Consider the following 53,500-nt stretch of genomic DNA (forward strand, 5'->3'; position numbering starts at 1 on the left):
ATTTCCACGACACCCGAATCCTGCCTGCTGGCGGTGTCCGACGATGGCCCCGGGCTCGATGAAGCGGTCGTCGATCGCCTGTTCCATCCTTTCACCACGACCAAGACGGCCGGATTGGGGCTCGGGCTCGTGATCTCGCGGGACATCATGGAGGATCTCGGAGGCGACCTGCTGTACGAACCGAGCAAGGCCGGGACGCGGTTCGTGATCGAAGTGCCGCGCGCATGACGATGCTCGATTCAATCCCCGTCTACCTGGTCGAGGACGAGGCGGAACTCGCCCGGGCGACGCAACAAGCGCTCGAACTGGAAGGCGCGACAGTCAGGCGTTTCGCCCGCGCCGACCAGGCGATCGACGCGATCGATGGCGAATTCGGCGGGGTCGTCGTGAGCGACATCCGATTGCCCGGCATGGACGGTCTCGCCTTCTTCGCCCACCTGCGCGAAATCGACGACGCGATCCCGGTGATCCTCGTTACCGGGCATGGCGATGTCGACATGGCGGTCGACGCCCTGCGCAAGGGTGCGTTCGATTTCCTCGCCAAACCGTTCTCGTCCGAACGTCTCGTCGCGTCGATCGCGCACGCCGCCGCGCATCGCAGGCTGGTACTCGAGAACCGAGCCCTGCGCGCCCGTTACGACAGATCGGAGGCGATCCCGGGCGTTTCGCCCGCGAGCGAGCGCCTCCGGAGCCTGGTGGCGGCGGTGGCGAAGACCGATGTCGACGTCGTGATCAGGGGCCCGGCGGGCTCGGGCAAGAGCTTCATCGCAGGCGTGCTGCACGAGCTCGGACCCCGGCGAGCGCGCCCACTAGTGACGATCGATGCGGGCACCACGCTCCATCCAGACGCCGAATTGCTGCTGTTCGGGCGCGATCCCGCCGCAGGGCTGTCGCATACCGGACTGATCGAGCGGGCGCGCGGCGGAACCCTCGTGCTCGACGAGATCGATGTCGCCGACGATTCGTTGCGCGCGCGCCTCGCCAGCTTCATCGAAGGGCGGACGATCCAGCCTCTCGGGGCTGACCGCAGGCGCCGGGTCGACCTCCGCATCGTCGAAATCGCCGCCGCCGGCAGCGACGGGGCCGATCCCCCGTGGCTGCACCGCAGCGGGCCGGTCGAGATGCAGGTTCCCTCGCTCGGAGAGAGGCGCGAAGACATCGCCGAATTCCTTAGCCTGTTCCTGGCCCGCCACGAACGGGCCTTCGAGACCGAGAGCGGTCCGATCGGCACCAATGTGCTCGATTTCATCCACGCGCACGAATGGGCCGGCAATCTGCGCGAGCTCGATGCCTTTGCGAAACGGATCGTAATGGGGCTCGGCTTCGAAGCCGGGGCGGACGTGCCCGAGCCGGCTTCGAAGGGCCTGCGCGAGAGGGTCGCCGCGTTCGAGAGGCGACTGATCGAAGACGCGTTGCGCGAGACCGATGGCAGCGTGGCCGACACCGAGGCCCTCCTCAAGGTGCCGACCAAGACGCTGTACGACAAGCTCGCCCGGCACGGCATCAAGCCCAAGCAATTCCGGGCGCGCCGTCACGGGCCGGGCGGCCGGCCAGGGCGAGGCTAGCGAAAGCGAGTAGGCGGGCGTTTCACACTTATTAACCCTGAATTCCTATCACCGCCCCCAACTCGAACACACCACCATTGCACGGAAATCCAATGTCGCAGAGGAGCTCGGGAGCGGACCTGCGGGGCGTGAGACGGTTTTTCCGTCCCCGGACCGTGCGCGACATCGCCTTGCTGGCCGTGCTCTACTTCGTCGCCGGCCTGATCGGGAAATCGCTCGCGGTTCCGCCGGGCTATGCGACCATCATCTGGCCCGCCTCGGGCATCGCGCTGTGTGCCTTGCTGGCCCGGGGCAACAGCCTCTGGCCGGGAATCTGGCTGGGATCCTTCGCGTTCAACTTCATGACCGGGCTCGAAAGCTCGGTCAATTTCGAGAACGTCGGGCCCGTCGTCGCGATCGCCGCATCGCTCGGTGTCGGGGCCACGCTCCAGGCGATCGCCGGCCTCCAGATGGCGCGGCGGTTCGCCGACGGATTCGAGCTTTCGAGCCTGCGCCGGCTGGCCGGGTCGACGCTGCTGGTGGTTATCCTCCCCTGCATCATCGCACCGACCATCGGAGTCACGACCCTGCTCGCCGCCGGAGCGATCGATGGCAGAATGGCCCTCGACAACTGGGTAACCTGGTATTTCGGCGACCTGCTCGGGGTCATCCTGATCATGCCGATCCTGCTCCTGTCCGTACGATCGCCGGTCGATGTGCGCTGGCGCGGGCGCTCGCTACAGGGGGCCAGTTCGCTGATCGCCATCAGCCTCGTCGCGGTGCTGCTGCTCACCTTCTATGTCTGGCGCTTCATCTCGGTGAACGAATACGACGAGGCGCGCAGCAATTTCGCGGCGATGGCTGCCGATACGGAAGAGGCGCTCGGCCACCGACTCCAGATATACCAGCGCGCGCTCGAAGGCGCCGCCGCCCTGGCCACGGTCGATAACGACATCACGCCGTCAGAATGGCGGACCTACATCGACAGGCTCGAGATATCGCGCGCCTATCCGGGCATGCGCGGCTTCGGCATGTTCGAAGCCGTGGCCGCCGAGGACCTGCCCGCCTACCGCGCCGAGTTCGCACGCGAGTTCGGTAACCGCTTCGAAGTCCATCCGCGGGTCGAGCGCGACCAGCATTTCGTCATCAACCGGATCGAACCGCTCGAAAGCAATCTCGCCGCGTTGGGGCTCGACCTCGCCTTCGAGGAAGGGCGGCGCGAAGCGATTGCCTTGTCGACATCCAGCCGGAATCCGGTCCTCACCCGACCGATCGTGCTGGTGCAGGACGAGAAACAGGGCGCCGGCTTCCTGCTGATCCTGCCGGTCTACGATGCCGAAGGAGAGCCCACCGGGCGGTGGGTCTATGCCGCGCTCGTCGCCGAGGAACTGCTCGCCTCGCTGACCCCGAGGCAGGGCGAGCAGTTCGCGCTCGAAGTCTATCACGGCGATTGGCCGGACACCGACAAGCTTCTTTTCGCCACCGGTGCAGCCGGCGCCAGCCCGCGGTTCGAGCTACGTCGTTCGATGCGGTTGGCAGGCCAGCCGGTCACGCTGCGCTGGACCAGCCTCGCTCCGTTCGAACAGCGCTACGCATCGAGCGCGCCGCTGCTCGCGCTGGCGAGCGGGTTGCTGATCACGGTGCTGCTGGGGATCCTGCTGACAATCTTCCTGCGCCGCGAAAGTCATGTCGTGCGCAAGGTCAACGAGGCGACGGCGGAACTGGCCGAACGCAATCGCATGCTCGAAATGGCCGAGGCCACCGCCCATATCGGCCATTGGCAGATCTACCTTGAAGGCGAAGAGATCGAATGGTCCGACGAGGTCTTCCGCCTCCATGGTCTCGAGCCGGGGAGCGCACCCACTCTCGCAGAAGCCTTCGCATTCTATCACCCCGATGATCGTCAGATGGCCGAAGAGGCAATCGATCATGCGTTCGCGACAGGACAGTCGTGCAATTTCGAGGCCCGCCTCGTGACGGCTGACGGGAGGACCCTGCATGTCGAGGTGATCGGGCGAGTCGGCTTCGACCGAAGCGGGAATGCGAAGACCGTCTTCGGGGTCATGATGGACCGGACCGACGAAACCGTGATGCGCGAGCGCCTAACCGAGACGCTCGTCGAGGCACGCGCTGCGGACAAGGCCAAATCGAGCTTCCTCGCCAATATGAGCCACGAGATCCGAACGCCGATGAACGGCGTGATCGGGTTTACCGAACTGGCGCTGAGCGAGGAGAAGGACCCGGCCCAGAAACGCCGCCTGCAGATGATCGCGGATTCGGGCAATGCCATGCTCCGCCTGCTCAACGACCTGCTCGATTTTGCCAAGATCGAGGCCAAGCAGATGGCGGTCGTCAGCGAGCCGACCGATCTCAGGCACACCTTGCTCGGCTGCCAGCGCCTGATGGAACCGGTGGCCCGTGCGCAGGGCCTGCCGCTCAAGCTCGAGATCGATCCGTCGCTGCCCAACATGGTGCTGGTCGACAAGATGCGCTTTCGCCAGATCGTGCTGAACCTCGTCGGCAATGCACTCAAATTCACCGAAGAAGGCGAGGTGAAGATCTCGGCGACGGTCAGTCAGCGGCAATCGGACGATGCCTCCCGCATCTTCGTCACCGTGCGCGACACCGGCATCGGAATTCCGGCCGACCGGCTCGACAGCATCTTCGAGAAGTTCACCCAGGCCGACGACACCACCGCGCGGCGCTATGGCGGCACCGGGCTGGGGCTGCCGATCAGCGCCGAGCTCGCCGAGTTGATGGGCGGCGAATTGCGCGCTGAGAGCGAGCCGGGCAGCGGTTCGGCCTTTACCCTGTCGCTGCCGCTCGAGGAAAGCACCGAAGCGATACCAACGCGGTCGACCCCGGAGCCCGACGGCCATTGCGGCCATGGCATCGCGCTGCGCATCCTCGTCGCCGAGGACAACCCGGTGAACCAAGAACTGACCATGGCGATGGTCTCGAGAGCCGGTCACGATTGCGAACTCGTACGCAACGGCCGCGAAGCCGTGGAAGCGGTCACGCGCGCCAACAACGAGGGCCGGCCCTACGACCTGGTCCTGATGGACATGCAGATGCCGGAAATGGACGGGCTGCAGGCGACGCGCGCGATCCGCGAGGCGGGGTTCGAAGCGTCCAGGCTGCCGATCCTTGCGGTCACCGCCAATGCCTATGCCGACGACATGCAGCGCTGCGAGGCGGCGGGCATGCAAGCGCATCTCGCCAAGCCGCTGCGGCTCAAGGACCTGTGCACGGCGATCGCGCGCTGGTCGGCGCGGGTCGAACCGCCCGTATCGGGCGCGGACGACAGCATCGAGGAGGAAACCGATCCGCGGCTGCGCAGCATGTTCGAGGATCGCAAGGCCGCGACCATCGAAGCGATCGACGACATTCTCGACAAGGATCGCCCGAGCGACGCCGAGAAGAAAAAGATCGCCGGCCTGTTGCACCAAATCGCCGGGGTCGCCGCCTATTTCGGCCAGGCCCGGCTCGGCGAAAGCTGCCGCGAGCACGAGCGATTGCTGCTGGATACCCGGGACGATAGCGAGGGCCGCGCATTGCTCGAGACGATGCGCGAAAAACTCGCGGGCATTCCCGAACAATCCGCCTCCGAATGAGCGGTTCGCACGTAGTCCCCGTGCAAGGTCCGGCCAGGAGCCCCGTTAAATGGGTATTTACCACCAATTCCTATCAAGGGCCCAAGTCTGGAGCGAAACATGGCCAATATCCTGATTGCCGACGATGACCCCATCCTCGTCGAAATCCTCAAGTTTCGCCTCGAAGGGGCCGGCCATTCGGTGACCGTGGCAAGCGATGGCGAGCAGGCGCTCGAAGCCGCCCGCGCCAATCTGCCTGCTTTGGTGGTCCTCGATTCGATGATGCCGATCATTTCCGGGCCCGACGTGCTGGCCGAACTCAAGGCCGATCCGGCGCTGCGCGACATTCCGGTGGTGATGCTGACCGCGCGCGACAGCGAGGCCGATATCGTTGCCGGACTCAAGGGCGGCGCGGCCGAATACCTCACCAAGCCCTTTATCCCGCAGGAATTGCTGGTCCGCATTTCGGGACTGCTCGGGCGTTCGTGAGGCAACTCGCGCGATCCTTGCCCGCGCTGCTGGTTGCCGCGGTGCCGCTGCCGATCGCCGCGCAGGACGCAGCGGCGACGCGTACGGCGCAGCTCGATGCAGCAGGAGAGGCGCGGGAGGCCGGCGATTTCGCCACGGCCCGACGCATCCTGCTCGCGCTGCTCGCCGCCACGCCGGACGATCCGGATCTGTTGCGCCGGCTCGCGATGATCGAAGCCGGAGCCGGCAATCTTGCTCAGGCCCAAGCGCGGATCGACCGCGCTGCGGCACTCGCGCCGGGCGATCTCGATGTCGCGCTCGCGCGGGCCTACATCCTCTACTGGCGGGGGGAATTCGCCGCCGCGCAGGACGCCGTCGACACAATCGGCGTGCGCGATCCCGACTATCCCGAGCTTGCGGCCCTGCGCGACAACCTCGCCCGCCATGCCCGGGCGGATGGCGTCCGCCTCCGGTCGCTGGCGGTTTCCGGCAGCGTTTCCGACATCGCCTTCGCCAATCGCGCCGGCCAGACCTGGACCGGACAAAGCGTCGCGATCGCGGTCGACGCGGGCCGCGCCAACACGCTGACCTTCGGCCTCGAACGCGAGGATCGCGGACCGGTCGACACCCAGCTTTCGGGCCGCTTCGACCATCGGATCGGCAACGGCTTGCTCTATGTTGCGGCGACCGCGGTCCCTTCGGCCGATTTCCGGGAGGAATGGAGCCTCGCGGCAGGTGGCGAGATCGCCGCGACCGATCGCGTCGCAGCCTCGATCGACCTGCGCTACGCCGAATACGTGACCGGTTCGATCGTGGCGCTCCAGCCCGGCCTGCGATTCGATCTCTGGCGGGGCCTTGCGGTGACCGGGCGCGCGATCAACCTCTTCGGCGGCGGCGAGGGCTATCGCCTCGGCGGATACTTACGCCTCGATTACCACCCCTCCAACGGCCCTTCGGCCTTTGCCATCGGCGCGAGCTATCCCGACGTCGAGGCCGACGGGGTGCGCCAGCTCCGAAGTGCGGCGGTCGGGCTCACCCTCCCGCTCGCAGACCGCGTCGCGCTCACCGCCGCGACCAGCTACGACGATCGCGAGAACAGCTATCGCCGATTGTCGGGCACGATCGCCCTCACCTACCGCTTCGGAGGTGCGCGATGAACGGCTTCAATTCCGTCATTATCGGCACCGCGATCCTCGCCGCGGGAATCTTCGTGCTGTTCACGATCCTCGTGCTGCGCCGGTTCCTGTCCGAACGGAACAAGGCCAAGCGCGACCGGCGCGCCACCGCGATCACCCGCAGCTACCTCCAGCGGGTCAGCGGGCAGCGGGTCGAGGACCAGACCGACTGGTCGCGCCGCATCCGGCTGGACGCGATCCGTCGCATCCTGCCGCTGCTGCGCGGCGGCGAACGCAAGCGCCTGCTCCAGATCGCCGAGCTCGACGGGGTGCTCGCGCAGACCATCCGCAATTCGCACAGTCTCTACGGTGCGGAGCGGATCAATGCGATCCACCTGCTCCAGCGCTTCGGGAGCGAGGTCTGCATCGCGCGTCTGCGCCAGCTGATGGCGCACGACAAGAGCCTGCGCGTCCGGCTCGAGGCGGCCTTTGCGCTCGGCGCCAACGGCGCGCTTCCGCCGCCGCGCGAGACGCTGCGCATCCTCCACGCGCTCGATCGCGCGCCCACCAGGCTCGACGTCGCGCTCCTGCGGGCGACCGCGCCGCTCTATCCCGAGCAGATGGTCCTCCTGCTCGAGGACGACCTGCCGGGCGACTGGCGCGCCAGGATCATCGACGCGCTCGGCTGGTCGGGTGACATGAGCATGATCGAACTGCTCGCCGGGTTTGCCGTCAATCCCGAATCCGAAATACGCTGTGCGGCGCTGCGCGCTGCCGGAAAGCTCGGCCATCCCGCCGCGGCCAAGTGGATCGTCCGGTCATTTGCCGACCCGGTCGCCGCGGTGCGGCTCCAGGCGATCGCGGCCGCGGTCGAACTCGGCCTGCGCGAGGCCCTGCCCGAATTGCAGCGGCTGCGCGGCGACGGGGAGCTGTGGGTTCGCCTGCGTGCCGAGCAGGCGCTCGACCGGCTCGATTCGGACGACGCGGCGGGCTCGGCGATTACCGACTCTCCGTCGCAGCAGGGGGTGATCGGATGAACTGGTTGGAACTACAGACAGCGGCGGCCGATGCGATCGTGTGGATCGCCTATGCCTGTTTCATCATCGTCGCGCTGCGCAATGTGATCAGCCTCGCGCAATTGCTCGTCGCGGCGTGGGTGTTCGCAACCCGGGTCAAGCCCGGCGAGGGCGCGCGCGACCTGTGGAACCGCTACGCCGACCTCGCCATGCCGATCACCGTGATCGCGCCCGCCTACAACGAGGAATTGTCGATCGTGCAGAGCGTCAAGGCGCTGCTCGCGCTCGAATATCCCGAGCACGAGGTGATCGTGGTCAATGACGGGTCGAAGGACGATACGCTGGGCCAGCTGGTGCGATCGTTCGGGATGGAGGAAACCAGCCGCACCCAGATCGCCGAACTCCAGCAGACCCGCATTCGCGCCACCTACAGGTCGCGCCGCTATCCCAACCTGCTCGTCGTCGACAAGGAGAACGGACGCAAGGCCGACGCCGCCAATGCCGGGATCGGATTCGCGCGGACCCCGCTGGTCTGCGTGATCGACGCCGATTCGATCATCGAACCCGACGGTCTTCTGCGCGCGGCCGAACCGTTCATGTATGACGACGGGAGGCTGATCGCCGTAGGCGGCGCGATCCGCATCGCCAACGGCTGCACCATCAAGGGCGGCTCGCTGCAGAAGATCGGCATCTCCAAGAGCCTCGTGCCGCGTTTCCAGACGGTCGAATATCTCCGGGCCTTCCTGATGAACCGGGTTGCCAATGCCCACACCAACACGCTGATGCTGATCTCCGGCGCATTCGGCCTGTTCCGCCGCTCGACCCTCGTCGAGATGGGCGGGTACCGCCACGATACCGTCGGCGAGGACCTCGAACTGGTGGTGCGCATGCACCGCCATATGCGCGATCGCGAGCGCGAATACCGGATGGCCTTCGTTCCCGACATCGTCTGCTGGACCGAGGCGCCGGCCGCGCTCGACGGACTCGATAACCAGCGAAAGCGCTGGCAGCAGGGTGCTCTTGAAACGCTTCAGTGCCATCGCGGCATGATCTTCAACCCGCGCTACGGTCGGATCGGGATGCTCGCCATGCCGCAGATCGTGCTCGAGGATATCATCGGCCCGCCGGCTGAACTGCTCGGCTACCTGGTGCTGCCCGCGGCGGCCTTGCTCGGCCTGCTCGACCCGATGATGGCGCTCGCCTTCTTCTTCGTTTCGGTGGTTTTCGGCTGCGTGCTCAGCCTCGGCACCTTGGCGCTCGAGGAACAGCAATTGCGCCGCACCCCCACCGCCACCGATCTCGTCCGCATCGGCATCGCCGCGGTGATCGAGAACTTCGGCTATCGCCAGATAAACCTCTGGTATCGCCTTCAGGGCATCCGACGTTTCATGAAGAAGGACTCCACCTGGGCCGCGGTCCCCCGCGTAGGATTCGGCAAGGGCTAACACCCAGCCCGGAGCAAAATGAAACCGTGATTCGCCCAAGGCCGCCGCCGGCCATGTCCGCGCGCGCGCATGCGATCCGGCGAGACCGGCTCGCGAGGTTGTTCTGGCGAGGAATTGGATGCCCCGTGAGGATTCGAACCTCAATTGACGGAGTCAGAGTCCGCAGTCTTACCATTAGACGACGGGGCAATCGGAGGCGCGCATCTAGGTCGGTGCCGGGGATTCGTCAAGCATAGCGATCGCAAGCCTTCGCACCCCCCGATCGGTCCCGAATCCGAACCGAACTTGCCGATTCGAATCGCTTGCCCTAGGTTCGGTGACAGGTTCCCGCGGGCCCCTGCTCGCGGGCGAAAGAACAAGAGACACGCGTATCATGGCGGAAGACGATCCGTCGGCAGTGCGCGGGGCACATAATCGGGACCGGGAGCACAGGTCCGGCGGGAACGGCAGGTCGCAGGGCCACTCGCATAACGGAAAGGCTTCCCCACACGCCTCGCGCCCGCCCGGCCAGCACCGGGACAACGGCAAACCGGCCTCGTCGGTTTCCGGCAGCGGCAGCAAGAACGGCCGGGCCACGCCCGCCCGCAACCCTTTCATTCGCACCCCACACCACCGGCAGGCCTATGCCGCGCTCGATCTCGGTACCAATAATTGCCGCCTGTTGATCGCGCGGCCCGAGGGCGAAAACTTCACCGTGATCGACGCCTTCAGCCGGGTCGTGCGGCTGGGCGAAGGATTGGCGCTCAATGGAAGGCTGTCCGACGAGGCGATGGAACGCACGCTCGCCGCGCTGCATGTCTGCGCGGGCAAGCTGCGCCGCCGCCGAGTGCACCTCGCGCGTTCGGTCGCGACCGAGGCCTGCCGCCGCGCGGCCAATGGCGCCGAATTCATCGAGCGGGTGCGCAAGGAAACAGGGATCGTGCTCGACATCATCTCCGCGCGCGAGGAGGCTCGGCTCGCGGTGCTCGGTTGCCACGTCCTGCTCGAACACGGCGAAGGTCCGGCGATGATCTTCGATATCGGCGGCGGTTCGACCGAGCTGGTGCTGGTCGAGACCGGGGGCACCATTCCCACCATCATCGACTGGCAGAGCGTGCCGTGGGGAGTGGTTTCGCTGACCGAGGAGATCGGGCCCGAGCCCGAGGGACCCGAGACCGAAGGCAGCCGGGCGGCGCGGCTGGCGCGCTATGCCAGGATGCGCGAGACGGTGGCCGATTCCTTTGCCGAATTCGCCGAGCGGATCGCACCGTCGCGGCGCGAGAGCCGCTTCGGCGAAGGCGGGCTCCGGCTGCTCGGCACCAGCGGCACGGTGACCACGCTCGCCAGCCTGCACCTCGAACTGCCGCAATATGATCGCGGCGCGGTCGATGGTCTGATCATGCCGAGCCAAGGCATGCGCGACATCGCCGAGCGGCTGTCCTCGCTCTCGCCCGAGGAACGCGGCGAGGTGCCGTGCATCGGCCATGACCGCGCCGAGCTGGTGGTAGCAGGCTGCGCGATCCTAGAGACGATCCTCGACCTGTGGCCGGCCGAGCGGCTCGGCGTGGCCGATCGCGGCATCCGCGAGGGAATCCTGCGCTCGATGATGGCATCGGGGCTGCAGGGCGAGCAGGCGCGCCGCGAAATCGTCGCCGGTCGGGGAGATACAGCATGAGCCGTTCGGGAAAGGACCCGGTCCGGCGGGTGAAGAAAGCCCGCGGACGCAGCGAAAGCTCGCGCCGCTGGCTCGAACGCCAGCTCAACGATCCGTGGGTCAAGCAGGCCAAGCAGGATGGCTATCGCAGCCGTGCCGCCTACAAGCTGAAGCAGATCGACGAGAAGTTCGACCTGCTGCGCGGAGCGCGACGCGTGGTCGACCTCGGCGTCGCGCCGGGCAGCTGGGCGCAACTGGTACGCGAGGTCGCGCCGAAGGCCGAGCTGGTCGGGATCGACCTGCTCGAGACCGAGCCGATCGAGGGCGTGACGCTGCTGCAGATGGATTTCATGGACGATGCGGCGCCCGATGCGCTGAGCGACGCGCTGGGCGGGCCGCCCGACCTCGTCTTGTCGGACATGGCCGCCAATACCACCGGCCACAAGACGACCGACCAGTTGCGCACGGCGGGACTGGTCGAGACCGCCGCGCATTTCGCGATCGAGACGCTCGTGCCGGGCGGCAATTTCGTCGCCAAGGTGTTCGCCGGCGGCACCGACGCGGAACTGCTCTCGGTGCTCAAGCAGCACTTCAAAAGCGTCAAGCACGCCAAGCCCGAGGCGAGCCGCAAGGGCTCGCCCGAATGGTACGTGGTGGCGAAAGGCTTCAAGGGGCGCGACTAGACGCCCCCGGAAACCGACTTATTCGGGATCGACGTCGGTCGCCTTGGGATCGCCCTTCAGCTCGGGGTCGGGCTGCGCGACCGCGGTGGCATCGTCGAAGTCGGTGCCGACCTGTTCGCCCATCTCGCCATTGTCCTGGGCCGGGGCGTCACCTTCCTCGGGCTCTTCGACCGGGGGCGGCGGCAGCGCGATGTTCGAACCCTGCGTGTTGAGCCATGCCATCAGGTTGGCGCGGTCTTCGGGCTTGCCGAGACCGGCGAAGCTCATCTTGGTCCCCGCGGCGAACTTGCGCGGGCTGGCGAGCCAGGCGTCCATCTGTTCCCAGGTCCAGGTGCCGCCGACGCCCTTGAGGTCGGCCGAATAGGCAAACGAACCCGAGGCGATCGGCGCACCCATGATGGCATGGATGTTGGGGCCGATGCCGTCGGCGCCGCCCGGGGTGACCGTGTGGCAGGCGGAGCACTTTGCAAAGACCTGCTCGCCCGCGGCGAGATCGGCATTGGCGAGCAGCGTCGCCAGCGCGGGACCATCGTCCTCGCCACCTTCTTCCGCCGCACCTTCGATGAAGTAGCCACCTTCTTCGGGCGCGTGCGGCTTGTCAGCCTGGAAATAATGCGAGGAGAGGCTCGCGCCGCCGAGCAGCACGATCCCGGAAAAGAGGATCCAGCCGAAGGTTGTGTTGGTCCGATCGTCCATGGCGTTTTCGCGTCTTTGCTAGTGATGGAAGTTTGCGCGCCGCCTTAGGAGCGGGAGCCGATCAAGGCAAGGGTGCGAAGGCGCAGGATCAGTCGTCCTCACCGCCATCTTCGCCGGCGAAGATCGCCACTTCGTTCAATCCCTCGGAATCGGCGCGCCCGCGATACATGCCGGTGGTGTCGAAGGCGAAGGCGAGATCGCCGTTCGCGCCCGCGACGATCACACCGCCATTACCGCCGAGCGCGCCCATTTCGGCGATCACCGCTTCGCCCGCGACCTTCGCGCTCTCGCCCTTCATCCGCATCCGCGCGCAGATCTCGGCGGCAACGTTGGTGCGGATGAAATATTCGCCCCAGCCGGTCGCGGAGACGGCGCAGGCGCGATTGTCGGCATAGGTGCCCGATCCGATGATCGGCGAATCGCCGATCCGTCCCCAGCGCTTGCCGGTCATCCCGCCGGTCGAGGTGCCGGCGGCCAGGTTGCCGTTGCTGTCGCGCGCGACCGCGCCGACCGTGCCGAACTTGGTATCGATTGCGAGCTGGCTCATGCCTTGCTCTTCCATCTGCGCCGCCTTGTAGCGATCGAGAGCCTCGCGGCGACCGTCGGTGCCGAACCACGCCGGGTCGACCAGCTCGAGCCCCTGTTCCGCCGCGAACTGCTCCGCCCCCTCGCGGCTCAAGAATACGTGGGGACTGTCCTCCATCACCGCACGCGCGAGCAGGATCGGGTGGCGGACGTTGCGCGTGCCGGTGCTGGCGCCCGCATCGCGGGTGCGGCCGTCCATGATCGAGGCGTCGTGTTCGTTGACCCCGTCCCAGGTGAAGACCGCGCCGCGCCCGGCGTTGAACTTGGGATCGTCCTCCATCAGCGTGATCGCGGCGACCACCGCGTCCATCGCGGTTCCGCCTTCTGCGAGCACTTTCGACCCGGCATCGAGCGCGGCCTGCAGGGCAGCCTCGTATTCGGCGCGGGTCTCCGCATCCATCCGCTCGGGCGACATCGTGCCCGCGCCGCCATGGATCGCGATCGACCATTCGGGATCGTGTGCGGACGCCGGGGCAGCGAGAAGAAGGAGAAGCCCGGCGAAAGCGAGAACGGGGGCGGCGAAGAACTGGCTGAGAATACGCATGCCGGCGGTTGTGTAACCGCGCCCGGCGATTGGCAAGAGGCCAGATTATGCACACGCCATTTGGTTAAAGCCCCGCAACCTGTTAATTTGGGCCTCATCATAAACACGGGGAAGGAAACGATATGCAACTAGGGAATTATCGTTGGGACCAGGATGTCGCGATGGAGGTTCTCGAGAAGATCGGGCTCGCCGTCGTCATCCTCCTGGCCACTTGGGTGGCTGCACGGGCGGCGAAATGGGCATTCGCCAAGCTTGTCGACAAGATTTCCTTCTTCCAGCGCGGGACCGGCAGCGGGCGATCGCTCGGTGAATCGCTGGGCGAGATCGTCAGCCTGCTGATCTGGCTGTTCGGGCTGCTCGTCCTGCTGACCGTGCTCGGCCTCGCTTCGGTGGCCGAGCCGATCAACGCGCTGCTCGCCAACGTGGTCGACTTCATCCCGAACCTGGTCGGTGCGGGGCTCATCTTCTTCATCGGCCTGATGGTCGCGAAGATCGTGCGCGACCTCGTCACGACGACGCTGCAGACGGTCGATTTCGACAAATGGGCCAATCGCGGCGGGGTAGACACCGTCACCGGCAACAGCACGATCAGCAAGACCATCGGCACCGTGATCTACGCGATCATCGTGGTGTTCGTCTCGATCCTCGCGCTCGATGCGCTCAACCTCGACAGCGTGATGGCTCCAGCGAGCAACATGCTTCAGCTGATCTTCGACGCGATCCCGCGGATCATCGGGGCGGCGATCCTGCTCGGCATCGGCTACGTCATCAGCCGCTTCGTGGTGGAATTCCTCAAGGAAATCCTCGCCGGGCTCGGCGTCGACCGTTCGCTGCAGGCCGCCGAGATCCTGCCCCACGACACGCGCGCATCGAGCGTGATCGCACGCGTCGTGCAGGTCGCGATCATCCTGTTCTTCGCCATCGCGGCGACCAGGCTGCTCGGCTTCCCGGAACTCACAGCGCTGCTCAACGAGGTCCTCGAACTGGGCGGCAAGGTCGTGTTCGGCGCGGTCGTGATCGGGGTGGGCTTCTTGCTCGCCAACATGCTCCAGCGGATCATCGACGGGGCGGAGAGCGGGTCGTCCGCGGGCTCGATCGTGAAGTGGGCGACCATCATCCTCTTCACCTTCATGGGCCTGAGCTTCACCGGCGTCGGCGACATCATCACCGAAACCGCATTCACCGCGATCGTGATCGGTGTCTCGGTGGCGGGTGCGCTGGCCTTCGGCCTCGGCGGCCGCGACTGGGCCGCGCGCAAGCTCGAACAGATGGACGACGCGGCGGGCGATGGCGTGCCACCGGCACCCAAGCCGCCGCGCCGGCGTTCGACCAAGGGCTCGGAAGATCCGCTGCCCCCCGGCGCGTGATCGACGGCGATGGCAATGCGGCGGGGCGCGGGATTTCGATCCCGCGCCCCGTCTGCTTCACCGGCACCGTGTTCCCCGCGAACACGATCGAGAAGGAACCCTTAACGGAGGCGGGCGCGGTGTGGCGCCCGAACAGATCATGACCCCGGAAGAACGCATCCACCGGCTCAACCATGCAAACAAGAACTGCCGCCAGATGCTGGGCGCGGTCGATCGCAAGCTCGCCGAGGCATTGCAATGCCTCGAAGATGGGCGTCACGAGGAATGCGAAGCCCTGCTCGGCCAGTTGAAGCAGGCGCTGCCAGAAGCGATCAAGGTAATCGAGCACGACGACTGAGCTGGCCCGGACCAGCGCCGTCCCGCGCGATCACAGCCAGCGCAGTTTCCGGAACAGGAAATAGAGCGCGAACATGATCGCGATGCACAGGCCGACGACCCACCAGAACGCTTCGGGATCTTCCAATCCGGGCATCCCGCCGACATTGATCCCGAACAGGCCGGTGAGAAATCCGAGCGGCAGGAAGATTCCCGCCACGATGGTGAGCATGTAGGTCGCGCGTTCGTTCGCCGCGAGCGCGCGGGCGCGCAGCTCGTCCTGCATCACCATCGCGCTTTCCTTCGAGATATCGATGTCGTCGAGGTAGCGGCGCAGCCGGTCGATCGTCTCGGCGATCTCGCGGCGGTCGTGATCCTCGAACCATGGCGGCGCCTCGCGGCTGATCGCCTCGAGCGCGACGTGCTGCGGACCCATGTGACGCTTGAGGGCAAGGCAGTTGCGCCGGATGCTTGTGATCCTGTCGAGCATGCTGTCGGTATCGCCCTCGAGATCGGCCTGTTCGAGCTCGTCGATATGGTCGTTCATGTCGACGATCGCAGCGTTCATCCTTGTGACGAGGTTTTCGGCCAGTTCGGTCACGATCGCCCCGCAATCGCGCGGGCCGATGCCGTCGTCGATCGCCTTCAGCACGCGGCGCGGGGACTGCATCGGGTGGCGCCGCAGCGTGACCAGCCGCGCCCCATCGCACCACAATTGCATCGAGATCATGTCCTCCGGCTGGGCCCCCGGGTTGAAGTTGATCCCGCGCAGCGTCGCGACCAGCGTACCGCCTTCGCGGAATGCGCGCGGTCGGGTGCGGTCGGAGACCAGCAGTTCCCAGGTCGGTTCGGGCAGGCGGAGACCGTCGCGCAACCACTCGGTCACGCCCGCGCGATTGCGACACAGGTGGACCCACATGATCTCGCCCGGGGCGGCGGGCTTCCAGTCCCGCGCTTCGTCCCAGCCGATCACTCGCGCCCCGCCCTCGCCGTCGAGGACGCGTCCGAACAGCAGCGGGCCATCGGCATCGTCTTCGCGGGCGGCTTCGTTGTCGGTCACCGACCCCGTCTCGCCCAAAGCTGCGGCGTTGGCAACGCGGTGCGGCCTAAGCGCCACGAAAATTCAACCGTTAAGTGAAACGCAAAGGAACGGCTTGCCGCCACGGCTGGCCTGTAGGAAGATATCCAGATGCAGAACAAGCCTTTCATCGCTGCGCTCGGCCTATCGAGCGCGCTCGTTGCCACACCTGCCGTTGCAGGTGGATTCTACGTCCAGGAGCAGTCCGGAATCGAGGCCGGTCGCGCCTATTCCGGCGAAGCTGCCGCCGCCGATAGCGGCGCGACGATCTTCTTCAACCCGGCGGGGATGACCGAACTCGAAGGCATCAATATCGAGGGCGGCGGGCAATTGCTGTTCGTCACCGCGCAGCAGGACAACGCCGGATCGACGCGCACCGTGCCGGGCCTGGCGGGGACCGTTCCCGTTACCGGCAGCGACGGCGGCAATCCGTTCGCCCAGCCGATCCCGATCCCGAGCTTCTATGCCAGTGCACAGGTCAGCGACCGCGTGTGGGTCGGTGTCGGCGTCAACAGCCCGTTCGGCGTCGCATCGGGCTACGAGGACGATTTCTTCGGCCGCTTCGATGCGGTGCAGGCCGACCTGCTGACCTTCAACGTCCAGCCGAGCGTCGCGGTCAAGCTGACCGAGAACCTCTCGCTCGGCGGCGGGATCGACATCCAGTATATCGACACCACGCTGGTCAACGCGCTGCCCAACCTCTCGCCGACCGCGCCCGACGGGCGCTTCGCGATCGAAGGCGACGATATCTCGTTCGGCTTCAATGTCGGCGCGCTGTTCAAGGCCGGCCCGCTGCGCTTCGGTGCACATTACCGTTCGCAGGTCGACCACACGCTCGAAGGGCCGCTCGAGATCTCGGGCCTCGCCGGACCGCTCGCGCCGCAGAACGGCACGTTCGACGCGACCACGCCGATCACCATGCCCGATATCGCCACGCTCTCGGTCGCGATCGACCCCGGCGGCAAGTGGCGCGGCTATGCTACCGCGCGCCATTACGACTGGAGCGATTTCGACCGGATCGACTTCATCGCCCCCGGATTCCCACCGACCAGCAGCCCGCAGAACTACGAGGACACGATGTCGATCGCGGCGGGCGGCGAATATGACTTCTCCGACAAGCTCACGCTGCGCGCGGGCACGATGTGGGACGAAAGCCCGGTCGGCGACACTTTCCGCTCGACCCGCGTGCCCGATGGCGACCGGCTGTGGGCCAGCGCCGGTGCGACCTATCGCCTGACCGATCACATGGCGGTGAACCTCGCCTACAGCCACGTCTTCGTCTCGAGCGAGCCGATCGCGCGTCAGACTGTGTTCTATCCCGGTACGCCGGCGCAGACGAGCGTGGTCACCCGCTCGAACAGCACCGGCGATGCAGACGTGCTCGCCTTCTCGCTATCGACGCGCTTCTAAGGCGTTTTCCTAAGCGCGCCGGGCCTGTTATGCAGGGCCCATGTTCCCGCGTATCGCAATCGTGCAACATAGCGCCCATATGGGCGGCGCACAGCGCTGCGCGCGGTCGTCTTTTCTTTCCCCTGGACAGTGTAACACCCGGTCCATGCCCGTTAGGATTTGAGCCTTGAGCCTAGATTCCATCCGTCCCTGGCGCACGATCGAGCGCCGTCAATCCCGCCAGATCATGGTCGGCAGCGTGCCGGTCGGCGGCGATGCACCGATCACCGTGCAGACCATGACCAACACGCCGACCGAGGACGTCGCGGCGACGATCGACCAGATCCGCCGCTGCGAGGAGGCGGGCGCGGACATCATCCGCGTGTCGTGCCCCACCGCCGAGGCGACCGAGCGCTTCGACGAGATCACCAGGGCCGCAGCGATCCCGATCGTTGCCGACATCCATTTCCATTACAAGCGCGCGCTCGAGGCCGCCGACAAGGGCGCGGCCTGCCTGCGCATCAACCCGGGCAATATCGGCAGCAGCGAACGCGTCGCCGAAGTCGTTCGCGCGGCCAAGGCGAACGGTTGCGCGATCCGCATCGGCGTGAACGCGGGCAGCCTCGAAAAAGACCTGCTCGAGAAATACGGCGAGCCCTGCCCCGAGGCGCTGATCGAAAGCGCGCTCGACCACATCAAGCTGCTGCAGGACCACGATTTCCACGACTACAAGGTGGCGGTGAAGGCCAGCGACGTGTTCCTCGCGGTGGCCGCCTACCACGGCCTCGCCGAAGCGGTCGACTGCCCCTTGCATCTCGGCATCACCGAGGCGGGCGGGCTGATCGGCGGGACGGTCAAGAGCTCGATCGGGATCGGCTCGCTGCTGTGGGCCGGGATCGGCGACACGATCCGCGTCTCGCTCTCCGCCGAACCCGAGGAAGAGGTCCGGGTCGGCTTCGAGATCCTCAAGGCACTTGGCCTGCGCACCCGCGGCGTGCGCGTCATTTCCTGCCCCTCCTGCGCACGGCAGGGCTTCGACGTGATCCGCACCGTGCAGGCGCTCGAGGAGCGGCTCCAGCACATCAAGACCCCGATGAGCCTCTCGGTGCTCGGCTGCGTCGTCAACGGCCCGGGCGAAGCGCGCGAAACCGATATCGGCATCACCGGCGGCGGCAACGGCAAGCACATGGTCTACCTCTCGGGCGTGACCGACCACCACGTGAAATCGGGCGACATGCTCGATCACATCGTCGACCTCGTCGAACAGCGCGCGGCGATGATCGAGGACCAGATGAGCGATGCCGGCAATGCCGACGCGGTGGCGGCGGAGTGACCGAGCCCCGGCTCGCTTGACAGAAAGCGTCTGTGTCGAATGTTTACCCGGTCCGCCATGCTCGCGGCGGTAAACAGGAGGACCCAGATGAAGAAATCCATGATTGCGCTGGTCGTGTTCGGCGCCACGCTCGCCGGTTGCGGCTCGGGTATCGGGCAAGCGAAACAGGAAATGGCCGAAAGCTGTTTTTCTAGCGGCAACGGTCGACTGACCGAAAGCGAATGCGCCTGCATGGCCGACAAGGCGTTCGAAACGCTCAACAGCGAGGAACGCGCTTTCATCGACAAGCTCTACTCGCTCGAGCGCGGCGTGCCCGACGCCGAGGCCGCCGAGCGACTCGGGATGGAACGCAGCGAGTTCAACCGCCTGTCGCGCGCCTATATGGGCAAGGTCCGCGACGGGGCGATCGGCGCCGCCCGCCAATGCGTCGGCGCCTGAAGTCGCATCGGATGGCCGTGTTCGCGCCCGGCCTCCTTCGCCACGATCCATCGCAGCCGCGGATAATCGCATCGCATTCAGGCTTTGCTAAACCGCAAATGTGCTATGAAGGGGTTATGGATCGACGCACACTGATCAAGTCAGGGCTCGCCTTCGGTGCCGTTGCGGCGCTTCCCGCGCGCCTTTCCGCCCAGGTTGCGACCCATTCGCCGCGCGATCGGCGCCTGTTCGAGATCGCCCGCCGGGGCATCGAGGAACACGGCGCACTGCTGTGGCACAAGGATGTCGTCGGGATCGCCGATTTCGGCCTGCATTCGGCCAATGAACGGCTGCATTTCGTCGATCTCGCGAACGAGCGCGTGCATTCCTACCTGTGCTCGCACGGCACGGGGTCGGACCCGCAGCACGATGGCTGGCTCAAAAACTTTTCGAATGTCGAGGGCTCGAATGCGACGAGCCGCGGGGCCTATTTCACCCGTGGCTGGTACACCGGGCGCTACGGCGTCTCGATCCGGCTAGACGGGCTCGATGCGACCAATTCCAACGCGCTCGACCGAGCGATCGTGATGCACCAGGCCACCTATGCCCGCGCCGAACATGTCGAGCGGTGGGGTCGGCTCGGCCGTTCGAACGGCTGTTTCGCAATGGACCCGAAGGATTTCGACGAGGCCAAGCTGCATCTCGCCGGCGGCAAGCTGCTGCTGGCCGACAGCTATGGCATCGCGCCCGACGGCGGCGAGATCATTCCGCCCTTCCAGCAGGCCGAAATCCTCCAGCCCGATCCCCCGCGCGACGAACAGCGCACCAATCCGGGGATCTACTAGGCTCCGGGAGCTTCGATCGCGACCGCCTTCTCGCTGGTGACGCGCGCACGGTTGCCGACGCGCTCGGCGTCGAAGCTCGCGAGCACCGGCGCGTCGCGGTCGTAGATGTCGCCGAAGGTCTTCATCTTGCCGTCGACGTCGGTCCCCATCGTGAAATAGGTGATGTAGACCGGCCATTTCCGCTCCAGCGGGACCTTGGTGTACTTGCCCGACGCGGCGATCTCGACCGCCTCGTCGCGCGTCGCGCCCTTGCCGACGATCGCCATCGTGATCGCGAGTTCGTCGGCATGTTCGGTGCGGATGCAACCATGGCTGAGTGCGCGGTAATCTTGGGCAAACAGCGATTTCGCCGGCGTATCGTGGATGAAGATTGCGTGCGGGTTGGGCATGTCGAGCTTCATCCGGCCGAGCGAATTGCCCGGACCGGGCTGCTGCACGACAGTCACCCAGCCATTCTCCCCTCTGGTCGCGACATAGCCGTTGGCACGTGCCCAGGCAGGATTGTTCAGCACCTTCGCGCCAAGCCCTTCGCCTTTCACGATCGATTGCGGCACCGTCCAGGTCGGGTTGAAGACCACGCCCTCGACCGTTTCGGCGAGCTGCGGGGTCGCGGTGCGGCCCGGCTTGCCCACGATGGTGCGGTAATTGAACAGTACCTTGTCGCCCACGGTCACGCGCAGCTTGTATTCGGGGACATTGGTGAGGAGGTAGAATCGGCCCAGCTCTCGCGGGAGCCAACGCCAGCGATCCATGTTCGCCATGATCAGCTTACGCTTCTTCGTCTCGGTGGTCTTCGCCAGTTCGGCCTTGAGCGCAGCGTAGTCGCGATGCTCGGGCGCCAGCCCCACCAGCGCCCCGGCAATATCGCCGCTTGCAAGCGCCTGCTCCATCACGGTGAAGGTCGGCAGGCGATCGGCGTCGGGATCGACCACGAACCACTGGCGGCGCGCGTCCATCGGGGTGCGCCCGTCGCGCAGATCCTCGACCAGGTAGACGAAGATCCGGCTGGCGAGCGTATCGAGCGCTTCGCCTTCGCCCGCGTCGATCGCGGCACGCAGCGCTTCGGGCTCGTAGTCGGCGGGTATCAGGCCCTCGGTCCCGATGTTCTCGACCGCGGCGAGGAGCGCCTCGGCGTGCTTGACCGACCATTCACCGACCGGGTCGGGATCGGCCTCGGGCGGGATGTCCTGGACCACCGCCTGCGAGACTTCCTGTTCGACCGTCACCCGGTCGACCGCCATCGAATCGGTCGAAATCTCGGTTTCCGCGTCGGCTTCCTGCGCGCCTGCGGCCAGCGGGGTCACCAACAGCGTCGCAGCGCCGAGCGAAAGAATGGTCCTGGTATTCATCTTGATCCCTGTCTTCGGCGGAATCTCCCGCCAACGTCGTGCGCTTATAGCATGTGGGTAGCTGTCGCGTAACTGAATCGCGGCGCTTGTCGCGCAGTCATTCGCCGCGCATGAGGCACGCCATGCCGGACCGTCACCTTCACCTCATGCCCGTTCTTGCCGCGCTCGCCGGGGTCGCGTGCCTGTCGTTGATGGACGCCTTCATGAAGGGCGCGGCGCTGGCGATCGGGGCCTATAGCGCGGCGGTGCTGCGTTACGGGATCGGCTTTGCCATCGCCGCGCCTGTGTGGCTTGCCGCAGGTGGGCGCTGGCCCGCGCGCAAGCCGCTGCGCTTCCACCTGATCCGCGGCGTGATCTCCGCCTTCATGGCGCTGACCTTCTTCTACGCGCTGACCAAGCTACCGATCGCCGAGACGATCGCGATCAGCTTTTTCGCGCCGATCCTCTCGCTCTATCTCGCCGCGCTGCTGCTCAAGGAGCAAATCCGGCGGGAGGCGATCTGGGCGGCATTGCTCGGCCTCGCCGGCACGCTGGTGATCGTGGGCGGGCGGATCGGCCGCGAGCGAATGACCGAGGATGCCGCGCTGGGCCTCGCCGCGATCACTTTCTCCGCCCTGCTCTACGCCTACAACCTCGTGCTCGGGCGGCAGCAGGCGCTGGTCGCCAAGCCGCTCGAAATTGCCACCTTCCATAGCGGGATCGGGGGGCTGGTGCTCGCCTTCGGTGCGCCGTGGTTTCTCATCCTGCCGGACGCGGCGGTAACCGGCGATCTCGCCGCTGCCGCGCTGCTGACCGTGGTCGGCGCCGCGGCGCTCGCATGGGGATATGCCCGCGAAGAGGCGCAAGTGCTGGTGCCGATGGAATATTCGGGTTTCCTGTGGGCGAGCCTGTTCGGATGGCTGTTCTTTCGCGAGGCCGTCCCGCTGACGACGATATCCGGCGTGCTGCTGATCGTGGCGGGCTGCTGGATCGCCACCCGGCGCAAGCGGCCCGAGATAGGCGCGATCTAGGCGGAACTCGAACGGGCTGCGGTCGGTTGATGGGGCAAAGGAGATATCCATGACCGACGGACCGAAGAGCCAGGAACAGCGCCAGGCCGGCCTAGCCCCCGAAACGCATAATGACGAGCAGGACGATCATCGCAGTCAGGCGCAGGAAGTGACCGAACAGGCCGAGACGTTAACCGAGGAAACGCGCTCGCCGACCGAAAGCGAGAAGGGGCCGAACAAATCGGGCCTCATGGGCGATTCGACCCAGGATACGATCGACCACATGCGCGACATGGAAAGTTCGGGTCGGGTCGACATGGACGCCTATCGGGGCGAACCGAACCACGACGACAATGTCGACAAGTTCGGCACGGACAAGAAGCCCGACGGGCTGCGCGGTGACGGGACCTGATCCGCGTCACGTCCTTTCCGGGGCTTCAGCCTACCACCACAAACCGACCGTGAGCACCGCGGCGCCGAACGCCACTCCGTAGGCCATGCCGCGAAAGTTGGGCGTCGAGATCGGCTCGAATTGGTGCGTGTCGAGCCGCGCGAGCGTATGGCAGGCGCGGCGCTGGGCGCTGATCGCCAGCCAGGCCCCGCCGAGGATGAAGGCGCTGGCGATCAGCTTGGGGACCCAGCTCGGATCCCACGCGCCGAATAGCGCGCGAAAGCCGAGCCCGATCCCGATCGCGGCGAAAGCGGTGCGCATCCACCCGGCGAAGGTTCGCTCCATCGCCATGATGTTGCGGTCTTCGGCAAGGTCGGTGCGCACCTCCGCCCAATGCGTGTTCTTGTCCTCGTCTGCGGGCGGATCGTCCTGTGCCATCGGCAAACTCTAGCTCGCCCTTGGCGAAAGGCAAATCTCAGCGCTCGCCCGCCTCGCGCTTCAGCTCGTAGAGTTTTTCGAGTGCGTCGCGGGGGCTGAGCGCATCGATATCAAGCGCCCGGAGTTCGTCGCGCAGCGTATCGCACTGCTCTTCCTCGGCCTCGACCGCCGCCGCGAATAGCGGCAGGTCGCCCAGTCCCGCCGCGATTCCGCCGGTTTCGGCACGTCCCCTTTCGAGCTTGTCGAGCACCGATCGCGCGCGCTTCACCACCGCTGCGGGAACGCCCGCAAGCTTGGCTACGGCGAGGCCGTATGAGCGGTCGGCCGAGCCTTCGGCCACCTCGTGGAGCAGCACGAGATCCCCCTTCCACTCGCGCGCACGCACGTGATGCAGCGAGAGCGCTTCACAGCGATCGGCCAGCAGCGCGAGCTCATGATAATGCGTCGCGAACAGGCAGCGACATGCGATCGTGTCGTGCACCGCCTCGACCACCGCCCAGGCCAGCGCGAGCCCGTCATAGGTGGAGGTCCCGCGTCCGACCTCGTCGAGGATCACGAAACTGCGCTCGGTCGCCTGACTCAGGATCGCCGCGGTCTCGACCATCTCGACCATGAAGGTCGAACGTCCGCGCGCGAGGTTGTCCGAAGCGCCGACGCGGCTGAACAAGCGGTCGACCAGACCGATCCTGGCCGCGCTTGCAGGCACGAAGCAGCCAGCCTGCGCGAGCAGGACGATCAGCGCATTCTGGCGCAGGAAGGTCGACTTGCCGCCCATATTGGGGCCGCCGACGAGCCATAGCCGGTCGGTCTCGCTCAGCGTGCAGTCATTGGCGACGAAGCGTTCGCCCGAGCCCGCGAGCGCGGCTTCGACCACCGGGTGGCGACCGCCCTCGATCTCGAGACACGGCGCGTCGACCACCTCCGGCATCGTCCAGCCGTCCTCTGCAGCGCGCTCTGCATTGCCGGCGGCGACGTCGATCCTTGCCAGTGCGGCGGCGGTACGGGCGATCGCTTCGCGCGCGGCGACCGCTTCCTCGACCAGTTCCTCGAAATGCGCCTCTTCGGCCGCCAGCGCATGCACACCCGCCTCGGCAATCCGGCTCGCTTCCTCGTGCAGGTGCAGCGAATTGAACCGCACCGCATTGGCGAGCGTCTGGCGGTGGGTGAAGCCACTGTCGGCCGCCATCAGAGCATCGCCGTGCCTGGCGGGCACCTCGATGAAGTAGCCGAGCACGCCATTGTGCTTGATCTTGAGCGATCCCACGCCGGTCTCGTCGCGGTATTTCGCCTCGAGCGCGGCGATCGCGCGCCGGGCATTGCCCGAAGTCTGGCGCAAGTCGTCGAGCGCGTGGTCGTAGCCTTCAGCGATGAAGCCGCCCTTGGCGCGCTCGGTCGGCGGGGTCGTCACCAGCGCACGGCCGTAGTGATCGGCCAGTGCACCATGGCCGGCCAAATCGGGCAGCAAGGCATCGAGCAATGGCGGCCGGTCCTCGGCCTGCCTCAGCCGGTCGCGCAATTGGCGCGCCATGCCCAGACCGTCGCGCAGCTGCCCGAGATCGCGCGGAGAACCCCGTCCGGCCACCACGCGTCCCAGCGCGCGACCGATGTCGGGCAGCGACTTGAGCGCGGTCCGCACCTCGTCGCGAAGCAATTGGTCTTCGTGGAGCCAGCCGACCAGCGCGAGCCGCTCGCCGATCGCTGCGCGGTCGGTCAGCGGGGCCGACAGGTCCTCGGCCAGCTGCCGCGCCCCGGCGCCGGTCACGCAGCGGTCCACCGCTGCGACCAGGCTTCCCCTGCGTCCGCCGCCCTGCGCCTCGAGGATTTCGAGGCTGGAACGCGTCGCCGCATCCATTGCCAGCGTGCCCTCACCGTCGCGCGCCACCGGCGGCAGCAACAGCGGCATCGTCCCTCGCCCGACATGGTCGAGATAGGCGAGCAACCCGCCCGCCGCCGCCAGCATGGGGCGCGAGAAGGTGCCGAATGCATCGAGTGTCGCGACCTCATGGATCGCCCGGAGGCGCTTGTCGCCGCTCTCGCTGGAGAATTCGCGCGCATCGCGCTCGATCGCGCCGTCGGGGGTATCGACGCGGCCCTCGGGCGCGATCACCTCGCTCGCGCCGAGCCGGGCGAGTAGCGCGCCGAGCGCACCCTCGCCGCATTCCTCCAGTTCCATCCGCCCGGTCGAGATATCGACCGAGGCGACGCCCACGCTCCCGCGCACCGGCGCGATTGCCGCCAGCACATTGGCGCGGCGCGGTTCGAGCAGTGCTTCCTCGGTCAACGTCCCGGCGGTGACGAAGCGCACGATGTCGCGCGCCACGAGCGCCTTCGACACCGGAGTGCCCTCGCGCTTGGCGCGCGCCTTGGCCTCCTCGGGCGTCTCGACCTGTTCGGCGATCGCGACCCGGCAGCCGCCCTTGATCAAGCGCGCGAGATAGCCCTCCGCCGAATGCACCGGCACGCCGCACATCGGCACCGGTTCGCCGCCATGCTCGCCGCGCGTGGTCAGCGCGATGTCGAGCACCCCGGCGGCCACTTTCGCATCGTCGAAGAACAATTCGAAGAAATCGCCCATGCGATAGAACAGCAGGCAATCGCCCGCCTGCTCCTTGAGCGCGAGATACTGCGCCATCATGGGTGTAACTTGTCCGGCCATCAGGCGCGCGACGCTAGCGATGACGGGAGCGATTCGCCAAACGCCAGTCTGCACTATCCCCTGTCGCGGCGTGCACCGCAGCAGGCCATCATGATGGGTGAGTGGTGCCTTGAGGAAAACCGAACTGGGTCCAGTCCGCCGGGCAGGATTTTACCACCACTTGCGTCGTAGCTGCCGAGTCTTCGATCCAGCAATCGTCGAACACCGAGCAATAGCACATCCGGACCCGGATCGAGAGCCGTGCATCCTCGAACCGCTCGTAAACCCGAGGACTCGTCTGATCCCGCGTGACCTGCACAAATGACAGTTCTTCGCCAGACTTGAGGACCTCTCCATTGATGGCAGACATGACAACCGCGATGGTTTCGCCAGGCTCGGCACAGCAATCGCGCAGCAACATCCTTATGTCGCGATAGGTACGGCCCTCATAACTCACTTCCATTCCGCGAATGCGAGCGGGGCCGACGCCATTATTGCTGGCATTCAGCGTCAGAACCGGATCGCCTTCCGCCGACAGATTGCCCGTGTCGTAAGCAACTATTGGCCAGACTGCCGCGATCTGCATCTTTTCCGTCGCCTCGGCTTGCTGGAAGGCGAAATAGGCGACCGCGAGCGAAATCAGCACCGCCGGAAAGGCCAGGGCTACGTTGCCAAGAGCCACGAAGGGCAGATATTTGAGCAGGCGATTGAACCTTGCCGAACGTGGGCCAGACGCTTCCATTCGGGCCATACGGGCTTCCAGCGCAGCCAATCGCGCCTTTTCCGCCTCGCGTGAACCCGCGTTCGATTCGTTCATGCGGGAGGAATAGGATGGAAGGGGAAATTGGCAAGACGGGTTAGAGACCACCCGCCGCCGAGCTATCCCCTATCGCTGAGCGTAGGCATCGTTTAGGGGCGGTGGCAACCAGTGGAGAGACCCGACTTGTCCGAGAACGAAGCCGACGATTTCACCCGCCGCGAGGCGCTGTTCTACCATTCGACCGGGCGTCCCGGTAAGATCGAGGTCGTCGCGACCAAGCCGATGACGACCCAGCGCGATCTCGCGCTGGCCTACTCCCCCGGCGTCGCCGCCCCGGTCGAGGCGATCGCCAAGGATCCCGGCTGCGCCAGCGACTTCACCGCGCGCGCCAATCTCGTCGCCGTCATCTCCAACGGCACTGCGATCCTCGGCCTCGGAAATCTCGGCGCCCTCGCCTCCAAACCCGTGATGGAAGGCAAGGCGGTGCTGTTCAAGCGCTTCGCCGATGTCGACGCGATCGATCTCGAGCTCGACACCGAGGATCCCGACAAGTTCATCGAGGCGGTCGCCCTGCTCGAGCCGAGCTTCGGCGGGATCAACCTCGAGGACATCGCCGCACCCGAATGCTTCATCATCGAGCAGGCCCTGCGCGAGAGGATGAACATCCCGATCATGCATGACGACCAGCACGGCACCGCGATCATCGCCGCTGCCGGTCTGATCAATGCCTGCCACCTGACCGGGCGCGATCTCAAGGACGTCAAGATGGTGGTCAACGGCGCCGGTGCCTCGGCGATCGCCTGCACCGCACTGATCAAGGCGATGGGCGTCCCGCACGAAAACGTCACCATGTGCGACCGTTCGGGACCGATCTATCCGGGTCGCAGCGACGTCGACCAGTGGAAGAGCGCGCATGCGGTCGAGACCGATGCCCGTTCGCTCGAGGAGGCGCTGCAGGGCGCGGATATCTTCCTCGGCCTGTCGGCAGCCGGCGCGCTCAAACCCGAATGGGTCAAGGACATGGCCGACCAGCCGATCATCTTCGCGATGGCGAACCCGGTGCCCGAAATCATGCCCGATCTGGCCAAGGAGGTGCGTCCCGACGCGATTATCGCCACCGGCCGGTCGGACTTCCCCAACCAGGTCAACAACGTGCTCGGCTTCCCCTTCATCTTCCGCGGTGCGCTCGACGTGCGGGCGACCGCGATCAACGAAGAGATGAAGATCGCCGCCGCGCACGCGATCGCCGAGCTGGCGCGCGAGCGCGTTCCCGAGGAAGTCGCCGCGGCGTATGGCAAGCACCAGCAGTTCGGGCCCGAATACATCATTCCCGCTCCGTTCGATCCGCGGCTGATGGAAGTAGTCTCCGCCGCGGTCGCCAAGGCCGCGATGGACAGCGGCGTCGCGACCAGGCCGATCGAGGATTTCGACGAATACCGCCTCAGCCTCAGGAGCCGACTCAACCCCACCACCGCGGTCCTCACCCGGACCTACGAGGACGCCAAGAAAAACCCGCAACGGGTGGTCTTTGCCGAAGCCGAGGAAGAGGTCATCCTGCGCGCCGCGATCCAGCTGCGCGATTTCGGCTACGGCAAGCCGATCCTCGTCGGGCGCACAGAGAAGGTCCGCGCCGCGCTCGGGAATCTCGGGGTCGACGATGTCGACAGCTTCCAGATCGAGAATTCGGCCGACAGCCCCCACATCCCGGCGATGGTCGATTTCCTCTACACGCGCCTCCAGCGGCGCGGCTACACCGAGCGCGACGTCCGCCGGATGGTGAACCAGGAACGCAACGTGTTCGCCGCGCTGCTCGTCGCGCTGGGCGAAGGGGATGCGATGATCTCGGGCATCACGCGGACGTTCTCGCAGACCGCGCGGGAAATCAATCGCGTGCTCGATCCGAAGCCCGGCGAAATCCCGTTCGGCATCCACATGATGATCGGCAAGAACCACACGACTTTCCTCGCCGACACCACGATCAACGAGCGACCCTCGTCGAAGGATCTCGCGCATATCGCCAAGGAAACCGCGCGCGTCGCGCGCCGCCTCGGCCACGAGCCACGGGTCGCATTCCTGTCCTATTCGACCTTTGGCAATCCCGAGGGCAAGTGGCTCGAAAACATCCGCGACGCGGTGCACATCCTCGACGACGAGGGCGTGGACTTCGAATACGAAGGCGAAATGGCGCCCGACGCCGCACTCAACGAGACGGTCATGGCGCTCTATCCGTTCAGCCGCCTGTCTGGTCCCGCCAACGTGCTGATCATGCCGGGGCTGCAATCGGCCAACCTGTCGGCCAAGATGCTGCGCGAACTGGCGGGCAATGCCACGATCGGGCCGATGCTGGTCGGCATGGAAAAGCCTGTGCAGATCGCCCCGATGACCGCGAGCGCACCCGACGTGTTGACGCTGGCGGTGCTCGCGAGCGCAGGCGTGGTGAGCTAGCGACCGGCCTATGGAGGAAGCTCCGATCGCTCCGCAGCGCTCCCGCTTCGCGATTCCGGACGACGTCCACTATTTCAATTGCGCCTACATGTCACCGCTGAGCCACGCGGTGGTCGAGGCGATGGACGCGGGGACAAGGCGCAAGGCGTCTCCTTGGGAGTTCCAGCCGCCCCATTTCTTCGCGCTGGCGGAGCGATTTCGCGAACGCACCGGGATGCTGGCGGGGGTCGATCCCTCGACCATCGCGATCGTGCCCGCCGCGAGCTACGGCCTCGCCGTGGCAGCGCGCAATGTGTCGCTGGCCGAAGGGCAGGAAATCGTCACGCTTGCCGACCAGTTTCCCTCGAACATCTATGTCTGGCGCGAGCGCGCCCGCGATAGCGGCGCGCGGATCGTCGTGGCGCGGCGCGATGCGGACAGCGACTGGACCGAAGCGGTGCTCGACGCGATCGGCCCCGACACCGGGCTCGCCGCCTTGCCACATTGCCATTGGGCAGACGGGCGAATACTCGACCTCGAGCGGATTGCGGACAAGTGCCGCGAAACCGGCGCCGCGCTGGTGCTCGACCTCACGCAGTCGCTCGGCGCGATGCCGATCGACCTCACTCGCGTCCGGCCCGATTTCGCGGTGGCGGCGAGCTACAAATGGCTGATGGGCCCCTATGGCGTGGGATTGCTCTATTGCGACCCGCGGCATCATGACGGTGCCCCGATCGAGCACAATTGGATCAACCGCGCCGGGTCGGAGGATTTCTCCGGCCTCGTCGATTATCGCGACGACTACCAACCGGGCGCGCGCCGGTTCGATATGGGCGAGAAGTCCAACCCGCCATTGCTCGAAGGGGCAGTGGCAGCGATGGACTTCCTGCTCGAATTCGGGATCGAAGCGGTCGCCGCGACGCTAGGACGAAAAACCGCCGCGCTCGCCAAAGAGGCAGAACGGCTTGGATTCGCCTCGGCCCCGGCGGGCGTCGGGGCGCCGCACTATCTTTCGCTCGGTTTCCCCGACGGCGTGCCACCTGACCTGCTCGGCGACCTTGCCCGGCGAAAGGTGTTCGTCTCGGCGCGTGGCAAATCGGTGCGGATCACGCCGCATCTCTACAATGACGAGGCCGATGCCGAAGCGCTGATCGCGGCGCTCGCTGCGCTATGAACCGGGCGCGGTCTAGAACGGCAGCTCCTTGCCGCTGTAGTCGACAAAGCGGTATCCGCCATGGCCGGCGGCTTCGACCACGTCGGCCATGCCCGTAACGCTCTCCTCGACCGTCAGCTTTGCATTCGGGCCGCCCATATCGGTCTGCACCCAGCCGGGATGGAGCGAGAGCACCTCGATGTCGCGCGGACCCGCATCCTGCTCTGCGACGCCCTTGGCGAGCATGTTCTGCGCCGCCTTGCTCGTGCGATAGAGTTCGTAGCCTCCCGAGCTATCGGCGATCGAACCCATCAGCGAGGACATGAAGGCGATCGTGCCACCGTCCCTCACCTTGGGCAGCAGCTTCTTGCCGAGATGGATCGGCCCGTAGGCGTTGGTCATCATCACGTGCGCGACCTCGTCGGGCGTCGCCTCGACGCTCGACTGGTGCTTCGCGCCGGTGATCCCGGCATTGACGATCACCGCCTCGAGGCTGCCGTCGGCCAGCTGACCACAGACATTGCCGAAGGTCGAAGGATCGGTGACGTCGACGGTCGCGACCTCGATCGCGTCGTGCTCATCCGCGAGCTTGTGCAGGTCCTCTCCTGCGCTGCGTTCGGTCGCGAGAACCTTCCAGCCGCGCGAAGCGAATTCTTTGGCGAGACCGAGGCCCAGTCCGCGCGAGGCGCCGATGATGGCGATTTTCCTGTCCGACATGCTTATCCTTCCGGGTAGACGATGGTCTTCAGATTCATGAATTCGTGGAGGCCGTAGCGCGACAATTCGCGGCCATGGCCCGAGCGCTTGATCCCGCCGAACGGCGCCTCGATCTTCGATCCGTTGACCGCGTTAAAGGTGGTCATCCCCGCCTCGATCTCGTTGGCGAAGCGTTCGCGCTCATCTGCGTCATTGGTCCAGGCGGCCGAGCCGAGACCATAGGGTATAGCATTGGCGATGCGGATCGCGTGGTCGACATCGTCGGCGCGGTAGAGCTGGCCGACGGGTCCGAAGATCTCGTCGGTGCCGGTTTCGCTGCCGATTTCGACATCGGTCAGCAGCCCCGCGCTCATCCACGCGCCCGGGCGATCGATCTTCTTTCCCCCGAACAGCAGCGTCGCGCCTTCTTCCTGCGCCTTCGCGACTTGGTCGAGCACGGTGTCGCGCTGGCCTTCGCTCGAAAGCGGGCCGAGCCGGGTATCCTCGCTCATCGGATCGCCGGGCTCGATGTCCTTAAGCGCGGCGATGAAGCGTTCGGAAAAATCGTCGTAGATATCGGCATGGACGATGGTGCGCTTGCCGCAGATGCAGGACTGGCCGTTGTTCTGAATCCGCGCGTCGACCGCATCCTCGACCGCCCGGTCGAGATCGGCCGAGGGCATCACGACGAACGGGTCCGATCCGCCGAGCTCGAGCACGACCTTCTTGATGTTTTTGCCCGCCTGTTCGGCCACCGCCGAGCCGGCGCCTTCGCTGCCGGTCAGCGTGGCGGCGATCACGCGATCATCTGCGATGATGTCGGCCACCGGGTCGGAGGAAATCGCGAGGTTCTGGAACACGCCTTCGGGCGCGCCCGCCTCGAGCGCGAGTTCCTCGAGCTTGGACGCGACGCCCTGGACGATGCTGGCGTGCTTCAGGAGCCCAACATTGCCCGCGAGGATGGTCGGCGCGAGGAACCGGATCACCTGCCAATAGGGAAAGTTCCAGGGCATCACCGCGAGCACCGGGCCCTGCGGCAGCCAGCGCCCTTCGGCCCGCCCGCCGTCGGACAGCTGCCATGTCTCGGGTTCGAGCATCGCCGGACCGGCCTCGGCGAAATGGTGCAGCAGCCGCGCACATTTCTCGACCTCGGCCCGGGCCTGCGCGATCGGCTTGCCCATCTCGGTCACGGCGAGCCGCGCGAGCTCGTCCTTCCGGCTGTCGTAGAGATCGCCCATCTTCGCGAGCACGTCGCTGCGGCGCGCGATCGGGCTCGTACGCCAGTCGCGATAGGCGCCATCGGCCCGAGATAGCTTGCGATCGATCGCCGCTTGGTCGAGCTCTTCGTATTCGGCGATCGTTTCGCCAGTGGCGGGATTCGTGGTCGTGATCATGCTGCGCTCCGGGTCTTTCCAGACCAATGGGCCTGGGAGGCGCTCGTTCCCCTCAGCCGCTCATCGCAAGTCAGCGCCAATTCGTCCGCCGGTTCATCCGCGCGCAAACAGCGGGGGGCAAATGGCACGCCGTGCAACAGATCCCGAGAAAGGACACACGATGAAAAAGACTATCCTGCTGGCCGCGATGGCCACTTCGATCGCCGCAACGCCAGCGCTGGCGCAGTCGGCCCCGGGCGGCCTCCATGTCGGCGCGCTCGCCGGTTACGAAGGTATCGATGTCGAGGCCGAAGACGGTTCGGCCACCGCCAATGCCGATTCGACCGTTTACGGCATCAATGCCGGCTACGACATCGCGCTCGGCGGCGCCTTCGTCGGCGTCGAGGGCGAAATCTCGACCAGCGGCGGCACGACCGAATTCCCGAGCACTTTCGCCGGGGCCCGCGACGGGCTCGAGACCGATGCGCAGTACTATGTCGGCGCCCGCGCCGGTTTCGCGCTGACTCCGGGCGTCACCGCCTACGGCAAGGTCGGCTACACATCGCTCGACACCCGCGCCTTTACCCAGGCGGGCTCGCTCGCCGAGCTCGAGGAAAATGCCGGCGGCATCCGCTATGGCGGCGGCGTGCAGATCGGCCTGCCCGGCCCGCTCGAAGCGCGGGTCGAATATCGCCGCTCGGAATATGATGATCTCGCCTCGGCCGATTTCGGCAAGACGACCACCGACCAGGTCGTGGTCGGCCTCGGCGTCCGCTTTTAAGCGGCAAGCCAATCCATGACTCGAGGGCCGCTCCATTGGGGCGGCCCTTTTGTTTTCGCCCGGCGTGGCACCCGCGCATCGCCGCTGCTAGGGATGCGCGATGCAATTCGACGACCTGCTCCAGCGCTATTTCGCCACCACCGAGTTATCGGAGATCTCGCCCGATACCCTCGCCGCGGGAATCGAGCATTGCCGGGTCGATCTCGGGCTGGAACGCGATCCGGGCAAGCGCTTCAGCTTGTGGGCAATGCTCTATATGCTCGATGCGGCCCCCGCTCTCGATGTCGCTTTCGAAGACGAAGAAGATCGCGAAGCCGCGCGCAATTTCATGGACCTGATGGCCGCCTCGCAGGAGCGTGACGGGGCCGAGCCGGAGTAAAGTTCGCCCTAGCGACGGCGGTAGCGGAAGTACCAGACCTCGTGACCCTTCTTGCGAGCCTTCGCCTCGTAGCGGGTTTCGGGCCAGCCGCCGGGGCGGGTGAGGAAGTCGGCCGGGCCGTCGCACAGCCAGTCGAACGGACCGCCCTCGCCGCAATAGCCCCGCATCACCATCAGCGCGTGGCGCAGATAGACCGGGTGGTCGGTCCCGAAGCGGAATTCGCCGCCGAGCTTCAGCTTGGCCGCGATCATGTCGAGGGGGCCGGGATTCATCATCCGCCGCTTGGCATGGCGGGCCTTGGGCCAGGGGTCGGGGTGTAGCAGGTAGACCATCGTCAGCGCCCCGTCGGGCACGCGCGCGAGCACGTCGAGCGCATTGCCGTGATGGAGACGGACATTCGCCAGCCCGCCCTCCTTGATATGCGTCAGCGCGCTGGCGACCCCGTTGAGGAACGGCTCGGCACCGATAAAGCCGTGGTCGGGCAGAAGGTCGGCGCGGTGGGCGAGATGTTCGCCGCCGCCGAAGCCGATCTCGAAATGCAGCGGGCGATCGAAGCCGAACAAGCCCTCGGCGGTGACCTCGCCCTCTTCGGGCACCGCGATTTGCGGCAGGAGGTTGTCGACCAGTTCCTGCTTGCCCGCGCGCAGAGGCTTGCCGACCGAACGTCCGTAGAGTCGGTTGAGCGTGGTCGGATCGCCGGGCTTGTTCGCTGTCATGGCGGGCGCTTTAGATAGCTTGGCGCCAGTGCTCAACTGCGACGGACCGTGACCGCCCTTCCCGCAAAAGAAAACGCCCTTCTGGCGCGGAGCCGGAAGGGCGTGAAAGGAGTCGCCACACCAGTGACGAGGGGAGAGATCGGATCAGGCGGCTTCGACTTCGTCCTGCGGATCGCGCAGCACGTAGCCACGGCCCCAGACGGTTTCGATGTAGTTCTCACCGCCGCAGGCGCTCGAGAGCTTCTTGCGCAGCTTGCAGATGAAGACGTCGATGATCTTGAGTTCGGGCTCGTCCATCCCGCCATAGAGATGGTTGAGGAACATTTCCTTGGTCAGCGTGGTGCCCTTGCGCAGCGAAAGCAGCTCGAGCATCGCGTATTCCTTGCCCGTCAGATGGACCCGCGCGCCGTCGACTTCGACCGTCTTGGCATCGAGGTTCACCGCGAGCTTGCCCGTGCGGATGATCGACTGGCTGTGGCCCTTCGAACGGCGCACCACGGCATGGATGCGGGCGACCAGCTCGTCCTTGTGGAACGGCTTGGTGACGTAATCGTCAGCGCCGAAGCCGAAGCTGCGGACCTTCGAATCCATTTCGGCGATGCCCGACAGGATCAGGACCGGCGTCTGCACCTTGGCGACACGCAGTTTCTTGAGCACGTCGTAGCCGTGCATGTCGGGCAGGTTCAGGTCGAGCAGGATGATGTCGTAATCGTACAGCTTGCCAAGGTCCAAGCCCTCTTCGCCGAGGTCGGTCGAATAGACATTGAAGCCTTCGGTGCTGAGCATCAGCTCGATCGCCTTGGCGGTTGTCGGCTCGTCTTCGATAAGCAGTACGCGCATCTCGTATCCCCTAGCTCCCCGGTATTCCAACCCTCCGGGCCGCGATCGCGACGGCACCCCCGCCCTCGCATTTCGCGTAGAAGTTAACATGGCCAGTTCTGAACAGAAAAGGTTAATATGTCCTAAATTCTTAACGCGGCTTAATTTCGCTCCGCGAGCTCAAGGGTTTAACGGTAAATTTCTGGTGACCTTAATTGCCTGTGTTGCGCATACGCCACGTTCCTTCGCCTTCGCATCGACCAGATTGACCGACCGGGACTTCGCTGCGAAGTTCCTGCCTGCGCCACGAGGAGCGCGAGGGAGCAACGCCATGACGAATGATCGGGATTTTCACCTGACCGCTTCGGACGTGCGGGGCTTCTATTATTTCGGATCGTTTACCTGCCGGTACGCCGACCGGGCGTGCCGGTGATCGACGGAGCAGCCCAAGGGCGCCCGTAATTTTCGACATTGCAGGTAAATCCCGCGCGACGATCGCTCGCGCCGCATCCGAAAGACCAATTCCATGTCCCGTCATACCCAGAATCCGCCCGCGCTCGAGGCCTTGCGCAGCGAGATCGACGCGCTCGACGACCAGATCCTCGCGCTGATCGAACGCCGCGTCGCGGTCGCACGCAAGGTTGCGCACGCCAAAGATCCCGCACAGTCGGTTGCCCTGGTCCGCCCGGACCGCGAGGAACAGGTGATCGACCGCCTCTCGGCATTGAGCACGATGCCCAAGGGCAGCCTCGCGACCGTGTGGCGCGAATTGATGGCATTGAGCCTGCAGGCGCAGCGCCGCACCGACATCGTCATCCATGCCCCGACCGATCCGTCCGGCACCACCGCCCGCAGCGCCGCGCGATTCGGGGCGGCGGCACCGATCGTCGCGGTCGATAGCGTCGAAGCCGCGCTGGCCCGCGCCCGCGCCGGGTCGGCCGTCGCGGTGATCGAACTCTCGCGGTCCGATCCGTGGTGGCTGGCACTCGACCGCGACGACGGACTTGCCGTTATCGAGCAGCTCAGGGGCCCGGGCGACAAGCCCTCGGCGCTCGCGCTGGCACGAGTCTCCGACGTATACTTGGCCCGCGCCCGGCGCTGGGAAGTGCTGGCCGATAGCGAGTTCGAAACGCGGCTTCGGTATGGCGAAACGCTCTTTCCACTGGCATGTTCGCACGCAAAAGTGCTGTGTATCGTCGAAGATGTCGCGGTGCAGCTGAAAGGAGCGGCGTAACGCCATGGTACGGCCACGAATCGCATATGCGGGTGTCCCGGGTGCCTATGCCGAGATCGCCTGCCATACCTTCCGCCCCGATCACGACCCTATAGGGCGACCAGGTTTCGCGGAGGCCATCGCGGCCGTCGAGGCCGGCCAGGTGGAGATGGCCGCAATCCCGACCCGCAATACCGTCGCCGGCCCGGTCCCGGGCGTCGCCGACTTGCTGGACAACCCGGCCCTGCAAGTGGTCGGCGAGAACGATCTCGACATTGCCGTGCATTGCCTCGGACTGACCGGTGTCTCGCTCGACGCGATCGACACGGTCCGCAGCCACCCCGTCGCCCTGCGTCAATGCGGCGAATTCCTCGCCAGGCACGACTGGCGCGAAATCGAGGACGTCAACACCGCCGTCGCTGCGATGACGGTACACAATTGCGACGAACGCCATTGCGCGGTCCTCGCCTCCGAGCGCACGGCGCAGCTCTACGGCCTCGAAATCCTCGTACGCGACGTTCAGGACAGGCGCGAAAACCGCACCAGCTTCGCCTTCGTCGTCCGCGCCTAGAGCACGGTGCGCACCGACAGCAGCTCGGGGAAGAACCCCTTCTGCAGCACGCTCTCCAGATAGGCGACACCGGCGGTGCCGCCGGTCCCGCGCTTGAAGCCGATGATCCGTTCCACCGTTTTCAAGTGGCCGAAGCGCCAGCGCTGAAAGTGATACTCGAGATCGACGAGCTTCTCGGCCAGCTCGTATAGCTCCCAGTATTTCTCTGGCTCGGCATAGATCGCCGCCCACGCGCTCTCGACCGCCCTGGAATTCTCGTGCGGCGCGTGGCGATCACGCTCGATCACCGCGGACGGAATTTCGAACCTGCGTGCCTTCAGCAGGGCGAGCGCGACATCGTAGAGCGACGGCTTGTCGAGTTCGGCGCGCAGCATCGCGGCCACGTCCGGCGTAGCCTCGTGCATCGTCACCATGTCGGGGTCGCGCCCGCCCATGATGAATTCCATCAGCCGGTACTGGGCCGACTGGAAACCGCTCGAATTACCCAGATGGGGACGGATCTGCGAATAGTCCGAGGGGGTCATGGTCGCCAGCACGTCCCAGCTCGAAATCAGCTGGCGCTGCGCCATTGCCACGCGGCTGAGCATCTTGAAGGCGGGGCGTAGGTGATCCTCGGCGATCAGCTCGCGCGCGGCATCGAGCTCGTGCAGACATAGCTTGAGCCACAGCTCGCTCGCCTGGTGGATGACGATGAACAGAAGCTCGTCATGCGCGTCCGATGCCGGGTGCTGCGCATTGAGAATCTTCTCGAGGTCCAAATAGGACGAATAGGTAACGTCGCTCATGGCGATGGCACTAGCGCGGTCCGCGGCACAAATCAGCCCTCGATGATGCGGCTTTCCGGATGATGCTTGTCGAGGTGCTTCTTGACGATCGCCAGGTTGCGGCTGTTCGAGCGATAGAAGAAGTCGAACGCATCGCCGACCAGCGGGACCGCCCCGAGCGTAGTATCGATGCCGACATTCAATGCCATGCGCGCCAGTTTCCACTTGGGCAGGCCAAGATTGCGGGCCTCCCACACGAGATAGGCGCTCATCGCGGCGGTGATCAGGTCGCCGGCAACGGGGATCAGCCCGGCTAGGGCGTCGATCCCGAACTTGCGGCCCCAGCCGGGAACGGTGAAGCTGCGTTCGAGGATGAACTCCAGCGCCTCGATCCGCTGGCGGATGTGATGGGGCTCGCGGCCGAGCGGCACGGCCGGCATCATGCGGGTGGGGCGTTCGCTTTCCATCACGCCTATCTGGGCTGCATTGCGATTTCCATCAAGGGATGGACGCCCAGCGCATTCGTCTGGAAGCCGTCGATTCCGCCACCGACCAGCGACCAACGCACCGGCTGGCCGAAGCTGATGAAGATCTGCTGCGCCTCGACCAGCGCGGCAGCCTCGTCGATCAGCACGGCTCGCGCGGCACGCGGATTCTCGCGTCGCGCCTCGCGCAGCAACCCGTCGACCTCCTCGATGCAGATGCGCCGGGCGAGACCGCAGCGGAAGCGATTGAGATACCATTCGACATCCGAGGACGGAGCGACCTGGTCGAGCAGGACGAGGTCTGCGGGGGCGCCAAAGCCGACCCGTTCGGTTTGGAGCCCGATAGCGGCAAAATCGCGCGCCAGCGATTCGAACAGGCGCGCGCCGCCCGGGCCACTCGGCAAGGCAATGCGGATCGGTGCGATATCGCCATGGGCGCTGCGCCACTGCGCAACGCGCGCGCTAGCCGTGCTGCGGCGTTGTACCAACGACATGTCGCGCCATTGTGCCAGCGGCAGCAACCGGCCGGTCGGCCCTTCGCGCGGCAGCATGCCCAGCCGCGCCTCCCAGTTACCGATACCGAAAGGTTCCATCAGCGCCTGGCGGTCGACCGCCATCGCCAGCGCAGCCCGATTTTCCGCCGAAGCGAGAAATCCGCCGCGATGAACGAAAGCGAGGCCGAACAGCCCGTCGACATCGTCGACCCGCAAGGCGCCGCGCGACAGGCCGGTCCGGTCGGTCAGGAGGAAATCGGCGATCGTTCCACCAAGCACGACGCGGACCTCGCCATCGGCAAATGCCTGCACCGCCTCGGTCGCCGACATCGCGGTCAATTCGATATCCCGCGCTCGCGCCTCCCAGCCGATCTCGGCGGGCAGCCCCCGCGCCTCGGGGTTGAGCGGGCTGAGAGTACCGGTACGCCCGGCGATCGAGCCGCGCATCGGCCCGGCTCCTCGCCCTTCGTGCAACAAGCCGAGTTCGGGGCGCGCGAGGGTCACCAGCAGGTCGGGCACGGGCTGGTTGAGCCGCACCTCGAGCACGCGCCCGGCCATCGCCCGCACCTCCGAAATCCGGCCGAGATCTGCACCGAGCGGCGACCCTCGCTGGCGGCGAATCGCGTCGCTCAGCGCGCGCCGTGCACTTTCGGCGTCGATCGCGGTTCCATCGGGCCAGTTCCCGTCGCGCAGGCGGAAGATGTAGCTGGTTCCGTCATCGGTCACGATCCAACGGTCCGCCAGGGCGGGGATCACCCTCCCATAGGCATCGAAGGCAACCAGCCCCTCATCCGTCGCATCGTCCCAGGCGGCAGCCGCGCGCCCCGAACCACTGCGGGCAAAGGGTTCGTCCGCATTGTCGATGATTGCGATCGGGATGCTGCCGTCGTCGCGCGCGCCGCAGCCGGACAGCAAGGCTGCCAACGGAAGAAAAAACAGGAGCAGTCGCGCGTGCATGGCACGCGTCTATCGTGAAAACCGGTGTGGCGAAATGCCGTGTGCGACTAAATCTTGCGCACCGATCCCCGGTCTTTCGCTTCGCCCACCGGGCGCGTGTAACGGGGCGCTCCCTCGCCCACCACGATCGGGGCGCGCGCGGCCTTCGGTTCGATCTCGTTGGCGAAGGCAATGCCGAAACGATTGTCCTGGACCCAGGCGACGCTGCCGTCCACCCAGCCGATATTGCGCAAGTTGACCGAGATCGATTGCCCGCGCTCGGGAACTGGGGCACCCTCGGCCATCATTCCGCCCTTCGACAGGTTGCGGACCTTCACCCGCTGGACATCGCTCTCACCGCGCAGACGAAGATCGGCCATCAGGAACAGGCTGTCCCTTTCCCGGTCTCGGTTATCGATGTCCTGCATCTGCCCAGTCTCCGTTTCGCCGATCCAGCGCATCAAGGATGGCCAAGTCGGTGTTCCGATCCGCCGCGAAGCTCCCGGAACCTTGCCGGTATACCTAGCGCACGCACCGTAAACGAGGCTTTAAGCGAACCCCTCGAAACCGTTCCGGAACGGGACAGGCTCACAAATTTCGTCACTTGTCGCGCGAGACCTTTTCGCGCCGCTCGTGCGCCTCCTGAGCTTCGAGCGACATGGTCGCGATCGGGCGCGCGGTCAGCCGTCCGAGGCCGATCGGTTCGCCCGTCACCTCGCACCAGCCATATTCGCCGTCGTCGATCCGGCGCAGCGCAGCATTGATCTTGCCGATCAGCTTGCGTTGGCGATCGCGGGTCCGGAGTTCGATTCCCCAATCGGTTTCCGACGAGGCGCGATCGTTGAGATCGGCTTCGCGGATCGGACCATCCTGCAGTTGCTGGAGCGTCCCTTCGGCGGCTTCGAGGATCGAACGCTTCCATTCGATCAGCAGCACGCGGAAGTAATCCTGCTGGCGCGCCGACATGTAATCTTCGTTTTCAGACGGCGTATAATCGGCGGGGAGCGCACGCTTGGCTCGCGCCAGAACGTCAAGATCGTCTCCAAGGGCCGTCGACATCCCATTCTCCAAATCGTCGTCGCGCCCGGTCCCCGTCCCCCCAGCGATCCCGCTCTTCGGATCGACTCTTCCGGACGGAGCCGGTCTTGGGCGGGCCTATAAAGAGCGCATCTGGACCACACAAGGCGATTGTCCTCTGGCTTCCCGAACGTGGGGTTTCGGCCACACCGCCTGATGCCCAAAACACCAATTGCGTGGCGTTAACCATTTAAGAACCATGTTCGGCGACCGTAAACGTTCATGGCGCGAAATTCGTCCCGCCACGATTGGAATTGGGGAATTCTGCAAGGGGGAAGTTCAATGGCTGTTGCCGCATTACGGGTGATCGAACCCGACAAGATCGAAGAAACACCCGACCAGCCGCTCGACCTCGCGGTTGCCCGCTTCATCGAACGCGCCTCGGACGGCGATTGCGACGCCTTGTTCGAACTCGGCGTGATCTACTCGACCGGCTCGAACGGGGTGCGTGTCGATCTCGTCGAAGCCCACAAGTGGTTCAATCTCGCCGCGCTCGGCGGAAACGACGAGGCGAAGGCCTGCCGCGCCGATATCTCCGACGAGATGACCGCACGCGAAATTGCCGATGCCCAGCGCGACGCGCGCGACTGGCTGTCGGTCACCGCGCGCCGAGTCGCCTGAAGGCTAGCTCTTCCTGAACGGCATGTGCCACGCGAGGGCCACCCGGTCCGCGCTCACCGTCTCTCGCTCGGCTTCGAGGAATTGCTCGACCGCCGCGCGAAATCCCGGATCGGCGATCCAGTGTGCCGAGACCGTTTCCACCGGTTCATAGCCGCGCAGCAGTTTATGCTGGCCCTGCGCCCCCGCCTCGACCCGCTTCAATCCGCGTGCGAGCGCCTCCTCCATCGCCTGGTAGTAGCAGACCTCGAAATGGAGGAACGGGCGGTCGACCAGCGTTCCCCAGTAACGACCGTAGAGCGCCTCGCCGTCCATCAGGTTGAGCGCACCGGCGACGGCCTTGCCGTCTTCTTCCGCCAGCACAAGCACGATCCGGTCCGCCAACGCCTCCCCGATCAGCGAGAAGGCCTCGCGGGTCAAATAGGGCGTGCCCCATTTGCGCGCACCGGTATCCTGGTAGAACATCCAGAACGCATCCCAGTGCGCCTCGGTGATCTCGCCTCCGCTTAATCGCCGGATCTTGACGCTCTGCGCCGCCTGACGCCGTTCCTTGCGAATGTTCTTGCGCTTGCGCGAGGACAGTGCGGCGAGAAATCCTTCGAAATCGCCGTAGTCGCGATCGAACCAGTGATACTGGATGTCGTGCCGCAGCATCCATCCCGCCTCGCGGAACAGGTCGCGTTGCTCGGGCGCGACAAAGGTCGCATGCGCCGACGAGATCCCGTTCTGCCGACACAAGGTCTCCGCCGCCTGCAACAGCGCGCGGCCGATTGCCGGATCGCCCGCCAGCACGCGCGGCCCGTTCACCGGAGTGAAGGGCGCGGCGATCTGAAGCTTGGGATAGTAGCGCCCGCCGGCGCGCTCATAGGCGTCGGCCCAATGATGATCGAACACGTATTCGCCCTGGCTGTGGCTCTTCAGATAGGACGGCAAGGCGCCCAGCAGCGTCCCGTCGGCGGACTCGGCCGCTATCGGTAGCGGATCCCAACCTGTCCCCTTTCCCACGCTGCCCGATTGCTCGAGCGCGGCGAGGAAGGCGTAGCCGACGAACGGGTTGTCGCCGGCGAGCGAATCCCATTCGGGTGCCCCGAATTCGGCGACGCCGGGCGCGGTGCGGAAAGTTATCTGGTCAGCCGAATCCATGCCCTTCGGCAATCGGCGCATCGGCATATCGTTCCGCGCGGGCCCGTTGCTCTTCGGTCCGGACGGTCCAGGTCGCAACCGGTCGGCCCTTGCGGCGCTGGGCGGCAGCGAGTCGGCTCGGCAGGTCGCGTACGTCCCAGGCGAGGAAATCGGGCTGCGCGTGGCGGATCGCGAGCGAACGCCGGATCCGGCCCGGGAGTGCCTTGTCGTCCTGTTCGCTGACGACCAGCCCACGCAGTGTGGTGGGAGAATGCGCGGCAAACCAATGTGCAACGCGCGGGTCGAAGCTCATCACCCCGTGCGCACCGCGATAGCCTTCGAGTGCGCGGCGGATCGCAAGGCAATGCGCCGATACTCGCGCATCCTTGCGCGACTTGACCTCGATCAGCAGCGGCACCCGGCCCGCGACAAGCTCGAGCAAGTCGGCGAGTGTCGGGATACGCTGCTGCTCGCCGCCCTTCAGCGCGATCCTGGCCAGGCTGCGCGCATCGCGCTTTGCCACCGGCCCTTCTTCATCGGTCAGCCGGTCGAGCTCCCAGTCGTGGAACACCATCGGCGTGCCGTCGCGCGCACGCTGGACGTCGCATTCGATCCCGTGGCCGGCTTCGATCGCGGCAGAGAAAGCGGCCAGCGAGTTCTCAGGCACCCCGCGCCCATGCAGCCCGCGATGCGCGAAACGCGTGTTCGCGATCCACGCGACCCGTTGCGGGATGTCGCGCGATCCGAACAGCGGCTCAGCCTTCCGAAACGGCGACGATCGCGTCGACCTCGACCGCCGCCCCCAATGGCAGCACCGGAACGCCGACCGCGCTGCGCGAATGGCGGCCGATCTCGTCGAACACGTCGAACATCAGGTCCGAGGCGCCGTTCACGACCTTGGGCTGGTCGGTGAAATCGGCGGTCGAATTGACGAAACCGCCTAGCTTGATCACCCGTTCCACCCGATCGAGCGAGCCGAGCGCGGCTTCGAGCTGGGCGAGGATCATCAGCCCGCAGGCGCGTGCCGCCTCGACCCCGCGATCGAGGCCGACATCGTCGCCCAATCTCCCTGTCACCAACTCGCCATTGAGAAACGGCAGCTGGCCCGAAACATAGGCCATGCCGCCATGGATCACGACCGGTTGGTAGGATGCGACCGGGGCCGCGGGACGGGGGAGTTCGATCCCCCGGGCTTTCAATCGTTCGGAAATGCTCATGGGCCGCGTCCTACAACCGCGCGAGCAGCCATGGAAGGGCCTCGTCCCAGCGATCGATCCGCGCATGGGCGTGGCCGGCCTCGAACGCGCAATCGATATGCGGCGCGAGCTCGGGTTCGCCGCACAGGTGCAGGCGGATGCTGTCGGGATATTCCTCCGCCGCCGAGGCATGGTGCTGCGGCAGGTCGTCGATGAAAGCGACGCGACCGGGTGCATGCTCCTCCACGATCCGCCGGATCGCCGCGCCCTTAGGGCCTTGGTTGGTATAGACCTCGACATGGAGGCCATGGCCCGCGAGCTGCGCCCTGCGCGCCTCGGCGCGGTGATCGAGCAAATTGGTGAGGATCACTACGTCGGCTCGCTCGGCCAGCGCGTGCATCGCCTCGATCGCACCCGAAATCGGCTCCTGGCGCTCCATCTCGGTGTCGAAGAACGCGCCCAGCAGCCGCCAGATATCCTCCCGATCGACGACCTCGCCACTCGCCTGGTGGCGCAGCGCATCGGTGAAATCGTTCTGCATCACGAAATCGATATCGTGCTCCGCATCGAGCCATTGCCGGAACGGCGCGATCATGTGCAGCAGCACCTCGTCGCAATCGCAGATCACGAGCGGACGCGCTTCGCCCCCATTTACGCTGGCGGTCATCGTGCCAGCTCCGCGCGCGCCGCGGCGAGCCGTTCGGGACTTACCCCCGCCGCGTCGGCCGCGCCGATCAAATCGGCCTCGTGCGCGGCGAGGAAATCGAGCACCGCGAGCTGGGTAGCGGCATCGTCGAGCCCCGAACGAAGCGCATCGGGGGTCAGCCCGGTCAGCGACAGCAGGCGCTCGGCGCGGCGATCTTCGGACAGGATCCAGACCAGCGCGCGCAGTGCCAGGTCGCTCGCTTCACCGGGCTCGAATAGTGTCTCTCGTCTGGACAGGCTCATCGGTCCTCATTGCAAATTGGGTTAAATTTCGGTCTACGGAATCCCAGCCCAAACCGGGCGAAGGGGCCTATCCGTGTCAAAGCGCATCCTCGTTGTCGAGGACAACGATCTCAACCGCCGACTGTTCTGCGACGTGCTCAAATCGCGTTCCTACGAGGTCGAGCCCTGCGCGGACGGTGAACAAGCGCTCATGCGGGCCCGCGAGTTCCGGCCCGACCTCATTATCATGGATATCCAGCTCCCCAACGTCTCGGGCCTCGACCTGATCGAGGAAGCCTCGCACGAAGAAGGCCTGCGCGATATCCCGGTCCTCGCCGTTACCGCCTATGCCGGTTCGGGAGACGAGGACCGGATCCGCCAGGCCGGCGCCAAGGGCTACCTCGCCAAGCCGGTCTCGATCCGGCCCTTCATGGAAGCCGTCAGCAAGCTGGTCGATTGATCGAAACGGGAATTTTCGCGCGATCGCTGATCGATGAAAAACATACGCGATCTCTATTGGCTTTTGCGGCATGATTGGAAGGTTCATTATTTCCTTCCGGCTTTGCTCATATTTCCGGTGCTCGTATTTTTTTCGCGGGACCCGTTCCTGACCTACTACGAACCTGGCGAACCCTTGGATGCCACAATCACGTCCATGGGCGTAGGAAGCAATCGATTTCAGGGCCGGACGCCGGGCTATCGCGTTTCGGCAAGAACCGAGGAGGGAATCCGCGGTTCGACCATTGTTCTATCGAAAAAAGTGGAGGGCTGCGAAGTCGGGGATCATATTCGCGCCGAGAAGGTCGGGATGAAACTGTACCTCAAGCCCGCGCCTTGCGACGAAGCAAGCGCGGTCGATTGAGCCCGACCGGCACCTCCACAAACTTGACAGCGCGACGCGAAACCCGTCTTGCGGGCGCTTGTCATTCCACAAGGAGGGCCACGCATGGACCGCGCCGAAGTCGATAGCCGAATCCGCTCGCTGATCGAGCCGTTCAACAAGAAGGGCGTGACGATCACCGACGACACCACCTTCGCCGGCGATCTCGAATTCGACAGCCTGACGGTGATGGATTTCGTCGCCGCGATCGAGGACGAATTCGACATCATCATCTCGATGAACCAGCAGGCCGAGATCGAGAAATACGGCCAGTTGGTCGACGCCGTGTGCAAGCTCGCCGACGATTGAGCCCCGGGACGATATCATGAGCGAAGGCATCAGCCAGCCGGACCAGCCCGAGCCGCATCCGGGTGAAGGCAAGGACCTGTTCTCTAAGTTCGACAGCCTGATCGGCCAGCGTCAGGCGCTGCTCGATTCGGGACTCGAGGATCCGTTCAACCTGGTGATGGAAAAGGTGCTCTCGCCGACCCGGGCGATCTGCAACGGACGCGAGACGATCCTGCTCGGCACGTACAATTATATGGGCATGACCTTCGATCCGGAAGTCGTCGCGGCGGGGCAGAAGGCGCTCGCCGATTTCGGTTCGGGCACCACCGGTAGCCGCGTGCTCAACGGCACCTACCAGGGCCATCGCGAGTGCGAGGACGCGCTGCGCGAATTCTACGGCATGGACCACGCGATGGTCTTCTCGACCGGCTACCAAGCCAATCTCGGGATAATCTCGACGATCGCCGGCAAGGGCGATTACGTCGTGCTCGACATCGATAGCCACGCTTCGATCTGGGATGGCTGCGCGCTGGGCAATGCCGAGATCGTGCCGTTCAAGCACAACGATATGGAGGCGATGGAAAAGCGCCTCCGTCGCATTCCCGAAGAGGCCGGCAAACTGGTCGTGCTCGAAGGCGTCTACTCGATGCTCGGCGATATCGCGCCGTTAAAGGAAATGGTCGCGGTGGCGAAGAAATACGGCGCGATGGTGCTGGTCGACGAGGCGCATTCGATGGGCTTCATCGGCGAGAATGGGCGCGGCGTGGTCGAGACTGCGGGCGTGATCGACGACGTCGACTTCATCATCGGTACGTTCTCGAAGAGCGTCGGCACGGTCGGCGGATTCTGCGTCTCGAACCACCCGAAGTTCGAGATCATGCGGCTGGTCTGCCGCCCTTACGTCTTCACCGCCAGCCTGCCGCCGAGCGTGGTCGCCACCGCCGCGACCTCGATCCGCAAGCTGATGCACGGCTCGAACAAGCGTGCGCACCTGTGGGAAAATTCGCGCACGCTCCATGCCGGGCTCAAGGAACTGGGTTTCCAGCTGGGCACCGATACGCCCGAAAGCGCGATCATCGCGGTGATCATGCCCGATCTGGAGCGCGGTGCGGCGATGTGGGAAGCGCTGCTGAAGGAAGGGCTCTATGTCAATCTCGCCCGCCCGCCGGCGACGCCTGCGAACATGACGCTGCTGCGCTGCTCGCTCTGTGCCGAGCATTCGAGCGAACAGGTCGAGACGATCCTCGACATGTTCGAACGCGCCGGCAAGGCGACCGGGATCATCGGCTGAAGCGAAGCTGGGCGGAACGCGCCGCACGGTCCGCGCGTCTCTCCGGTACAACCAACCGGAGAACGAATCCATGCAGACCACCAATTCCGCCACCGCCAAATACGAAGGTCTCGGCAAGGAAGGAAAGGGCCACGTGTCGACCGCGTCGGGCGCGCTCGCCGCGCAGCCCTACGGCTTCCAGACCCGGTTCGAGGACGCGCCCGGGACCAATCCCGAAGAGCTGATCGCCGCCGCGCATGCCAGCTGCTTCACCATGGCGCTGTCGTTCAAGCTCGCAGAGGCCGGACACGCGGACGGCACGGTGACGACCAGCGCCGAAGTGACGCTCGAAAAGCAGGACGGGGGCTTCACCGTCACCAAGTCGGCGCTCTCGACCAAGGGCAAGGTCCCGGGCCTCGAACGCGCGAAGTTCGAGGAGCTGGCCGCCGACGCCAAGGCCAATTGCCCGATCTCCAAACTGCTCGACGCGGAAATCACGCTCGAGACCAAGTTCGAGGGCTGAGCGGCCGGCTGGGCCGCAGGGCATCGTGGCCGACAGGGACGGTACGCTCTTCGTCCTCGACCGAGATTGCGAGCTTTTCCGCGTCGATCAGGCCTCGGCTGGATCGCGCGCCAGCATCCATCCCGCCAGCGCGACTGCCACCAGCGTACCGAGCAACTGGGCGGCGACGAATAGAGGAACGTTTGCCGGCGCGATGCCGGCGAAGCTGTCGCTGAGCGAGCGGATCACCGTGATCGCGGGGTTGGCGAAGCTGGTCGAGGACGTGAACCAATACGCGGCCGTTATGTAGAGCGCCACCGATGCGGGGATCGATTCTGGTCGGTAGCGAAGGCACAGCAGGATCGTCAGCACCAGGCCGAAGGTGGCGATCCCCTCGCCCGTCCATTGCCCGATGCCGGCGCGCGCCTTGGTCGAGAATTGCAGGATCGGCTGGTCGAACATCAGGTGGACCGCGGCGACGGCGATCGCGCCCGCGGCAAGCTGGGCGAGGATGTAAGGTGCGACCTCGCGCCACGGGAGTGCGCGGCGCAGCGCGAAGGCGAGCGTCACCGCCGGGTTGAAATGCGCGCCCGAGACCGGCCCCAGCATCGCGATGATGACGTAGAGGATCGCGCCGGTGGCGATCGTGTTGGCGAGCAGCGCCAGCGCGACGTTCCCGCCCGCCAGCTGCTCGGCCATGATGCCCGAGCCGATCACCCCTGCGAAGAGGAAGAAGCTGCCGATCGCTTCGGCCGTCAGGCGACGCGCGAGATCGTGTCCAGGCATGTCGGTAGGTTCGCTCGGGATGGCGATCGGTTACGGCGCCGCCCGGATCGGTTCCGGATTGAGGGGCGCTGCCATGGCCGGATTGCCATAGGTCGTTTCCGCGCCGCTGGTGTGGAAGGCTTCCCACTGGACCCCGTCGGGATCGGCAATCCAGCTCTTTTCGCTGCGGGCATAGCAGCAGGTCGTGCACCCTTCCTCGAGCACCGGGCGCTGGGCCCGTTCGAGCCGGGCATACACCTCTTGCAGTTCTTCGGGACTTTCCGCCTCGATCCCGAGATGTTCGATCCCGAGTGCGGCATGCTCGTGCGAGATCGCGAAATTGACCCGCGGATCGTCGAGCATCCACTTGGCGTAATCGGGCTTGCGGACGGTCGGCGCGGCAGCGAACAGCGCGCTGTAGAATGCGATCGACGCGTCGAGATCGGCGACCCCGACATGGATATGCATACGTGTCATCGGCAGTGCTCCTGGTCGTTGCGCTGGGCCGGGTCGCATGGAGCGCCCTCGCAGCAATTCTCGGTGAGGAAACCCATCAAGCCGTCCATCGCCGCGTAGTCGGCGGCGTAGATCAGCGAGCGGCCGTCGCGCCGCTGGCTGACCAGACCGGCCTGTTGCAACTGTGCGAGATGGAAGGAGAGCGAGGAATTGGGCAGGTCGAGCGTCCGCGCGATCGCCCCGGCCGCCATGCCGTCCTGCCCGCAGCGCACCAGCAGGCGGAACACCGCGAGGCGGTGATCGTGGGCGAGCGCGGACAGGGCTGCAATGGCGTCATCGGACTTCATTTCGACATTTATCGAACTATCGCTCGCGCGATGCAAGCATTATTTCGAGTATTGTCGAAATTTATGCCACGCGCACCTCGGTCGCGGCCTCGCACTTGTCGGCGACATCCTCGTCGCTGCTGCTGAACTGGGTCAGCGCGATGAAGCCGCCCACGACGAGCACGACGAACAACGTGGTCATCGTGCCGAGATACTTGTCGATCACGCGCTTGATCGGCGCGCCGAAGACGCGGAACAGCACGCCCACGGTCATGAAGATTAGCGCCCGCGCGGCGAGGCTGGAGAGCACGAAGGTGACGAGGTTCATGCCGACGAAGCCCGCGGTGATCGTCAGCAGCTTGAACGGCACCGGGGTCGCCCCCGCGATCACGATCGCCTGCCAGTCGTATTCGCGCAGGTAGCAGGCCGCGACGGGGAAGCTCTCGGTCAGCCCGAGTACGCCGATCAGCCACGCCCCGACGCTGTCGTAGAGCCCCCACCCGATCGCGTAGCCGAGCAGCGCGCCGGCGACCGAGGCGAGCGTCGCGACGAGTGCGAAGCGGATCGCCTTCTTCGGCTCGGCAAGGCACATCAGCCCGAGCAGCGGGTGCGGCGGGATCGGGAAGAAGCTCGCCTCGATGAAGCAGAAGAACGCGAGCCACCACACCGCAGCCGGATGCGCGGCCTTGTCCATCGTCCATTCGTAGAGGGCGCGCAGCCATTTCATATTGTCGATCCCGTCGGTTAGGTCGGCGCGGCTTTATGCGTTGCGCATCCGGCGCGAAAGGGCTTTGTCGGGCGAAAGCCAAGGGAGGGTCCTTCGACGATGTGCAATCTCTATCGCATGACCAAGGCCGCCAGCGAGGTCGCGCGCCTGTTCGACCGCGAGCTCGGACAGGTCGGCAATGCGGGGGGCGAGGTCTATCCCGGCTACCCGGCGATGGTGGTGACTGACCAGGTCGAGGCGATGCACTGGGGCTTCCCGCTGGTGCAGAAGAGCAAGCGCACCGGCGAACCATTGAAACCGCGCCCGGTCAACAACACCCGCACCGACAAGCTGGCGAGCCCGTTCTGGAGCGCGAGCTTCCGCGAACGGCGCTGCCTGATCCCGGTCTCCGCCTGGGCCGAGGCCGAGGGTGCAAAGGGCGCCAAGACCCGCACCTGGCTGTCGCTGCCCGACGCCGAGCTGTTCGCCTGCGCCGGGATCTGGCGCGACACCGCCGAATGGGGCCGGGCGTTCAGCATGGTGATGACCGATGCCAGCGAGGCGTCGGCCGAAGTGCACGATCGGATGCCGGTGATCGTGGCCCGCGAGAACTGGGCCACCTGGCTGTCCGCGCCGGCCGACGACGCGCGGGCCCTGTGCGTGCCGTGGGCGGGCGACCTCGCGATCGAACGGACCGAGCAGAAATGGACGCGCAGCTGACCGGCGCGAACCTATTTGGTTTTTCTTCTTGACATCGTCACGCTGTTTAGGTACATATACGGAACATCGCGATAAACCGATTCGGGCCGCCGGCATCCTGCCGCTGCGGCCTTTTTCGTATCGCGCTGATCGATCGGACGGCGGGTGGGGACGATGACCGAAAAACAGCGAAACATCCTCCTATGGGAAGAGCCGTTCCTGGCCGCGCTCGCACGCTGGGGCAATATCGGCCGCGCGGCCAAGGCTGCCGGGATCACCAAGAGCCCCGCCTATCGCATTCGCAAGCGCGATCCCGAATTCGCGCGGCGCTGGGACGCCGCGCTGCGCGACGCGGGAGCGGCGAAATGCCGGGCCGCGAAACAGGGCGAAGTCCTGCCGATGGCCTATCACTGGGAACGCGATTTCATGCAGGCGCTGGCCGAAACCTCCAACGTCTCCGCCGCCGCCGCGCGCGCCATGGTATCGACCCGCGAAGTCTACGACGAGCGCCGCAGGAACACCGCCTTCGCCGCCAAGTGGCGCGCGGCGCTCTACGAAGGCTACTGCAACCTCGAGATGGAGGTGCTCGGCTATCTGCGCGATCCGGCGCCGAAGCGGAAGATGGATGTCGCCAACGCGCTCCGCCTGCTCGCCGCGCACAAGGAATCGATCGCGAAGGAAGGCGCGCAGCGCGCCAATGTCAGCGCCGCCGAAGTGCGTGCCTCGATCGAGCGCCGGGTGCAGAAATTGCGCGAGCAGATCGCCGCGCGACGGGAGCGCGAGGCCGGATGACCGATGATCGCAAGCCGGTGACGGACATGACCCGGACCGAGATCTTCGACGAAGCGACCCCGGAGATGCGGACCGAATTCGCCGAGGATTTGAAGCAGGACGCCAGGAATGTCTTCGACGACGACTTCAAGAATGACGCCCATCCGGGGCAGGAGGCGCCCGGAGGCGACTGGCGCAACTGGGTGATCATGGCCGGGCGCGGGTTCGGCAAGACCCGTGCGGGTGCCGAATGGGTTCGCTCGATAACCGACACGAACCAAAATGCGAAGATCGCGCTGATCGCGGCGAGCCTCGGCGAAGCGCGTTCGGTGATGGTCGAGGGCGAGAGCGGCATCATGTCGGTCTTTCCGCCCGAAAGCACGCCGGTCTACGAAGCCTCGCTGCGGCGGATAAGCTTCCGCAACGGCGCCGAGGCGACGCTCTACTCGGCCGCCGAGCCCGAGAGTTTGCGAGGCCCCCAGCATAGCCATGCGTGGTGTGACGAGCTGGCAAAATGGAACAACAGCCACCGGCGCGCCGAGCGGACATGGGACAACCTCCAGCTCGGGCTGAGGCTGGGCGAGAAACAGCAGGTGCTCGCCACCACCACGCCGCGTCCCGTCCCGCTGCTGCAACGCCTGCTGGCGAGCGAGGGCACGGTGGTGACGCGCGGTGCGACCGCCGACAATTGGCGCAACCTTCCGCTCGCCTTCATGGCGGCGATGGACCGCGAATACGGCGATACCGCGCTTGGGCGGCAGGAGCTCGAGGGCGAATTGCTCGACGAGGTCGAAGGCGCGCTGTGGAGCCGCGCGCTGCTGGAGCGGTGTCGCGTCGCGGCGGACGATGCCGCGCCACTACGCATCGTGATCGCGGTCGATCCGCCCGCCTCCGCCACCGGCGACGCGTGCGGGATCGTGGTCGCCGGGCTGTTGGCGGACGGCACCGCGCGCGTGCTCGCCGATTGCTCGGTCGAAAGGGCGTCGCCCGAGAGCTGGGCGCGCGCGGTGGCGACAGCGGCACGCGAATGGGAGGCCGACCGTGTGGTCGCCGAAGCCAACCAGGGCGGCGCGATGGTCGCCAGCGTGCTGCGCGCGGCGGAGCTATCGTTGCCGCTCAAGCTGGTCCACGCGACCCGCGGCAAGTCGGCGCGAGCGGAACCTGTCGCCGCGCTCTACGAGGCGGGCCGCGTGAGCCATGCGGGCCTTTTCGCAAGGCTCGAGGACCAGCTCTGCGGGTTGATGGCGGGCGGCGGCTACGAGGGCCCCGGCCCCTCCCCCGACCGCGCAGACGCGCTGGTCTGGGCGCTGACCGAGCTGATGCTAAAGGGGCGCGGGAGACCACGGATCAGCGGGTTGTAAGATTATCCTGATCGTGTGTAGATCGCGATCGTTGGAGCGCAGATCATGACTTACGATCCCAAGAAAGAATATGCGCGGCATCTCAAACGAATTGCCAGCGAACTACTCGTTTTTCGCGGGCGCTCGCAGCGGACGGAACTGGTTCTCTTTTTCATAATGATCATGCTGGTTGATGTCGTCGCCTCGATGACAGTGAGCGAACGGCTGTGGCAGCTCGAATTTGCAGTGGCGCTGCTAATGATGCCGTTGCTGGCGCGACGGCTGCATGACTTCAATCGTAGCGGCTGGTTCTCCGTGATCGTGCCGGCAATAGCCGGAATGAATGCCTGGGCTTACTGGCAGTTCGATGCCGGAACTTTGCCGATACCTGAACTCGATTTTCCCTACAGCTTTGCTCGAGGTCTGCTTGTTCTCGCGTTCTGGGTCATTGTTGTCTGGCCGGGAACGAAAGGTGCAAACCGTTTCGGCCCTGACCCGCGCACCGGGGAGGCATCGCCATCAACCTAGGGGCAGCGGACTGGCGCTCGCCGAGGCAAACAGAACTGGTCCGGGCCGCTCCTCCGACGGCGCCTACGCGCTCGTCTGGGCGCTGGTCGAACTGATACTACGGGGGGCGGGGAGACCGCGAGTGAGTGGAATGTAATCGGGAGCGTGACTTATTTCGAGCGTGAGCGCTCTTGCCATTCGCCATTCGGCAATCGAACGGCTTCGCCGTCCATTCCATTGATTGAGACGGTCATCCCTGGATTGTGGTCGATAAGCTCCACAAGATCCGGGTGGAACCAAAGGTCGTGTTCTAAGCCCTCGATATTGACGTTCAAAGCCACATCATCTTCTTCTGAGCCGACCACGGTTACGCCCGTTATGGATGGGGTGGTCCAGCCATAAACCTCTCCTTCTCGACCAGCGAGCTCAAGCTCGAGCGTTTCGTCCGAAGCTTTGATCCGAACCCGATCACCAAAGTCAGCCATGTGTGTGATCTAGCGCGTATCACAGGGCCTTCCAACCGATCTGAAAGGACGCTTATGCCGATCCTCGACCGGCTCGCCGCCGCCTTCAAGGGCGGGGGCGGCTCGCGCGTGCCGATTGCGCGCCATTTCACCT

Annotated in this window: 61 protein-coding genes and 1 tRNA gene (2 of these 62 only partly in view); 35 read left to right on the forward strand and 27 right to left on the reverse strand. The window is 65.7% G+C overall.

The features are described from left to right. The 7 genes from IEW49_RS10935 to IEW49_RS10965 all read left to right on the forward strand — a co-directional run. On the forward strand, positions 1 to 228 hold the final stretch of the coding sequence (locus IEW49_RS10935) for a sensor histidine kinase (protein ID WP_188642681.1). The gene continues 1,440 nt to the left of window position 1, outside the view; 228 of the gene's 1,668 nt are visible here — the last part of the coding sequence; the start codon falls outside the window, past its left edge; the stop codon is at positions 226 to 228. 2 nt (positions 229 to 230) lie between these two features. Beyond that, a complete protein-coding gene (locus tag IEW49_RS10940; protein ID WP_229658172.1) occupies positions 231 to 1,565 on the forward strand; it encodes a sigma-54-dependent transcriptional regulator in 1,335 nt (444 codons plus the stop codon). A gap of 155 nt (positions 1,566 to 1,720) precedes the next feature. Continuing rightward, positions 1,721 to 5,158: a CHASE domain-containing protein gene (locus IEW49_RS10945; RefSeq protein ID WP_229658173.1), complete on the forward strand. Its 3,438-nt coding sequence runs from the start codon at positions 1,721 to 1,723 to the stop codon at positions 5,156 to 5,158. Positions 5,159 to 5,257: 99 nt separating this feature from the next. After that, the gene (locus IEW49_RS10950; protein WP_188642684.1) at positions 5,258 to 5,626 is read left to right on the forward strand and encodes a response regulator transcription factor; all 369 of its coding nucleotides are present in this window, start codon (positions 5,258 to 5,260) and stop codon (positions 5,624 to 5,626) included. After that, complete coding sequence (locus IEW49_RS10955; protein WP_188642685.1) at positions 5,623 to 6,762, forward strand: YaiO family outer membrane beta-barrel protein; 1,140 nt, start codon at positions 5,623 to 5,625, stop codon at positions 6,760 to 6,762. The genes IEW49_RS10950 and IEW49_RS10955 overlap by 4 nt, the downstream gene beginning before the upstream one ends. Beyond that, positions 6,759 to 7,757 (forward strand): HEAT repeat domain-containing protein, encoded by a 999-nt coding sequence (locus IEW49_RS10960; RefSeq protein WP_188642686.1) that lies wholly within the window; start codon positions 6,759 to 6,761, stop codon positions 7,755 to 7,757. Before IEW49_RS10955 ends, IEW49_RS10960 begins: the two co-directional genes overlap by 4 nt. A gap of 5 nt (positions 7,758 to 7,762) precedes the next feature. Then, complete coding sequence (locus IEW49_RS10965) at positions 7,763 to 9,181, forward strand: glycosyltransferase family 2 protein (protein WP_373282506.1); 1,419 nt, start codon at positions 7,763 to 7,765, stop codon at positions 9,179 to 9,181. Positions 9,182 to 9,296: 115 nt separating this feature from the next. Here IEW49_RS10965 and IEW49_RS10970 read toward each other — a convergent pair. Then, a tRNA-Gln gene (locus IEW49_RS10970) sits at positions 9,297 to 9,370 on the reverse strand. A gap of 184 nt (positions 9,371 to 9,554) precedes the next feature. Here IEW49_RS10970 and IEW49_RS10975 point away from each other — a divergent pair. Further along, the gene (locus IEW49_RS10975) at positions 9,555 to 10,835 is read left to right on the forward strand and encodes a Ppx/GppA phosphatase family protein (protein ID WP_188642688.1); all 1,281 of its coding nucleotides are present in this window, start codon (positions 9,555 to 9,557) and stop codon (positions 10,833 to 10,835) included. Beyond that, the gene (locus tag IEW49_RS10980; protein ID WP_188642689.1) at positions 10,832 to 11,497 is read left to right on the forward strand and encodes an RlmE family RNA methyltransferase; all 666 of its coding nucleotides are present in this window, start codon (positions 10,832 to 10,834) and stop codon (positions 11,495 to 11,497) included. Before IEW49_RS10975 ends, IEW49_RS10980 begins: the two co-directional genes overlap by 4 nt. An 18-nt stretch (positions 11,498 to 11,515) precedes the next feature. On the opposite strand, the gene IEW49_RS10985 is transcribed toward IEW49_RS10980, so the two are convergent. Together IEW49_RS10985 and IEW49_RS10990 are read right to left on the reverse strand one after the other, a co-directional pair. Continuing rightward, positions 11,516 to 12,193, reverse strand: coding sequence for a c-type cytochrome (locus tag IEW49_RS10985; RefSeq protein ID WP_188642690.1), 678 nt, complete (start codon positions 12,191 to 12,193; stop codon positions 11,516 to 11,518). 88 nt (positions 12,194 to 12,281) lie between these two features. Next, a complete protein-coding gene (locus tag IEW49_RS10990) occupies positions 12,282 to 13,322 on the reverse strand; it encodes an isoaspartyl peptidase/L-asparaginase family protein (protein WP_188642691.1) in 1,041 nt (346 codons plus the stop codon). 122 nt (positions 13,323 to 13,444) lie between these two features. Between IEW49_RS10990 and IEW49_RS10995 the strand changes: the two genes are divergently transcribed. The 3 genes from IEW49_RS10995 to IEW49_RS11005 are packed head-to-tail and all read left to right on the forward strand — an operon-like array spanning position 13,445 to position 15,026. Next, a complete protein-coding gene (locus tag IEW49_RS10995) occupies positions 13,445 to 14,689 on the forward strand; it encodes a mechanosensitive ion channel (RefSeq protein ID WP_188642692.1) in 1,245 nt (414 codons plus the stop codon). After that, positions 14,686 to 14,832, forward strand: a complete 147-nt coding sequence (locus IEW49_RS11000) for a hypothetical protein (protein ID WP_188642693.1) — start codon at positions 14,686 to 14,688, stop codon at positions 14,830 to 14,832. The genes IEW49_RS10995 and IEW49_RS11000 overlap by 4 nt, the downstream gene beginning before the upstream one ends. Next, positions 14,811 to 15,026, forward strand: coding sequence for a hypothetical protein (locus IEW49_RS11005; protein ID WP_188642694.1), 216 nt, complete (start codon positions 14,811 to 14,813; stop codon positions 15,024 to 15,026). The genes IEW49_RS11000 and IEW49_RS11005 overlap by 22 nt, the downstream gene beginning before the upstream one ends. A 30-nt stretch (positions 15,027 to 15,056) precedes the next feature. Here IEW49_RS11005 and IEW49_RS11010 read toward each other — a convergent pair whose 3' ends face one another. Then, positions 15,057 to 16,064, reverse strand: coding sequence for a zinc transporter ZntB (locus IEW49_RS11010; protein WP_188642695.1), 1,008 nt, complete (start codon positions 16,062 to 16,064; stop codon positions 15,057 to 15,059). Between the two features lie 129 nt (positions 16,065 to 16,193). Here IEW49_RS11010 and IEW49_RS11015 point away from each other — a divergent pair, with 129 nt between their 5' ends. From IEW49_RS11015 to IEW49_RS11030, 4 genes are all read left to right on the forward strand, one after another. Next, complete coding sequence (locus tag IEW49_RS11015) at positions 16,194 to 17,492, forward strand: OmpP1/FadL family transporter (RefSeq protein ID WP_188642696.1); 1,299 nt, start codon at positions 16,194 to 16,196, stop codon at positions 17,490 to 17,492. A 166-nt stretch (positions 17,493 to 17,658) separates the two neighbouring features. Beyond that, positions 17,659 to 18,804, forward strand: a complete 1,146-nt coding sequence (gene ispG, locus IEW49_RS11020; RefSeq protein ID WP_188642697.1) for a flavodoxin-dependent (E)-4-hydroxy-3-methylbut-2-enyl-diphosphate synthase — start codon at positions 17,659 to 17,661, stop codon at positions 18,802 to 18,804. A gap of 87 nt (positions 18,805 to 18,891) precedes the next feature. Next, the gene (locus IEW49_RS11025; protein ID WP_188642698.1) at positions 18,892 to 19,242 is read left to right on the forward strand and encodes a hypothetical protein; all 351 of its coding nucleotides are present in this window, start codon (positions 18,892 to 18,894) and stop codon (positions 19,240 to 19,242) included. Between the two features lie 116 nt (positions 19,243 to 19,358). Continuing rightward, positions 19,359 to 20,066: a murein L,D-transpeptidase catalytic domain-containing protein gene (locus IEW49_RS11030; RefSeq protein ID WP_188642699.1), complete on the forward strand. Its 708-nt coding sequence runs from the start codon at positions 19,359 to 19,361 to the stop codon at positions 20,064 to 20,066. Here the strand turns inward: IEW49_RS11030 and IEW49_RS11035 are convergent. After that, a complete protein-coding gene (locus IEW49_RS11035) occupies positions 20,063 to 21,415 on the reverse strand; it encodes a L,D-transpeptidase family protein (RefSeq protein ID WP_188642700.1) in 1,353 nt (450 codons plus the stop codon). The genes IEW49_RS11030 and IEW49_RS11035 overlap by 4 nt on opposite strands. 146 nt (positions 21,416 to 21,561) lie before the next feature. On the opposite strand from IEW49_RS11035, the gene IEW49_RS11040 reads away from it, so the two are divergent. Both IEW49_RS11040 and IEW49_RS11045 read left to right on the forward strand, forming a co-directional pair. After that, on the forward strand, positions 21,562 to 22,425 hold the full coding sequence (locus IEW49_RS11040) for a DMT family transporter (RefSeq protein WP_229658174.1): 864 nt from the start codon (positions 21,562 to 21,564) through the stop codon (positions 22,423 to 22,425). 49 nt (positions 22,426 to 22,474) lie between these two features. Next, the gene (locus tag IEW49_RS11045; RefSeq protein ID WP_188642702.1) at positions 22,475 to 22,816 is read left to right on the forward strand and encodes a hypothetical protein; all 342 of its coding nucleotides are present in this window, start codon (positions 22,475 to 22,477) and stop codon (positions 22,814 to 22,816) included. A 30-nt stretch (positions 22,817 to 22,846) separates the two neighbouring features. On the opposite strand, the gene IEW49_RS11050 is transcribed toward IEW49_RS11045, so the two are convergent. The 3 genes from IEW49_RS11050 to IEW49_RS11060 form a co-directional block, all read right to left on the reverse strand. Next, positions 22,847 to 23,233, reverse strand: coding sequence for a YidH family protein (locus tag IEW49_RS11050; protein ID WP_188642703.1), 387 nt, complete (start codon positions 23,231 to 23,233; stop codon positions 22,847 to 22,849). Between the two features lie 37 nt (positions 23,234 to 23,270). After that, positions 23,271 to 25,889 (reverse strand): DNA mismatch repair protein MutS, encoded by a 2,619-nt coding sequence (gene mutS, locus IEW49_RS11055; protein WP_373282507.1) that lies wholly within the window; start codon positions 25,887 to 25,889, stop codon positions 23,271 to 23,273. An 88-nt stretch (positions 25,890 to 25,977) separates the two neighbouring features. Then, positions 25,978 to 26,685: a hypothetical protein gene (locus IEW49_RS11060; protein WP_188642705.1), complete on the reverse strand. Its 708-nt coding sequence runs from the start codon at positions 26,683 to 26,685 to the stop codon at positions 25,978 to 25,980. Positions 26,686 to 26,811: 126 nt separating this feature from the next. On the opposite strand from IEW49_RS11060, the gene IEW49_RS11065 reads away from it, so the two are divergent. Together IEW49_RS11065 and IEW49_RS11070 are read left to right on the forward strand one after the other, a co-directional pair. After that, on the forward strand, positions 26,812 to 29,073 hold the full coding sequence (locus IEW49_RS11065) for an NADP-dependent malic enzyme (protein ID WP_188642706.1): 2,262 nt from the start codon (positions 26,812 to 26,814) through the stop codon (positions 29,071 to 29,073). Between the two features lie 10 nt (positions 29,074 to 29,083). Beyond that, complete coding sequence (locus IEW49_RS11070) at positions 29,084 to 30,226, forward strand: aminotransferase class V-fold PLP-dependent enzyme (RefSeq protein ID WP_188642707.1); 1,143 nt, start codon at positions 29,084 to 29,086, stop codon at positions 30,224 to 30,226. A 12-nt stretch (positions 30,227 to 30,238) separates the two neighbouring features. On the opposite strand, the gene IEW49_RS11075 is transcribed toward IEW49_RS11070, so the two are convergent. Continuing rightward, the gene (locus IEW49_RS11075) at positions 30,239 to 30,922 is read right to left on the reverse strand and encodes an SDR family NAD(P)-dependent oxidoreductase (protein ID WP_188642708.1); all 684 of its coding nucleotides are present in this window, start codon (positions 30,920 to 30,922) and stop codon (positions 30,239 to 30,241) included. Between the two features lie 2 nt (positions 30,923 to 30,924). Next, the gene (locus IEW49_RS11080; RefSeq protein WP_268235632.1) at positions 30,925 to 32,322 is read right to left on the reverse strand and encodes an NAD-dependent succinate-semialdehyde dehydrogenase; all 1,398 of its coding nucleotides are present in this window, start codon (positions 32,320 to 32,322) and stop codon (positions 30,925 to 30,927) included. Between the two features lie 133 nt (positions 32,323 to 32,455). On the opposite strand from IEW49_RS11080, the gene IEW49_RS11085 reads away from it, so the two are divergent. Both IEW49_RS11085 and IEW49_RS11090 read left to right on the forward strand, forming a co-directional pair. After that, positions 32,456 to 33,055, forward strand: a complete 600-nt coding sequence (locus tag IEW49_RS11085) for an outer membrane protein (protein ID WP_188642710.1) — start codon at positions 32,456 to 32,458, stop codon at positions 33,053 to 33,055. A gap of 100 nt (positions 33,056 to 33,155) precedes the next feature. After that, the gene (locus tag IEW49_RS11090; RefSeq protein WP_188642711.1) at positions 33,156 to 33,434 is read left to right on the forward strand and encodes a hypothetical protein; all 279 of its coding nucleotides are present in this window, start codon (positions 33,156 to 33,158) and stop codon (positions 33,432 to 33,434) included. Between the two features lie 8 nt (positions 33,435 to 33,442). On the opposite strand, the gene trmB is transcribed toward IEW49_RS11090, so the two are convergent. Together trmB and ctrA are read right to left on the reverse strand one after the other, a co-directional pair. Continuing rightward, positions 33,443 to 34,150, reverse strand: a complete 708-nt coding sequence (gene trmB, locus IEW49_RS11095; protein ID WP_188642712.1) for a tRNA (guanine(46)-N(7))-methyltransferase TrmB — start codon at positions 34,148 to 34,150, stop codon at positions 33,443 to 33,445. A gap of 144 nt (positions 34,151 to 34,294) precedes the next feature. Next, on the reverse strand, positions 34,295 to 34,990 hold the full coding sequence (ctrA, locus tag IEW49_RS11100; protein ID WP_188642713.1) for a response regulator transcription factor CtrA: 696 nt from the start codon (positions 34,988 to 34,990) through the stop codon (positions 34,295 to 34,297). Positions 34,991 to 35,495: 505 nt separating this feature from the next. On the opposite strand from ctrA, the gene IEW49_RS11105 reads away from it, so the two are divergent. Both IEW49_RS11105 and IEW49_RS11110 read left to right on the forward strand, forming a co-directional pair. Beyond that, on the forward strand, positions 35,496 to 36,203 hold the full coding sequence (locus IEW49_RS11105; RefSeq protein ID WP_188642714.1) for a chorismate mutase: 708 nt from the start codon (positions 35,496 to 35,498) through the stop codon (positions 36,201 to 36,203). Between the two features lie 4 nt (positions 36,204 to 36,207). Then, positions 36,208 to 36,753, forward strand: coding sequence for a prephenate dehydratase domain-containing protein (locus tag IEW49_RS11110; protein WP_188642715.1), 546 nt, complete (start codon positions 36,208 to 36,210; stop codon positions 36,751 to 36,753). On the opposite strand, the gene IEW49_RS11115 is transcribed toward IEW49_RS11110, so the two are convergent. The 5 genes from IEW49_RS11115 to dksA all read right to left on the reverse strand — a co-directional run bounded on the left by IEW49_RS11115 (position 36,750) and on the right by dksA (position 40,491). Beyond that, positions 36,750 to 37,538 carry a tryptophan 2,3-dioxygenase gene (locus IEW49_RS11115; protein ID WP_188642716.1) on the reverse strand — a complete coding sequence of 263 codons (789 nt, stop codon included), beginning with the start codon at positions 37,536 to 37,538 and terminating at the stop codon, positions 36,750 to 36,752. The two genes, IEW49_RS11110 and IEW49_RS11115, sit on opposite strands and share 4 nt — an antisense overlap. A gap of 32 nt (positions 37,539 to 37,570) precedes the next feature. Then, a complete protein-coding gene (locus tag IEW49_RS11120; RefSeq protein WP_229658175.1) occupies positions 37,571 to 37,984 on the reverse strand; it encodes a DUF4112 domain-containing protein in 414 nt (137 codons plus the stop codon). A gap of 5 nt (positions 37,985 to 37,989) precedes the next feature. After that, entirely contained in the window at positions 37,990 to 39,420 is a 1,431-nt protein-coding gene (locus IEW49_RS11125; protein WP_188642717.1) for an ABC transporter substrate-binding protein, read from the reverse strand. Between the two features lie 80 nt (positions 39,421 to 39,500). Continuing rightward, entirely contained in the window at positions 39,501 to 39,860 is a 360-nt protein-coding gene (locus tag IEW49_RS11130; protein ID WP_188642718.1) for a PilZ domain-containing protein, read from the reverse strand. A 172-nt stretch (positions 39,861 to 40,032) separates the two neighbouring features. Next, positions 40,033 to 40,491: an RNA polymerase-binding protein DksA gene (dksA, locus tag IEW49_RS11135; protein ID WP_188642719.1), complete on the reverse strand. Its 459-nt coding sequence runs from the start codon at positions 40,489 to 40,491 to the stop codon at positions 40,033 to 40,035. Between the two features lie 300 nt (positions 40,492 to 40,791). Between dksA and IEW49_RS11140 the strand changes: the two genes are divergently transcribed. Then, positions 40,792 to 41,130 (forward strand): SEL1-like repeat protein, encoded by a 339-nt coding sequence (locus IEW49_RS11140; RefSeq protein ID WP_229658176.1) that lies wholly within the window; start codon positions 40,792 to 40,794, stop codon positions 41,128 to 41,130. A 3-nt stretch (positions 41,131 to 41,133) separates the two neighbouring features. Here IEW49_RS11140 and IEW49_RS11145 read toward each other — a convergent pair whose 3' ends face one another. Genes IEW49_RS11145 through IEW49_RS11165 form a run of 5 tightly spaced genes read right to left on the reverse strand, consistent with a single transcriptional unit; the run spans position 41,134 to position 44,393 of the window. Continuing rightward, positions 41,134 to 42,270: a GNAT family N-acetyltransferase gene (locus tag IEW49_RS11145; RefSeq protein WP_188642720.1), complete on the reverse strand. Its 1,137-nt coding sequence runs from the start codon at positions 42,268 to 42,270 to the stop codon at positions 41,134 to 41,136. Then, positions 42,257 to 43,000 (reverse strand): glycerophosphodiester phosphodiesterase family protein, encoded by a 744-nt coding sequence (locus IEW49_RS11150; RefSeq protein WP_188643197.1) that lies wholly within the window; start codon positions 42,998 to 43,000, stop codon positions 42,257 to 42,259. Before IEW49_RS11150 ends, IEW49_RS11145 begins: the two co-directional genes overlap by 14 nt. 4 nt (positions 43,001 to 43,004) lie before the next feature. Then, positions 43,005 to 43,466, reverse strand: a complete 462-nt coding sequence (locus IEW49_RS11155) for a RidA family protein (protein WP_188642721.1) — start codon at positions 43,464 to 43,466, stop codon at positions 43,005 to 43,007. Positions 43,467 to 43,476: 10 nt separating this feature from the next. Then, a complete protein-coding gene (locus IEW49_RS11160) occupies positions 43,477 to 44,112 on the reverse strand; it encodes an HAD family hydrolase (protein ID WP_188642722.1) in 636 nt (211 codons plus the stop codon). Further along, complete coding sequence (locus IEW49_RS11165) at positions 44,109 to 44,393, reverse strand: DUF3572 family protein (protein WP_188642723.1); 285 nt, start codon at positions 44,391 to 44,393, stop codon at positions 44,109 to 44,111. Before IEW49_RS11165 ends, IEW49_RS11160 begins: the two co-directional genes overlap by 4 nt. Before the next feature lie 73 nt (positions 44,394 to 44,466). Here IEW49_RS11165 and IEW49_RS11170 point away from each other — a divergent pair, with 73 nt between their 5' ends. The 5 genes from IEW49_RS11170 to IEW49_RS11190 all read left to right on the forward strand — a co-directional run bounded on the left by IEW49_RS11170 (position 44,467) and on the right by IEW49_RS11190 (position 47,333). After that, entirely contained in the window at positions 44,467 to 44,832 is a 366-nt protein-coding gene (locus IEW49_RS11170; protein ID WP_188642724.1) for a response regulator, read from the forward strand. 33 nt (positions 44,833 to 44,865) lie between these two features. Then, complete coding sequence (locus tag IEW49_RS11175) at positions 44,866 to 45,234, forward strand: hypothetical protein (RefSeq protein WP_188642725.1); 369 nt, start codon at positions 44,866 to 44,868, stop codon at positions 45,232 to 45,234. An 84-nt stretch (positions 45,235 to 45,318) separates the two neighbouring features. Continuing rightward, positions 45,319 to 45,561 (forward strand): acyl carrier protein, encoded by a 243-nt coding sequence (locus IEW49_RS11180; protein ID WP_188642726.1) that lies wholly within the window; start codon positions 45,319 to 45,321, stop codon positions 45,559 to 45,561. A gap of 16 nt (positions 45,562 to 45,577) precedes the next feature. After that, positions 45,578 to 46,831, forward strand: coding sequence for a serine palmitoyltransferase (spt, locus tag IEW49_RS11185; RefSeq protein ID WP_188642727.1), 1,254 nt, complete (start codon positions 45,578 to 45,580; stop codon positions 46,829 to 46,831). A gap of 70 nt (positions 46,832 to 46,901) precedes the next feature. Further along, positions 46,902 to 47,333 (forward strand): OsmC family protein, encoded by a 432-nt coding sequence (locus IEW49_RS11190; protein ID WP_188642728.1) that lies wholly within the window; start codon positions 46,902 to 46,904, stop codon positions 47,331 to 47,333. 87 nt (positions 47,334 to 47,420) lie between these two features. Here the strand turns inward: IEW49_RS11190 and IEW49_RS11195 are convergent, their stop codons facing one another. From IEW49_RS11195 to IEW49_RS11210, 4 genes are all read right to left on the reverse strand, one after another. Beyond that, positions 47,421 to 48,098, reverse strand: coding sequence for an aquaporin (locus IEW49_RS11195; protein ID WP_188642729.1), 678 nt, complete (start codon positions 48,096 to 48,098; stop codon positions 47,421 to 47,423). A gap of 30 nt (positions 48,099 to 48,128) precedes the next feature. After that, positions 48,129 to 48,554, reverse strand: a complete 426-nt coding sequence (locus tag IEW49_RS11200) for an ArsI/CadI family heavy metal resistance metalloenzyme (protein WP_188642730.1) — start codon at positions 48,552 to 48,554, stop codon at positions 48,129 to 48,131. Then, positions 48,551 to 48,880 carry an ArsR/SmtB family transcription factor gene (locus tag IEW49_RS11205; protein WP_188642731.1) on the reverse strand — a complete coding sequence of 110 codons (330 nt, stop codon included), beginning with the start codon at positions 48,878 to 48,880 and terminating at the stop codon, positions 48,551 to 48,553. The genes IEW49_RS11200 and IEW49_RS11205 overlap by 4 nt, the downstream gene beginning before the upstream one ends. 61 nt (positions 48,881 to 48,941) lie before the next feature. Then, positions 48,942 to 49,586, reverse strand: coding sequence for a YqaA family protein (locus tag IEW49_RS11210; RefSeq protein ID WP_229658178.1), 645 nt, complete (start codon positions 49,584 to 49,586; stop codon positions 48,942 to 48,944). A 99-nt stretch (positions 49,587 to 49,685) separates the two neighbouring features. Between IEW49_RS11210 and IEW49_RS11215 the strand changes: the two genes are divergently transcribed. The 4 genes from IEW49_RS11215 (at position 49,686) to IEW49_RS11230 (ending at position 52,903) form a co-directional block, all read left to right on the forward strand. Continuing rightward, a complete protein-coding gene (locus IEW49_RS11215) occupies positions 49,686 to 50,285 on the forward strand; it encodes an SOS response-associated peptidase (protein WP_188642732.1) in 600 nt (199 codons plus the stop codon). Between the two features lie 153 nt (positions 50,286 to 50,438). Continuing rightward, the gene (locus tag IEW49_RS11220) at positions 50,439 to 51,056 is read left to right on the forward strand and encodes a hypothetical protein (RefSeq protein WP_188642733.1); all 618 of its coding nucleotides are present in this window, start codon (positions 50,439 to 50,441) and stop codon (positions 51,054 to 51,056) included. Positions 51,057 to 51,082: 26 nt separating this feature from the next. Further along, a complete protein-coding gene (locus tag IEW49_RS11225) occupies positions 51,083 to 52,396 on the forward strand; it encodes a DNA-packaging protein (RefSeq protein ID WP_373282526.1) in 1,314 nt (437 codons plus the stop codon). Between the two features lie 45 nt (positions 52,397 to 52,441). Then, positions 52,442 to 52,903, forward strand: a complete 462-nt coding sequence (locus tag IEW49_RS11230) for a DUF805 domain-containing protein (protein WP_188642735.1) — start codon at positions 52,442 to 52,444, stop codon at positions 52,901 to 52,903. A gap of 149 nt (positions 52,904 to 53,052) precedes the next feature. Here IEW49_RS11230 and IEW49_RS11235 read toward each other — a convergent pair whose 3' ends face one another. After that, positions 53,053 to 53,367: a hypothetical protein gene (locus tag IEW49_RS11235; protein ID WP_188642736.1), complete on the reverse strand. Its 315-nt coding sequence runs from the start codon at positions 53,365 to 53,367 to the stop codon at positions 53,053 to 53,055. Between the two features lie 54 nt (positions 53,368 to 53,421). Between IEW49_RS11235 and IEW49_RS11240 the strand changes: the two genes are divergently transcribed. Then, on the forward strand, positions 53,422 to 53,500 hold the 5' end (the start) of the coding sequence (locus tag IEW49_RS11240) for a phage portal protein (protein WP_188642737.1). The gene runs 1,073 nt beyond the window's last position; only the first 79 of its 1,152 coding nucleotides appear in the window; it begins with the start codon at positions 53,422 to 53,424; its stop codon lies off the right edge, out of view.

This window comes from Pseudoblastomonas marina, from assembly GCF_014641655.1.
GTDB classification, from domain to species: Bacteria; Pseudomonadota; Alphaproteobacteria; order Sphingomonadales; family Sphingomonadaceae; genus Alteriqipengyuania_A; species Alteriqipengyuania_A marina.

What these genes read in the sequence shown, in the direction of transcription:
- IEW49_RS10940 (WP_229658172.1), top strand. Translation starts at nt 231, where the DNA reads ATGCTCGATTCAATCCCCGTCTACCTGGTCGAGGACGAGGCGGAACTC.
- IEW49_RS10950 (WP_188642684.1), top strand. Translation starts at nt 5,258, where the DNA reads ATGGCCAATATCCTGATTGCCGACGATGACCCCATCCTCGTCGAAATC.
- IEW49_RS10960 (WP_188642686.1), top strand. Translation starts at nt 6,759, where the DNA reads ATGAACGGCTTCAATTCCGTCATTATCGGCACCGCGATCCTCGCCGCG.
- IEW49_RS10975 (WP_188642688.1), top strand. Translation starts at nt 9,555, where the DNA reads ATGGCGGAAGACGATCCGTCGGCAGTGCGCGGGGCACATAATCGGGAC.
- IEW49_RS10980 (WP_188642689.1), top strand. Translation starts at nt 10,832, where the DNA reads ATGAGCCGTTCGGGAAAGGACCCGGTCCGGCGGGTGAAGAAAGCCCGC.
- IEW49_RS10985 (WP_188642690.1), bottom strand. Translation starts at nt 12,193, where the DNA reads ATGGACGATCGGACCAACACAACCTTCGGCTGGATCCTCTTTTCCGGG.
- IEW49_RS10990 (WP_188642691.1), bottom strand. Translation starts at nt 13,322, where the DNA reads ATGCGTATTCTCAGCCAGTTCTTCGCCGCCCCCGTTCTCGCTTTCGCC.
- IEW49_RS10995 (WP_188642692.1), top strand. Translation starts at nt 13,445, where the DNA reads ATGCAACTAGGGAATTATCGTTGGGACCAGGATGTCGCGATGGAGGTT.
- IEW49_RS11015 (WP_188642696.1), top strand. Translation starts at nt 16,194, where the DNA reads ATGCAGAACAAGCCTTTCATCGCTGCGCTCGGCCTATCGAGCGCGCTC.
- IEW49_RS11025 (WP_188642698.1), top strand. Translation starts at nt 18,892, where the DNA reads ATGAAGAAATCCATGATTGCGCTGGTCGTGTTCGGCGCCACGCTCGCC.
- IEW49_RS11030 (WP_188642699.1), top strand. Translation starts at nt 19,359, where the DNA reads ATGGATCGACGCACACTGATCAAGTCAGGGCTCGCCTTCGGTGCCGTT.
- IEW49_RS11035 (WP_188642700.1), bottom strand. Translation starts at nt 21,415, where the DNA reads ATGAATACCAGGACCATTCTTTCGCTCGGCGCTGCGACGCTGTTGGTG.
- IEW49_RS11040 (WP_229658174.1), top strand. Translation starts at nt 21,562, where the DNA reads ATGCCCGTTCTTGCCGCGCTCGCCGGGGTCGCGTGCCTGTCGTTGATG.
- IEW49_RS11045 (WP_188642702.1), top strand. Translation starts at nt 22,475, where the DNA reads ATGACCGACGGACCGAAGAGCCAGGAACAGCGCCAGGCCGGCCTAGCC.
- IEW49_RS11050 (WP_188642703.1), bottom strand. Translation starts at nt 23,233, where the DNA reads ATGGCACAGGACGATCCGCCCGCAGACGAGGACAAGAACACGCATTGG.
- mutS (WP_373282507.1), bottom strand. Translation starts at nt 25,889, where the DNA reads ATGGCCGGACAAGTTACACCCATGATGGCGCAGTATCTCGCGCTCAAG.
- IEW49_RS11060 (WP_188642705.1), bottom strand. Translation starts at nt 26,685, where the DNA reads ATGAACGAATCGAACGCGGGTTCACGCGAGGCGGAAAAGGCGCGATTG.
- IEW49_RS11070 (WP_188642707.1), top strand. Translation starts at nt 29,084, where the DNA reads ATGGAGGAAGCTCCGATCGCTCCGCAGCGCTCCCGCTTCGCGATTCCG.
- IEW49_RS11075 (WP_188642708.1), bottom strand. Translation starts at nt 30,922, where the DNA reads ATGTCGGACAGGAAAATCGCCATCATCGGCGCCTCGCGCGGACTGGGC.
- IEW49_RS11085 (WP_188642710.1), top strand. Translation starts at nt 32,456, where the DNA reads ATGAAAAAGACTATCCTGCTGGCCGCGATGGCCACTTCGATCGCCGCA.
- IEW49_RS11090 (WP_188642711.1), top strand. Translation starts at nt 33,156, where the DNA reads ATGCAATTCGACGACCTGCTCCAGCGCTATTTCGCCACCACCGAGTTA.
- trmB (WP_188642712.1), bottom strand. Translation starts at nt 34,150, where the DNA reads ATGACAGCGAACAAGCCCGGCGATCCGACCACGCTCAACCGACTCTAC.
- ctrA (WP_188642713.1), bottom strand. Translation starts at nt 34,990, where the DNA reads ATGCGCGTACTGCTTATCGAAGACGAGCCGACAACCGCCAAGGCGATC.
- IEW49_RS11105 (WP_188642714.1), top strand. Translation starts at nt 35,496, where the DNA reads ATGTCCCGTCATACCCAGAATCCGCCCGCGCTCGAGGCCTTGCGCAGC.
- IEW49_RS11110 (WP_188642715.1), top strand. Translation starts at nt 36,208, where the DNA reads ATGGTACGGCCACGAATCGCATATGCGGGTGTCCCGGGTGCCTATGCC.
- IEW49_RS11115 (WP_188642716.1), bottom strand. Translation starts at nt 37,538, where the DNA reads ATGAGCGACGTTACCTATTCGTCCTATTTGGACCTCGAGAAGATTCTC.
- IEW49_RS11120 (WP_229658175.1), bottom strand. Translation starts at nt 37,984, where the DNA reads ATGGAAAGCGAACGCCCCACCCGCATGATGCCGGCCGTGCCGCTCGGC.
- IEW49_RS11130 (WP_188642718.1), bottom strand. Translation starts at nt 39,860, where the DNA reads ATGCAGGACATCGATAACCGAGACCGGGAAAGGGACAGCCTGTTCCTG.
- dksA (WP_188642719.1), bottom strand. Translation starts at nt 40,491, where the DNA reads ATGTCGACGGCCCTTGGAGACGATCTTGACGTTCTGGCGCGAGCCAAG.
- IEW49_RS11140 (WP_229658176.1), top strand. Translation starts at nt 40,792, where the DNA reads ATGGCTGTTGCCGCATTACGGGTGATCGAACCCGACAAGATCGAAGAA.
- IEW49_RS11145 (WP_188642720.1), bottom strand. Translation starts at nt 42,270, where the DNA reads ATGGATTCGGCTGACCAGATAACTTTCCGCACCGCGCCCGGCGTCGCC.
- IEW49_RS11155 (WP_188642721.1), bottom strand. Translation starts at nt 43,466, where the DNA reads ATGAGCATTTCCGAACGATTGAAAGCCCGGGGGATCGAACTCCCCCGT.
- IEW49_RS11160 (WP_188642722.1), bottom strand. Translation starts at nt 44,112, where the DNA reads ATGACCGCCAGCGTAAATGGGGGCGAAGCGCGTCCGCTCGTGATCTGC.
- IEW49_RS11165 (WP_188642723.1), bottom strand. Translation starts at nt 44,393, where the DNA reads ATGAGCCTGTCCAGACGAGAGACACTATTCGAGCCCGGTGAAGCGAGC.
- IEW49_RS11175 (WP_188642725.1), top strand. Translation starts at nt 44,866, where the DNA reads ATGAAAAACATACGCGATCTCTATTGGCTTTTGCGGCATGATTGGAAG.
- IEW49_RS11180 (WP_188642726.1), top strand. Translation starts at nt 45,319, where the DNA reads ATGGACCGCGCCGAAGTCGATAGCCGAATCCGCTCGCTGATCGAGCCG.
- spt (WP_188642727.1), top strand. Translation starts at nt 45,578, where the DNA reads ATGAGCGAAGGCATCAGCCAGCCGGACCAGCCCGAGCCGCATCCGGGT.
- IEW49_RS11190 (WP_188642728.1), top strand. Translation starts at nt 46,902, where the DNA reads ATGCAGACCACCAATTCCGCCACCGCCAAATACGAAGGTCTCGGCAAG.
- IEW49_RS11195 (WP_188642729.1), bottom strand. Translation starts at nt 48,098, where the DNA reads ATGCCTGGACACGATCTCGCGCGTCGCCTGACGGCCGAAGCGATCGGC.
- IEW49_RS11200 (WP_188642730.1), bottom strand. Translation starts at nt 48,554, where the DNA reads ATGACACGTATGCATATCCATGTCGGGGTCGCCGATCTCGACGCGTCG.
- IEW49_RS11205 (WP_188642731.1), bottom strand. Translation starts at nt 48,880, where the DNA reads ATGAAGTCCGATGACGCCATTGCAGCCCTGTCCGCGCTCGCCCACGAT.
- IEW49_RS11210 (WP_229658178.1), bottom strand. Translation starts at nt 49,586, where the DNA reads ATGAAATGGCTGCGCGCCCTCTACGAATGGACGATGGACAAGGCCGCG.
- IEW49_RS11215 (WP_188642732.1), top strand. Translation starts at nt 49,686, where the DNA reads ATGTGCAATCTCTATCGCATGACCAAGGCCGCCAGCGAGGTCGCGCGC.
- IEW49_RS11220 (WP_188642733.1), top strand. Translation starts at nt 50,439, where the DNA reads ATGACCGAAAAACAGCGAAACATCCTCCTATGGGAAGAGCCGTTCCTG.
- IEW49_RS11225 (WP_373282526.1), top strand. Translation starts at nt 51,083, where the DNA reads ATGACCCGGACCGAGATCTTCGACGAAGCGACCCCGGAGATGCGGACC.
- IEW49_RS11230 (WP_188642735.1), top strand. Translation starts at nt 52,442, where the DNA reads ATGACTTACGATCCCAAGAAAGAATATGCGCGGCATCTCAAACGAATT.
- IEW49_RS11235 (WP_188642736.1), bottom strand. Translation starts at nt 53,367, where the DNA reads ATGGCTGACTTTGGTGATCGGGTTCGGATCAAAGCTTCGGACGAAACG.